This is a genomic window from Amycolatopsis sp. cmx-4-61 (assembly GCF_046548775.1).
Classification (GTDB): Bacteria; Actinomycetota; Actinomycetes; order Mycobacteriales; family Pseudonocardiaceae; genus Amycolatopsis.
Map to the genome: position 1 here is coordinate 56591 of NZ_JAEBEI010000013.1, position 56907 is coordinate 113497.

Consider the following 56907-nt stretch of genomic DNA (forward strand, 5'->3'; position numbering starts at 1 on the left):
GACGACGTCGACGTTCCGCCTGCGGGCGACCTCCGTGAGGGCTTCGACGAGCAGCGGACGGCCGGTTTGGTCCACCGCGAAGGCGGCTTCGGGCAGCACCACGACCCGGACGCCGTCCGGCAGCCGCCCGATCTGGTCCACATAGGACTTCAGGACGGCCTGGCCGTCCGGTGTGGTGACGTCGGGCGCCCAGTGGTTCCGGCCCGGTGCGACCAGCGCGAGCCGGGTCGACGGGCCGGTCGGCGGGGGCGTGGTCCACAGGAGGAGCCCGCCCACGGCGGCGGTGACGGTGACGGTGACGGTGACCAGCCCGGCCACCCGGGCTAGGCCGTGCACCCGCGGGGCGAGCGCGGCGGCGACGGCCGCCGGGACGAACAGCACGAGGTATTCGATCCCCCAGCCGCCGGTCACCGTGGCCAGGCGCAGCACGGACGGCCGGTCGGCCTGCGTCGTCATCAGGGTGTCCATCACGCCGGTCGGGTTGAGCAGCGAAACGCCGTAGAGGACCACAGTCCAAAACCCGGGTGCCGCGAGCGCGGCCAGCAGGCCGTGCCCGCGGCGGACCAGCGCCCGGAACAGCCCGGTGGCCACCGCGAACAACACTGCGCTGCCGCCGAGGATGGCGAGCGCGGCGGGCCGCGGGACCGACTGGGAGTGCCAGAAGTAGCTCCAGCTCCCGGAGCCGCCCGCGAGGTGGGCGAGGAACGCGCAGGCCATCGCCGCGGCCGCGGGAACGCGCGGCGCGAGCAGCAGGATCGGCAGGGGCGCCACCCAGGCGAGCTCGGGCACCGGATCCAGGCCGGTGCCGAAGAAGAACGTCACGGCCGACGCCGCGGTCGCGACGACCGCCCACCCCACCTTGCCCCTCATGCCCATCATGCCCCCTCGGCGCTCGGTCCCGAGGGTTCCAGGCGGCGCGGACGGGTGCACTGGGCTGAACCCCCGTGCCGGCGGTGGGGCGCACCCCACCCCGGTTCATGCAGAGTTCAGTAAGCCGTCACGCGACAGGCATCGGAGCCGTCCCCGTCGATCAGTAGCGTTGCTAACGAACAGCAACGAAAGTGGGCCGCCCATGGACTTCTCGCTGATCGTGCTGGTGGTGATCGTCGCCGCGCTGGCCTTCGACTTCACCAACGGCTTCCACGACACCGCCAACGCGATGGCCACCTCCATCGCCACCGGGGCGCTCAAACCGAAGGTCGCCGTCGCCGTTTCGGCCGTGCTGAACCTCGTCGGCGCCTTCCTCTCCGTCGAGGTCGCGAAGACGATCTCCGGCGGGATCGTCGACGACACGAAGGTGACGCCGGTGATCATCTTCGCCGGGCTCGTCGGTGCCATCGTCTGGAACCTGGTGACCTGGCTGATCGGGCTGCCGTCGAGTTCCTCGCACGCCCTCTTCGGCGGGCTGATCGGCGCGACCTGGATCGCCTCCGGCTCCGACGCCGTGCACTTCGGGAAGGTCGTCGAGAAGGTCCTGATCCCGGCACTCGCCTCGCCGATCGTCGCCGGGGTCGTCGCGACGCTGGGCACCTTCCTCGTCTACCGGATCACGGCCCGGGCGAAGCAGGACACCGTGGGCCGCACCTTCAAGGCCGGCCAGATCGCCTCCGCCTCGCTGGTGTCGCTCGCGCACGGCACGAACGACGCGCAGAAGACCATGGGTGTCATCACGCTGACGCTGATCGCCTCCGGCTCGCTCGCGCCGAACTCGGGACCGCCGATCTGGGTGATCCTGACCGCCGGCACCGCGATCGCGCTCGGCACCTACCTCGGTGGCTGGCGGATCATCCAGACGATGGGCAAGAAGCTCACCGAAATCCAGACGCCGCAGGGGTTCGCGGCCGAGACGAGCGCCGCGGCGGTCATCCTCACCTCGGCGCACCTCGGGTTCGCCCTGTCCACCACGCACGTCTGCTCGGGCGGCATCATCGGCTCCGGGCTCGGCCGCAAGCTCGCCGAAGTCCGCTGGGGTGTCGCCGGCCGGATGGTCCTCGCGTGGGCGCTGACGCTGCCCGCCGCGGCGATCGTCGGCGCCGTCGCCGCCGAGGTCTCGACGCTCGGGACCTGGGGCACCGTGCTGGTCGGCCTGGCCGGGGCCGTCGTCGCGCTGGGCATCTACCTCGCGTCGAAGCGGAACCCCGTCGGCGCCCACTCCGTCACCGAGTCCGAGCCGGCCGTCCAGCCGGCCAACGCCTGAGGAGCGCCGTGCACATCGATTGGGGTTCCCTCGGTCTCGTCTTCGTCGTCGCGCTGGCCGCGGTCGTGGTGCTGACCAGCCTCTTCTCGGTCGGGGTGGTCGGGCTTTCGCAGCGCGACTCGGCCCGTGAGGCGGGCGGTTCGGGCTCCGGCCCGCTGGCCGGCGCGGTCCTCTGCTTCGCGCTCTGCGCGGCGATCGTCGGCTACGGGATCTACTTGATCGTCGCCTGAACGCGGTCCCGGAAGCCGCCGGGCAGGCCGGCGAGCATCGGCTTCAGCGTGGCGCGCCGCGCTTCGCCCAGGTGGGTCAGCAGGTCGAGCGCCGGCGTCCAGAGGTCCTCGTCGGCGCTCGCCGCCGTGACCAGCCGGCCGAGCCGGTGCGCCGGGAGCAGGCCGACGACGTGGTCGATGCGGCGCTTGTCGTCGAGCACGAAGGCGATCCGCAGCAGCGACGGGTCGTCGATCTGCTCCAGGGCCCGCCGGACCGTCGGGTCGGGCAGGTGCCCGACGAACCGGCCGAGGGTGATCCAGTCCTCCTTGCGCGCCAGCTCGCGGGCGACGGCGAGGACGGTGTCCAGGGGAATCCGGCCGATGATCGCGCTCGCGCGCCGCGGATCGAGTTCCGCGGCCACCTCGGCGAGGAACCGGGGGCTGAGCCGCTTGGCGACGTCGACGCCGCGGGAGACGTCGACCAGCCCGGCGATCCGGGCGCACAGCAGCGGGCCGAACACCTTCTCGGCGATCTTGGCGAGCACCCCGACGGGCACGACCCGCGCGGCCAGGGCCATCCGCTGCAGCGCCGCGGCGTTGGCGTCGAACAGCGTGTCGGTGACCTGCTCGCGAAAGGCCCGCAGGTCGTCGGCGTCGACGCGGGCGAGGTACGCCAGCCGCGCGGGTTCGACGCCGAGGACGCGGGCCAGCTTGAGGATCTCGGCTTCGGCCGCGTAGTCCGTCACAGGCCGACCGCCTTCCGGACGGCGCCGCGCAGCAGCGCGGGAACGTACCGGAGGCCTTCTTCGCCTGCCTCGGCGAGCGCTCTCGCCTGCCGCCTGCGCGCGTCGCGCAGCGCGTCGGCGAGGTCCTGCCGCTCGTGCTCTTCGAGGGCCTCGATGCCTTCGGGGAGGTAGCCGCCCAACTGGTCGGCGAGTGTGCGCTCGGCCATGGTGGATCATCATGCAACACCGGGGACGCTGCCGCGAGCGGCGTTCACATTCGAGAGCGGTGCTCGCGCAGGTTTCCGGCGCGGCGCTCCGAAGCGAGAGCACTGCTCACTTGCCGCCGTGAGCGCTGGTCGGTTTCGAGAGCAGTGCTCACGGAAGCCGGGCGGCCGTGGCGGCGGCGAAGGGTTGACTTTCGGCAGTGGTCGCCCGCCGGCACGCCTTGTAGCTTCGGTTTCGTGCGGACGGCAACGAAACGCAGGTGGCAGGTGGTGCTCGACGTCGCCGTCGGGCTGTTCCTCGCGTTCACCGTCGTCGCGGGCATGCTGGGCACCCGGTCGTACGGGGAACTCGCCGGCGGTCTCGCGGTCGTGGCCGGCTCGGTCGCCACCGCCCGGCGGTACCCGGCCGTCTCGCTCGGCATCGCGCTGGCCGGGGCGCTGGCCGTGCCGTTCCCCTACCGCGATCGCGTGCCGGTGTGGGTCATCTTCGTCCTGGTCGCGATGAGCTACCAGGCCGGGCTGCGGATGCCGCGGGCCCGTCCCGGGATCCTGACCGGGACGGCCGTCGCGGTGCTCGGGCTGCCGGTCGCGCTCGTCTTCGGCCCGGACGGCCTCGGCGACTGGGCGGCGATGGTCGCGATCCTCGTCTTCGCCGTGGCTGCTCGGCCGGTACGTCCGGGTCCGCGGCGAACTCGCCCGCACCGGCTGGCGCCGGGCCGAGGAGATGGAGAGCAGGCAGCAGCTGGTCGCCGCGCAGGCGCGGCTGCGCGAGCGCGCGCGGATCGCCAGCGACATGCACGACTCGCTGGGGCACGAGCTGAGCCTGATCGCCGTCCGCGCCGCCGCGCTGGAGGTCGCGGGCGGTCTCGACGACGCCCAGCGCGACGCGGCCGCGCAGCTGCGGACCAGCGCCGCGACGGCGACCGAGCGGCTGCGCGAAATCATCGGCGTGCTGCGCGAGGACGCCGCGCCGGTCGAACCGGTGCAGGGCGACCTCGGCGAGCTGATCTCGCGGGCGCGGGCCTCCGGCCTGCAGATCAAGTCCACAGTGGACGCAGCGGAGGCGCCCCCGATGGTGGCCCGTGCCGCGTACCGCGTGGTGCAGGAAGCCCTGACGAACGTGGCGAAGCACGCGCCGGGCGCCGCCGTGACCGTCCGGGTGCGCAGCAGCGGCGCACGGACCGACGTCAGCGTGGTCAACGCGCCACCGCCCGCCGGGCCGCTGCCGGGCGCGGCGTCCGGGCACGTCGGGCTGATCGGCCTGCGCGAACGCGTCCGGCTCGTCGGCGGCACGCTGCGGGCCGGCCCCGACGCGGGCGGGTTCGCCGTCACCGCGACGCTGCCGCACGGCGCCGCGCCGTCCGCGCCGTTCACGCCGTCCGACGACGAGGCCGAGCCGTCGACGTCGTCGGCCCGGGCCCTGGAACTGGCCCGGCGCGACGTGCGGCGCAGCCTGGTCCAGGCCGTCGCCGTTCCGCTGGGTCTCTTCGCGGCGCTCCTCGGGATCGCCGGGATCGCGTTCCTCTACCAGTGGAACTCCTCCGAGCTGCCCGCCGACGGCTACGAACGGCTGCGGATCGGGCAGCCGCGCACCGAGGTGGCGCCGCAGCTGCCCGGGAACCAGCGCGCCGCCCGGCCGGTGCGGAACGAGCCGCCGCTGCCGCCGGTGCCCGGCGCGGTGTGCGAGTACTACGGCACCGGACGGTCGTGGCTGGACAACGACTACGCCGCCTACCGGCTGTGTTTCGCCGATGGGAAGCTGATCACCAAGGACCGGTTCACCGAGGGGGCACCGTGATCAGGGTCGTGCTGGCCGACGACGAGGCGATGATGCGGGCGGGGGTCGCCGCAATCCTCGCCGCTGACGCGGAGATCGAGGTCGTCGCCGAAGCCGCCGACGGCCGGGCGGCCGTCTCGCAGGTCCTCGCCACCCACCCCGACGTCGTGCTGCTGGACATCCGCATGCCCGCGCTGGACGGCCTCGGCGCGGCGGCGGAGATCCGGCGGCTGCGGCCCGCCACCGGCGTGATCATGCTGACGACGTTCGGCGAAGACGACTACATCGAGCGCGCACTGGGACTGGGCGCGGGCGGTTTCCTGCTGAAGTCGGGCGACCCGCGCGAGCTGCTGTCCGGGATCCACGCCGTCGCCGGCGGGGCCGCGTTCCTCTCGCCCAAGGTGGCCCAGCGGGTGATCGCCCGGCTGTCCGGCGGGCAGCTGACCCGCGCCGCCGCGGCCCGCGAGCGGATCGCCGCCCTGACCCCGCGAGAACGGGAAGTGCTGACCCTGGTGGGGTCCGGACTGTCCAATGCGGACATCGCGGCGAAGATGTTCGTCGTCGAGGGGACGGTGAAGGCGCACGTGAGCACGATCCTGACCCGGCTCGGGGCGAAGAACCGGGTGCAGGCGGCGATCACGGCGTACGAGGCCGGGCTGGTCGGGGGAGACGCGGCGGCACCCACCCCGTGATCCCCGCGCCCACGCGGGCGGTCGCCGTGGCCGGGAGGCACTTGAGCACGGCCGTGCGCAGTGCGGCCGCGACCGGGTTGGTCAGCTGCGGGCCGAGCCTGCCCATCCGGACCGACTCCCGGACGACCTTTTGGCTGCGGGGCCGCCGGATCCGGTCGTAGCTCGCCAGTGCGGCGTCGACTGTGTCCTGTGTGGACACCGCGTGGGCGAGCACGACGGCGTCTTCGAGCGCCTGGCAGCCGCCCTGCCCGAGGAACGGCGGCATGGCGTGGGCGGCGTCGCCGAGCAGCGCGATGCGGCCGCGGGTGTAGGTGGGGAGCGGGGTGCCGAGGTGGTGGAGGTCGTGGTGCAGGACGGCCTCCGGCGGGGTTGCGGCCAGGAGGGCCGGGATCGGGTCGTGCCAGCCGGCTGCTTCGGGTTTTTCCGCGCTCCGGCCGGGTTCGCCGACGGAACAGATCCACCAGTAGACGTCACCGCCGGTCAGCGGAAGGACGCCGACCTCGGTGCCGCGGTCGAAACTGGTGCTCAGCCGGGTGCCCGGGAGGTGCGCGACGCCGCGGAACGCCGTGCTGCCGGAGTACACCGGTTCCGGGTGGTGCGGGAACAGCGCGTGGCGGACCCGGCTGTCGATGCCGTCGGCCGCGACGACGAGGTCGGCGCGCAGTTCGGTGTGGCCGTGGCGGACCAGGCCGTCTTCGCGGACTTCGGTGACTTCGGTGCCGGTCTGCAGGCTTGCGGCCGGGACGGCGGCCCGGAGGGCGGCGATGAGGTCCCGCCGGTGGATCGCGCCCAGCGGCCGCCCGTGCCGGCGGCCGAACGCGGCGCCGTCGAAGCGGGTGATCCGGCGGCCGCGCCGGTCGCGGATGCCGCCGTCGTGCTGCGGGGCCAGGTGTTCGCCGAGGTCCACGCCGAGTTCGTCGAGGCACCGCTGGGCGTTCGGCCAGAGGGAGATGCCTGCGCCGACGTCGCCGAACTCGGGCGCTTTCTCGAGAACGGTGACCGTCCAGCCGACCCGGTGCAGCCCCGCGGCCGCCGCCAGTCCGCCGATGCCTCCGCCGACCACTATCGCGTGCACGTCGCCTCCTCTACAGGTGTAGAGGACTCTACACCTGTAGAGTCGTCGGTCGTGGAACGGATCGAAGTGATTGCCGACGCAGCGATCGAGGTGATCGCGGCGGAGGGCATGCGCGGCCTGACCCACCGGGCGGTGGACCGCGCGGCGGCCCTGCCGGTGGGCTCGACGTCGTACTACGCGCGCACGCGCGCGGCGCTGCTGGAGCTGACGATCGCCCGGATCGTGGCGCTGGACCAGCCTGCGCCCCGGCCGTCGGCGACGTTGGCGGAGTTCATCGCGGGGTACGCGTTCGAGGCGATCACCACCGGCCGGACGCGGATGCTGGCGCGCTACGAGTTCGCGTTGGAGGCAACCCGGCGCCCGGAGCTGCGCGCGGCGTACGACGAGGGCGGGTTGTCGATCCGCCACCAGGCGACGGCGGCGCTGGAGGCGGCCGGTTCGACGGACCCCGTGCGGCACGCTCGGATCGTGGTGGACTGGATGGAGGGGACGATCTTCGGTGCGCTGGCGGGGACGGGGTCACTGGCGCCGCCGGGGTTGGGGGAGCTGGTGGAGAGCGCCCGGGAAGTGTTGGCGGGTATGGGATTGGGGTGACGTCTGCCCGGTTGTCCACATCCTCGCCGTGATGTGGAGAACTAGGTTGGGGTGGGGGGATTTTTCCGGCTTTGTCGGGCCCTGCCGGTAGACTGGACTTGGGACGCCCCCCGGAGAGGGTGGGGGCCGTTTTGTGTGGGGTGTCCTGGGGCGCAACAACGCCGCGCCTGCCAGGGGACGCTGTCTTCGGCCCAGCCGTGGGCTGGAGTGGGGATCGGTTTTGGTGGGCGGTTGGGGCCTCAGTTCGTTTCCGGCGCCGGTGGCTGGCCGGGGGCCTGACTGGTTAACCGGCTCCGGTGGCTGGTGGCGCGCCTGGGTGGGTGCCCAACACTGGTGGCTGGTGGCGGCCCTGAATGGGCGCCCGGCCATGGTGGCTGGTGGCGGCCCTGAATGGGTGCCCGGCCATGGTGGCTGATCGCGGGAAGCGGTGGGTAGGGCTCCTGCGGGAGCGTCCTCCGTGCTGAGCGCAGCGGCGTCGCGGGCGGGGCGGGCTGGGGACTGCGCCGCGGCGTGGGTCGGCCCCGCCGTCCGAGGGCGGCAGGGCTGTCGTGCACCACTTTGCCCAGGCTCTTCCGGAGGAGAGCCCCCGCGTCAGGCGTCCCGGCGGCGCAACACCGCCGCGCCCACCAGCAGGGCCGCCGCCGTCCAAGCTGCGCAGATTGCCAGCCCCACCCACGGTGCATACGGGGCCGCCGTCATCGTGATCGGGTTCGGCCGGCCTGACTCCACCATCGCGTTCACCCCCGCCATGCCCGGGAAGTACGGCACCGCCTCCGGTACGCCCAGCGATGCCACGATCAGCGGCAACGGGACCAGCAGCACGATCACCGACACCAGCGTCCCCGCCGCGCTGCGCAGTGCCCAGGCCATTCCCGTGCACAGCAGCCCCAGCAGGGCGAAGTAGCCGCCCATGCCCGATGCCGTCGTGAAGCCCGCTTCGAACGATGTCTGCAGGCCGTGGCCGTTCATCACCGCGGTGGCCAGCGCCATGCCCGCGCACGACAGCAGCACTCCGTACGCGAACAGCACCGGCGCCAGCACCGCCGCCTTCGCCAGGACCACGCGGGCGCGGACCGGCGTCCACAGCAGGGTCGAGCGGATGCCGCCGCCGGCGTACTCGCTCGTCACGAACAGCGTTGCCAGTGCGATCACCGCGAACTGCGTCAAATAGAAACCGCCGCCCAGGGCGATCGTGTGGGCTGCCTGCGGCTGGTCACCGAGGCGCTGGGCGACCGCCGACAGCGTGCCGTAGGCCAGCATCAGCGCCGCGCCCGCCACCAGGCACCACCAGGTCGCGCGGACCGACCAGAACTTCGTCCACTCCGCGGCCACCGCGCCCGGGAGCCCGCCGCCGCGGACCTCGACCGGTGCCGTCATGCCGATACCCCGTACTCCACCGAAGACGCCGTCAATTCCATATACGCCTGCTCGAGCGAGGCCGTCCGCTCCGCCAGCCCGTGCACGCGGATCCCCAGCTCGTGCACGAGGTCGCCGACGCGGGTGACGTCGATGCCGTCCACCACCAGCTCGTCCGGCTCGCCCGGGTGCGTCGGCGCGCCCTCGGCGCGCAAGCGCGCGGCCAGTGCCGACCGGTCGCCATCGGCGGGGATGCGGACCGAGACCGTCGTGCGGGAATTGCCCGCGATGAACTCCGGCACCGGGGCGTCGGCCAGCAGCTTGCCGCGGCCGATCACCACCAGGTGGTCGGCGGTCAGCTGCATTTCGCTCATCAGGTGGCTCGAGACGAACACCGTCCGTCCTTCGGCCGCCAGTGAACGCATCAGCTGCCGGACCCAGCGGACGCCGTCCGGGTCGAGGCCGTTGACCGGCTCGTCGAACAACAGCACCCCCGGGTCGCCGAGCAGTGCGCCCGCGATGCCCAGCCGCTGCCCCATGCCGAGCGAGAACTGGCCCACCCGCTGGCCGGCGACGTCGGAAAGCCCGACGGTGGCCAGGACTTCCTCGACGCGGCTCGTCGCGATGCCGTTGCTGCGCGCCATGGCCAGCAGGTGCTTCCCCGCGCTGCGGCCCGGGTGCAGCGCCTTGGCGTCGAGCAGCGCGCCGACCTCGCGCAGCGGGTGCCGCAGGTCGCCGTAGCGCCGTCCGCCGACCAGGGCTTCGCCCGCCTGCGGGTGGTCGAGCCCGACGGTCATCCGCATGGTCGTCGACTTCCCGGCGCCGTTCGGGCCGAGGAACCCGGTCACCCGGCCCGGTGCGACATCGCACGTGAGCGCGTCGACGACGGTTTTCTCCCCGTAGCGCTTGGTGAGTCCTCTGAGGGTGATCATGCGCCGAAGTCTGCGGCCCGCGGGGGTGCGCGGGCATCGGACGACGGTCGCGGGCGGCCCCCGACTTTCGTCGGGTTCCGCTAGGCGCGGCGGCGGGTGTGCCGGGTCGGGACCGCGCCCGCCGGGTCCTCCGGCCAGGGGTGCTTCGGATAGCGGCCGCGCAGGTCGGCGCGCACGGCCGGGTAGCCGGACGTCCAGAAGGACGCGAGGTCGGCGGTGATCGCCGCGGGCCGGCCGGCGGGGGAGAGCAGGTGCAGCACCACCGGGACGCCGGCGAGCACCGGGGTTTCGGTCCAGCCGAAGGTTTCCTGGAGCTTGACGGCGAGGACCGGCTGGTCGCCGCGGTAGTCGACGCGGATGTGCGACCCCGACGGCACTTCGAGGCGGTCCGGGGCGAGGTCGTCGAGTTTCGCCGCTTCCGGCCAGGGGAGGAGGGCCCTCAGGGCGGTGCCCGCGTTGATGGCCGCCAAATCGGCCTTCCGGCGGGCGGTGCCGAGGTCCAGCCAGCTGTCCACATCGGACAGCAGGGCGGTGTCGCCGACCGGGGGCCACGGCGGGCCGAGGACGCGGTGCAGGAAGGCCATCCGTTCGCGCAGGCGGGTCGCGTCCTGGGTCCACTTGAGGAGGCCGAGTCCTTCGGCCTGCAGGCCGGCGACGAGGGCGTCGTGGACGTCGGCGTTCTTCAGGGGCTTTTCGGACAGGACGATGGCGCCGAGCTTGCGGACCCGCCGGGCGACGACGTCGCCGTCCCAGGTGACTTCGTCCACTTCGGACACCGGGCCGGTGCGGACGGCGAGGGTTTCGTCGGCGGCCGCGGCGAGGCGGATGGTGCCGTGGACGCGGCCGGGGTCGCGGGTGGCTTCGGCGATCGCCAGCCACTCGGCGTCGAGTCCGCTGCCGGGTGGCAGTTCGGCGGCGGTGCCGCCGGCCATGAGGTAGACGGGTGCGCCGCCGGGACGCCGCTTGGCGAGCCGCTCCGGGTGGGCGAGGGCCACGACCAGGGCCGGGTCGGCGCGGTGGGCGGCTGGGATGGGAGAACGATCGGTCGTTTCGCGCTGGGTTCGGCCCGGATGGGATGTGGGGGAGGGAGAACGATCGGTTGTTCGCCCTCCGGCAGGCGCGGAGCCGGTCGGCGGAGAGAAAGAACGATCGGTCCTTCCGCGGTCAAGTCCCTGCTTCGAAACCAGCCCCTCCAGCCGGTGGACCTCGCGCTTCCAGCGTCGTGACGTCTCGTCGCCTGCCGAGCGGAGGCGGCGTAGCTCGGCGGCCACGTCCGTCAGCGTCGCGCCCGCGTCCAGCAGCGCCACGACCTCCGCCGCGTTGCGGGGGCCCACCTCCGAAGCCCCGTCCAGCAGTGCGCGCGCCAGGCGCGGGTGCAGCCCCAGCTCGGCCATCCGCCGCCCGCGTGGGGTCACCGTTCCGTCCGGTGCCGTCGCGCCCAGCGTCACCAGCAGGGCCCGTCCCGCCGCCAGGGCACCCTCGCCCGGCGGGTCCCACCAGGCCAGCCCGCTGCCGTCCGGCGTCGACCAGCACGCCAGCTCCAACGCGAACCGGGCCAGTTCGGCGGTGCGGATCTCCGGCTCCGGATACGCCGGCAGCGTCGCCTGCTCGTGCTCCGCCCAGCAGCGGTACGCCCGGCCCGGCGCCTCACGGCCCGCGCGGCCGGATCGCTGCGCCGCCACCGCCGCCGAGACCCGGACCGTCGCCAGCCCCGGGAGGCCGCGCCGGTGGTCGACGCGCGGTACGCGCGCCAGGCCCGAGTCCACCACCGCTCGCACGCCCGGCACCGTCAAGCTCGACTCCGCCACCGCCGTCGCCAGCACCACCCGCCGCCGGTCGCGCGGCCGCAACGCCTCGTCCTGGTGCGCCGCCGACAGCCTGCCGTGCAGCGGGAGCACGTCCACAGTGTCCAATTCAGACAGACGCAACAGGGCCGCCGTGCGGGCGATCTCCCCGGCGCCCGGCAGGAAAGCCAGCACGTCGCCGTCGCCGTCGGCCAACGCCGTGCGCACCGCCCGCGCGACGCACGCCTCGACGCGCTCCCCGCGGGCCGGCGGGACGTACGAAAACTCGACGGGGTACGTGCGGGCCGTGGCCGTGACCACCGGGGCGTCGCCGAGCAGGGCGGCCAGCCGCCCCGAAGCCACCGTCGCCGACGTCGCCAGCAGCCGCAGGTCTTCGCGCAGCCCGGCGCGGACGTCCAGGAGCAGCGCCAGCAGCAGGTCCGCGTCCAGGTGCCGCTCGTGGCACTCGTCGAGCAGCACCGTCGAGACGCCGGGCAGCTCCGGGTCGCCCTGCACGCGCCGCACCAGCAGCCCCGACGTCACGACCTCGATCCGGGTCCGCGCGGACACCTTCCGGTCGCCGCGCACGGCGTAGCCGACGGTCTCGCCCACCGGTTCGCCCAGCAGCGCCGCCATCCGGGCCGCCGCGGCGCGGGCCGCCAGCCGCCGCGGCTCGGCGACCACGACGCGGCCTTCGCCCGCCGACGCCAGAGCAAGGGGTACCAGCGTCGTCTTGCCCGTGCCGGGCGGGGCGACGAGCACCGCGGCACCACGGTGCTCGAGGGCGGCGAGGACGTCGGGCAGCACGGACCGGACCGGCAGATCGGGGAACTTCACTTCGGCGTGACCTCGGGGGGCGGGGGCAGCGGGTAGCCGGACGGGCCGATGTTCGCGTTGAGCGAGCGCAGCCATTCGCCGGAGGAGATCATCTTCCGGATCGCGTCGTCGACCGCGGACACGCCCTGGGGGTCGCCCTTGCGCAGGCCGATGCCGTAGTTCTCCTTCGAGAACGGCTTCCCGACGATCTTCAGCAGTTCCGGGTCCCGCGCCACGTACCCGGCCAGGATCACCGCGTCCGTGGTGACGGCGTCGATCTGGCCGGCGAGCAGCGCGGTCACGCAGTCGGAGTACCGCGGGTACTCGACGAGCTGGACGGCCTGGGCGTACTTGTCCTTCACCTGCTGCGCGGGTGTCGACCCGGCGACCGAGCACAGCCGCCGCCCGTTGAGCGCCTCCGGCCCGGCGATGTCGGCCGAGGTCCGCCGCACCAGCAGGTCCTGCCCGGTGGTGAAGTACGGGCCGGCGAACGACACGAACTGCTTGCGCTTGTCGGTGATCGAGTAGCTCGCCACGACCAGGTCGACGGCGCCGGAAGTGAGGTCCGTCTCGCGCGTCGCCGACGTCGTCTCGCGCCAGGTGATGTCCTTCGCCGCAACACCCAGCTCCGCGGCGACGAAAGTCGCCACATCGACGTCGAACCCGACGAACCGGCCGTCGACGGTGTGCTCCGAAAGACCCGGCGCGTCGAACCGGATGCCGATCGTCAGGTGATCCGTCGCACTCGCCCGGGTGACGAGCGAGTCCGTGGGCGAAACCTGGGCCGGACCGCACGCCGAGACCGTGACCAGGAGCAACGCCGAGCCGAGGAGTGCGCGCCACCGCATTCCGCCGCTCCCTCCGCCTCACGTGGTTCTCAGGTCCCCCCGTTAGCCTAAGTGCGTGGTGCGACCGTCCCAACCCGTGCTGACCACCGTCGGCACGCTCGCCCGGCTCGGGCTGGCAGCCGTCTGGCTCGTTTCCGGTGCGCTCAAGCTGGCGGATCCCGGTCGGACGCTGATCGCCGTGCAGGCGTACCAGGTGCTGCCGGACGCACTCGCGAACGTGGTGGCCATCGCGCTGCCGCTCGTGGAACTCGTGCTCGGGCTGCTGCTGCTCACGGGCCTGGCGACCCGGTGGGCCGCCGCGGCCGCGCTGGCGCTGCTCGTCGTGCTCATCGCCGGGATCGCCCAGTCGTGGGCCCGCGGGCTGAGCATCGACTGCGGGTGCTTCGGCGGCGGCGGCCAGGTGGCGGCGGGGCAGACCGAGTACCCGCAGGAGATTCTCCGCGACACGGGGTTCGCGCTGCTCGCGGTCTGGCTGCTGGCGCGGCCGCGCACCTGGCTGTCACTCGACGGCTGGCTGGCGCGAGGTCGCGGGAACTTGGGCGAGCCCGGGCACGACTACTCGGGTGTCGCGGAAGGGAACTGATACACAGTGGGTGGAGTACACAGTGGGTGGAGCTGAGCGGACCGCTCGGAAGCGTCGTCAGGCGGCGCAGGCCGGTCCGAACGTGGTCGCGCAGGCCCGGGGGGCCTCCGGCGACCGGCGGAAGTGGATCATCGGGATCGCGGCGGTGGTCGTCGTGGCCGCGCTCGTGATCGGCGGGGTGATCTGGACGATCGCGGACCGGAACAAGACCGAGGGCCGGGTCATCGACCCCGGCGCGCCGACGAGCTCGCTGGCGGGCGACGTCACGCAGAAGCGCGACGGCGTGGTCGTCACCGTGGGCAAGACCGGCGCCAAGGCCTCGATCGACGTCTACGCCGACTTCCTCTGCCCGATCTGCGGCCAGTTCGAGAAGGAGTACAAGGGCCAGATCGAACAGGCCATCAACGACGGCAGGCTGCAGGTGCGCTACCACATGGTGCCGCTGCTCAACACGCGGTCCAGCCCGCCGGGCTACTCGCTCGACTCGGCGAACGCGGCGCTGGCCGCGGCCGACGCCGGCAAGTTCCTCCAGTTCCACGACGCGCTGTTCGCCAACCAGCCCGAAGAAGGCAAGCGCGGCTACGACAAGGCGCAGCTGATCGAGCTCGGCAAGAACGTCGGCATCACCGACCCGGCGTTCGCGCAGACCGTCAACGCCGGCACCTACGACCAGCAGCTGAACACGGCGTTCCAGCAGATCGAGAACGACCCGAAGCTGGCGCAGGACTTCGGCGGCGGGCAGAGCGGGTTCGGCACGCCGACGGTCACCGCCAACGGCTCGATCGTGTCCTGGCAGGACCCGGACTGGCTCAAGAAGGTCACCGGCTGACTCCGGGCAATTCGCCCACCCGGGGACGACTCGTGAACTAGGCTGGGGCCGGACCAGGGGAACCGGGGGTGCCGCGCGCGCGTCGCACCTGTCGGTGACAGGGAGGGCCAGTGGACGGTTCGGGGTTTCACGTCGATGACGGCGCGTACACGCGGTACGCGCGTGAAGTCGACCCGCTCGGGGACGACGTCAAGGGAGCCGCGGAGCGGCACGTCGGCCCGCACGTGACGCTGGCCGGCCACGGTTTCTCCGAGATGGGCGGCGAGTCCGGCTTCGCCGGCGCCTACAGCGGCCGGATGCGCGCGCTGCAGGAGAAGCTGCACCGCGTCGGCGGCGGCTGGCGGCAGGTCGGCGAGGCCGCCCGGCAGACCGATCGCAACTACACCGCGGTCGAGGGCGAACACGGCGACGTCATCCGGCGGCTCGGTGGCGACCGGTGACCGAGCACACCGACCAGCTCGTCCGGCACAGCCTGGACACGACGAACCGGTTCGCCCGGAAGCTGCGGCACGACCCGGCGGCCATCGGCGGCGCGCGTGACGCGCACGTCGCGCTGCAGACTTCGGTGGGCCGGACTCGCGACGTCGCGTCGGAGCAACGCGTCAACCTGGCGTCCGCCAGTTCCGGCGCGACGACCGACCGCGCCACGGCCACGTCGCAGAGCCTGGAGAAGGAGGTCCAGGACCTCCTCGACGAGAGCGCCGAAATCGAGAAGGCGGTCGCGGAGGCCGCCGAGACGCTGCACGTCGGCGAGATCAAGAACGACCAGGTCCGCGACCAGATCATCAAAGAGATCTCGGCGTCGATGAAGGCGCTCGAAGCGGTGAAGACCATCCAGCCGCCGGAAAGCCGCGGCGCCGCTTCGCGCGACATCCTGATGAAGCTGCAGACGAAGATCAGCCGGCTCACCGGCCAGGCCGCGACGTTCAGCGAGCAGACGATCGACGACCTGACCGCGATCGGCACCCGGCTCGGCGGCGAAGAGCAGTCGACGTCGGCTTCTTCGGCGTCCTCGACGAAGGTCGGGTCGTCGTTCAACAGCAACAGCGGGTATTCCGGTGGTTCGGACGGCGGTGGCGGTGGTGGCGGCGGCGGTGGTGGCGGAGGCGCCGCCCACAAGCCGCGGCTGCCGGTCGCGATCCCGCCGCAGCCCGGCACCGGCGTCGCGATCAACCTGCCCGGCGGCAAGCAGGTCATGGCGCCCAACGAAACCGCGGCCAAGGCCGTGCGCGCGGCGCTTTCGCAGCTCGGCGTGCCGTACGTCTGGGGCGGCACCGCGCGGGGTGTCGGCCTGGACTGCAGCGGGCTGACCATGACGTCCTACCAGGACGCGGGCCTGCAGCTGCCGCGGACGGCGGCGCAGCAGACGGTCGGGGCCGAAGTGCCCTCGATCGACCAGTTGCTGCCCGGCGACCTCGTCGTCTGGTCGGGGCACGTGGCGATGGTGATCGGCGACGGCCAGATGATCGAGGCGGGCGATCCGGTGCACATCAGCAACATCCGCACCACGAACGCCGGGCAGTCGTTCATCGGCTTCTACCGGCCCACGGGGTGAGCTGTGGCTGAACTCGACATCGACCTGGCGTCCGCGCGGATCGCCGAGCAGGCCGCGCAGGCGGGCGCGGAGGTTTCCGCGCGCCTGGCCCGCTCGGGTCCGGTGGTGGGCAAGGCTGCCGCCGACGGGATCGACGTCCAGGTGGCGCCCGGCGGGCTGCTGACCGGGCTGACGATCCACCGCTCGGCGCTGCGGCAGGGATCCGCGGTGCTCGCCGACCGGATCTTCGAGCTCGCCCAGCGCGCGACCCGGCGGGCGGGCGACCGGATGTACCACGCACTCGCTCCGGTGGTGGACGCGGCGCAGCTGGAAACCCTGGGCTACGAACCGATCCCGGACGACGACCCGGACGCCGAGACCTACGCGTACGAAGAGGGACCGCGGTGATCACCACTCGTCAGCTGATCGCCGAGGCCCGGGCCCGCGAAGAGGCGATGGCCCGGGTGGAGGACCTGCTCGCCTCGGCATCCGGGACGGCGCACGACGTCGACGGCCAGGTCGAGGTGACGGTCGACGCGCGGGGGAAGCTGCTGCGGCTGTGGCTGGCGCCGACAGCGGTGGAACTCGGCGAGCGGCTGGGGCCGTTGGTGGTGGAGATCGCGCGGGCGGCCATGCGCGAGGCGACGCAGGACGGCTACAACAAGGTCGCGCTGCTGCTGGGCGAGGACCTGACGTACCTGGTCGAGCAGATGACCGGGGTCCCGGCGCCGGCCCGCGCGGAGGACGACGACCCGGGGATGACGGTCGAGGAATTCCAGCGGCTGCGGGCCGAGCGGATGGGAGCGACGCCGGCCGCTCCTGCGTCGAGTACTCCTGCGTCGAGCGCTCCGGCGTCGGGTGTCGAGGACGAGGACGCGTACTGGGAGTCGTTCGACCCGGCGTCGCTGCGCTCGGATCGCTGACCAGCCCCCGTTTCCACGCTACCCGGAGGGACCGACAAACCGTGGGTGCGCGCAGAGTGGTCACCTGGCCCGGTTTCTTCAACACCCGCGATCTCGGCGGGCTGCCGACGAAGTCCGGGGCGCCGACCCGGTTCGGTGCCTTCTTCCGGGCGGCGGACCTGCGGTTCGTCACCGAAGCCGGGTGGGCCCGGGCGCGCGAGGCGGGAGTGCGCACCGTCGTCGACCTCCGCAACGCCGACGAGATCCGGCCCGCGGCGCAACCCCGGACCGTGCTGGCGGGTTCGGCGCAGTTCGCCGCGGACGCCGCGGGGCCGGTCACCCCGGCCGGCATCGACCGGCTCGAAGTCCCGCTCGACGACATCGGCGACGTGGACTTCTGGCGGCACGTCAACGGGGCGGGGCTCAACGGCACCCCGCTCTACTACCCCGGCTTCCTCCGGGAGAAGGCCGGCCGCTGCGCCGCGGTCCTCAAGGCGATCGCCCACGCCGGTTCCGGTGGTGTCCTGTTCCACTGCGGCGGGGGCCGGGACCGGACCGGCCTGATCGCGCTCCTGCTGCTCGCGCTGGCCGGAGTCGAACCCCGCGCGATCGCCGCGGACTACGCCATGTCGGCCGATGCGCTCGGGGCGCTGTACGCCGCGATGGGCGCCGACGACCAGCGGCCGATCATCCGGGCCGCCCTCGCGAAGCACGGCACCACGGCCGAAGGTGCCGTACTGGCCACCCTCGACGGGTTCGACGTCGAGCAGTACCTGCGCGACGCCGGTGTCACCGGCGGTGAACTCCGCGCCCTGCGCGGCCGGTTGGTGGAGCCGCCCGCGCAGTCCCGCTGAGCGGAAACCGAGTTCGGGCAGAGGTCTGGACCAGCTGCCTCCCGCTGTGTCTTAATCCAAGGCGTGAATTTTGGTCTCTCGACGAGGAGGACCCGCATGCGCCTCGGACGCAGGCTGGGCATCGGCGCGCTGGCCGTCGGGTTGCTGCTCGGCCCGGAAACGCCCGCACTGGCCGGAACCGGCCCCGCCTACAAGGACTCCTGGCGGCCCGTCAAGGTGCGGGTCGCCGATCTGCTCTCGCGGATGACCCTCGACGACAAGCTCGGCCAGATGATGCAGGCCGAACGGCTCGGGGTGAAGAGCCCGGCCGACGTCACCACCGGGCGGCTCGGGTCGCTGCTCTCCGGCGGCAGCTCGCAGCCCACCCCGAACATGCCCGTCACCTGGGCCGACATGTACGACGGCTTCCAGAAGGCCGCGCTCGCCACGCCGCTGGGCATTCCGCTCATCTACGGCGTCGACGCCGTGCACGGCCACAACGGCCTCTACGGCGCCACCGTCTTCCCGCACAACATCGGCCTCGGCGCGACGCGCGACCCGCGGCTCGTCGAGAAGATCGGCCGCGCCACCGCCGAAGAGGTTTCCGGCACCGGCATCGACTGGGACTTCGCGCCCTGCCTGTGCGTCGCCCGCAACGACCGCTGGGGCCGCACCTACGAGTCCTTCGGCGAGGTCCCGCAGCTGGCCACGCAGATGACGTCGATCATCACCGGCCTGCAGGGGCGCCGGCTCGGCCAGCCGGGCTCGGTCATGGCCACCGCCAAGCACTACGTCGGCGACGGCGGCACCACCGGCGGGGTCAACGAAGGCAACACCGAGATCAGCGAGCAGGAGCTGCGCGCGATCCACCTGCCGCCGTTCAAGGCCGCCGTGCAGCGCGGCGTCGGCTCGGTGATGATCTCCTACAGCAGCTGGAACGGCGTCAAGATGCACGCCGGCTCCTACCTGATCAACGACGTCCTCAAGAAGGAACTCGGCTTCACCGGGATCGTCGTCTCCGACTACAACGGCGTCGACAAGATCGACGGCAAGAGCGGGTTCACCCCCGAAGAGGTCGAGGCCGCCATCAACGCCGGCATCGACATGGTGATGGTGCCCTACGAGTGGCAGAAGTTCATCGACACGCTGCGCACCCTCGTCCAGGACGGCCGCGTGCCGCTGGCCCGGATCGACGACGCCAACCGCCGCATCCTGACCAAGAAGTTCGAGCTCGGCCTGTTCGAACACCCGCTGACCGACCGGCGGTTCCTGAACACGATCGGCAGCAAGCCGCACCGCGACCTCGCGCGCCAGGCCGTGCGGGAATCCCAGGTGCTGCTGAAGAACGACCACCATGTCCTGCCGCTTTCCCGGCGCAGCAAGGTCTTCGTGGCCGGCAAGAACGCCGACGACCTCGGCAACCAGTCCGGCGGCTGGACGGTCGGCTGGCAGGGCACCAGCGGCCCGGTCATCCCGGGCACGACCATCCTGCAGGGCCTGCAGCAGAAGTCGGCGAAGGTGACCTACGCCAAGGACGGCACCGGGATCGACTCGAGCTACGACGTCGCCGTCGCGGTCGTGGGCGAGACGCCGTACGCCGAAGGCAAGGGCGACCGGCCGCAGGGGATGGGGCTGGACGCCACCGACCTCGCCACGCTGCAGAAGCTGAAGGACTCCGGCGTGCCCACGGTGGTCGTGCTCGTGTCCGGGCGGCCGCTCGACATCGCCGCGCAGCTGCCGGACTGGGCCGGGCTCGTCGAGTCGTGGCTGCCGGGCAGCGAAGGCCAAGGCGTGGCCGACGTCCTCTTCGGCGACTACAACCCGACCGGCAAGCTGCCGGTCACCTGGATGCGCAGCGCCGACCAGCAGCCGATCAACGCCGGCGACGGCAAGCCCGCGCTGTTCCCGTTCGGCTTCGGCCTGCGCTACCCGCGTCACTGGTGACCCCCGTCCCCCACCGGAAAGGCTCACGCATGCCACGCCGTCCCCTCCTCAGAATCCTGGCCTTCTTCGCCGCCTGCTTGGGGCTTTCCCTGGGAGCCCGGCCGTGCAGGCCGCCACGCCGTTCAAGGTCCTGGCCTTCTACAGCGGCACCTACGACGCCGCGCACATCAGCTTCGAGAAAGAGGCCAACGTCTGGTTCCCGCAGCAGGCGGCGGCCAACGGCTTCACCTACACCGCGACGACCGACTGGAACCGGCTCACGAGCCTCACCAAGGCCACCGCGGACGTCGTCCTGTTCCTCGACGACCAGCCGCAGTCGGCCGCGCAGTTCCAGGGCTTCCAGACCTACATGCAGAACGGCGGCGGGTTCTTCGGCTTCCACGTCACCGCCTACAACGACAGCTCGACACCGTCGTACGCCAATTGGTTCCACAACGACTTCCTCGGCACCGGCCGGTTCACCTCCAACACGTGGGGCCCGACGCCGGAGACGCTGAAGATCGAGAACCGCACCCACCCGTCGACGGTGAACCTGCCGGCGACGATCCGGTCCTCGACTTCGGAGTGGTACGCCTGGCAGAACGACCTGCGCCAGAACAGCAACATCACCATCCTGGCCTCGATGGACCAGTCCACCTTCCCGATCGGCACCGACCCGAACCAGACCTGGTACAGCGGCTACTACCCGATCGCGTGGACGAACAAGAACTACAAGATGCTCTACGCGAACTTCGGCCACAACGCGATGAACTACGACACGAACACCGCGCTGTCGTCGACGTTCGAGAGCGCCGACCAGAACCGGTTCGTGCTCGACGGCCTCAAGTGGCTCGGCGGCGGTTCGACGACCCCGACCGACCCGGGCACGATCGACCCGGCGGCCTGGTACGCGGTGACGAACAAGGCGTCCGGCAAGTGCGTCGACGCCCGCGCGGCCGGCAGCGCGAACGGCACGGTGATCCAGCAGTACACCTGCAACGGCACCACGGCCCAGCAGTACCAGTTCGCCCCGACGAGCGGCGGCTACGACCGGATCAACAACCGGACGAACGCCGCCGAGGTCATCGACGTCACCGACGTCTCGACGGCGGACAACGCGGGGCTGCAGCTGTGGTCCTACAGCGGCGGCGGCAACCAGCAGTGGCAGCCGGTGTCCGAGGGCGGCGGGTACTACCACTTCGTCGCCCGCCACAGCGGCAAGTGCCTGACCGTGCCGGGGTCGTCGACGGCGGACAGCGTCCAGCTGGTCCAGGCGACCTGCAACGGCAGCGCCGCTCAGTCGTTCAAGGTCGCCTAGCGGTGGCCGCGGGCGCCCGGGGGAGCGGCTGTCCCGGGCGCCCTGCGTCTCCCGGCTCGGCGGGCGATGATGGGGGCATGGGGACACGAGGGGAACCGGCCCGGGTGGCCGGCATGCGGATCGACGTCGAAAAGATCAAGCGGCGCGGTTACGGGCGCACGCTGCTGTGGTGGCCGTTCCTCCTGCTGGCGGTCGTCGCGTTCGGCGTCGACCTGCTCACCAAGGCCGGTCTGCACCGGTGGGACTTCTCCACGGAGTACCTGATCGGCGCGGCGATCCGGGCGGCGGTGACCTGGCTGTTCTGCGCGGGCCTCTGGCGTTACCTGATCCGGCGGGAGCAGAAGCGTCAGTGACGCTGCTGCTCCCGACCGGCGGTCAGTCGCGCTCGATGAGGTGGCCCACCACGTCCGGGCCCGGGTGCGCGTGCCCCGAACCGTCGCGGCGGACGTCGATCTCCGGCAGCTCCACCGGGTCGCCGTTGCGGGCCGACCCCGCCGGACGCGGGCCGATCCACGCCACCCGCAGCGCCGTTTCGCCCTTGAGGAACCGCTGGGCCCGGACCCCGCCCGTCGCGCGGCCCTTCGCCGGGTACTCGCTGAACGGTGTCACCTTGACGCTCTGGCCGGTCGAGGTGATCACCATCGGCTCGCCGTGCTCGTCGTCGTCCGTGCGGACCGCGCCGAAGAACACCACCGACCCCGCACCCACGTTCATGCCCGCCATGCCGCCGCCCTTGAGACCCTGTGGGCGGACGACGGAGGCCGCGTACTTCAGCAGCGACGCCTCCGACGACACGAACGCCAGCGTCTCCGAACCGTCCGTCAGCCAGGTCGCGCCGACGACTTCGTCGCCGTCCTTCAGCGAGATCACTTCGAACTCGTCCGAGCGGACCGGCCACTCCGGCGAACAGATCTTCACGACACCGCCGCGGGTGCCGAGCGCTAGGCCCGGAGAGCCCGCCGCCTGCTCGCCCAGGGGGGCGATGCCGACGACCGTCTCGCCCTTCTCCAGCGGGACCAGCTCGCGAGCCGCCATGCCGCCGCGCAGCGACACCGTGCCGGCCTGCTCGGGCAGCACCGGCAGCGGCAGCACGTCGGTTTTGAACGCCCGGCCGCGGCTGGTCACCAGCAGCACCTGCCCGCGGGCGGTCGTGTGGACCACGGCCGCGACGGCGTCGTGCTTCACGCGGCCGTTGCGGCGGCGTGTCTCCGTCGCTTCTTCGGACTCCGCGGCCGTGCGCGCCACCAGGCCGGTCGCCGACAGGATCACCTGGCACGGGTCGTCCGCCACCTCGAGCGGCCCGGAGGGCTTCGACGCGGCCAGGACCTCCTTCAGGTCGCCGTCGATCAGCGCGGTGCGGCGCTCGGTCGTGAAGTCCTTCGCGATCTTCGCCAGCTCCGCCGAGACGAGCTTCTTCAGCACCGACTCGTCGTCGAGGATCTTCGTCAGCTCCGCGATCTCCTCGCGCAGCCGCTCCTGCTCCGCCTCCAGTTCGAGCCGGTCGTACTTGGTGAGCCGGCGCAGCGGGGTGTCGAGGATGTACGTCGCCTGGATCTCCGACAGCTTGAAGCGCGTCATCAGGCCGTCCTTCGCGGCCTGCGCGTTCTCGCTTTCCCGGATCAGCTTGATCACCTTGTCGATGTTCAACAGCGCGATCAGCAGGCCGTCGACCAGGTGCAGGCGCTCTTCGCGCTTGCGCCGCCGGTACCTGGTGCGCCGCGTGACGACGTCGTAGCGGTGGCGGAGGAAGACCTCCAGCAGTTCCTTCAGGCCCAGGGTCTGCGGCTGGCCGTCGACGAGGACGAGGTTGTTGATGCCGAACGACTGCTCCAGCGGCGTGAGCCGGTAGAGGTCCGCGAGCAGCGCCTGCGGGTTGACACCCACCTTGCACTCGATGACCAGCCGCGTGCCGTTCTCGCGGTCGGTGAGGTCCTTGACGTCGGCGATGCCGGTGAGCCGCTTGGACTTGTTGACCTCGTCGGTGATCTTCTCGATCACCTTCTCCGGGCCCACGCCGTACGGCAGCTCGGTGACGGTGATCGCCTGCCGCCCGCGGCTGCCTTCCAGCGGGCCCGTTTCGACGCTCGCCCGCATCCGGACCACGCCGCGGCCGGTCTCGTAGGCGCGGCGGACCTCGTCGAGGCCCAGCAGCTTGCCGCCGGTCGGCAGGTCGGGGCCGGGCACGAACTCCATCAGCTTGTCCAGCGTGGCGGACGGGTGGGTGATCAGCCACCGCGCCGCGGCGATGACCTCGCCGAGGTTGTGCGGGATCATGTTGGTCGCCATCCCGACCGCGATCCCGGAGGTGCCGTTGACCAGCAGGTTCGGGAACGCGGCGGGGAGCACGGAGGGTTCTTCGAGCGAGCCGTCGTAGTTGGGGCGGAAGTCGACGGTGTCCTCGCCGAGCTCGCCGACCAGCTGCATCGCTTCGGGCGACATGCGGGCTTCGGTGTTGTGGTTGACGAAACCGCCGGCCAGGAACGAGTGGTCATCCGTCGTGACGCGGACGGAGTAGACCTCCGCCGGGGCGGCGGTCACCGCCTCGGTGACCTCTTCGAACCGGTAACCGGAATCCATGATCGGCAGGATCGTGGCCAGTACCTCGGTGTCCTTGATCCGGTCGATGATCCGCAGCCGCTCGGTCTCCCAGCGCTCGATGCGGTCGAAGTTGTGCTGGGTGAGCCACTTGCGCCCGCTGCCCCGGCGGTCGAAGTCGAGGGCTCCGCGGACGTAGTCGGCCACGAACGGGACGTGATCCGAGCTGAGCCGGTGGGGGCGGAGGACCGACCGCTGGACGAGCTCCTGCAGCCTCGCCTGCTTGGTCTTCAGGAACCCGACCCGCTCGGCGAACGCACGCACGTTGCGCAGGCCGGAGACGACCAGCCGGTGTTCCACGGAGCCACTCGCCCGCGTGTAGCGCCGGTGAACGGCGATGACGCCGAACTCGGAGAGCAGTTCCTGCAGCTCCGCGGCCAGCCGCTCGCTGTAGGTGGTGTACTGGATCGTGAAGCCGTCCTTGGCCGTCCGGCAGCCGCCGTCGCCCTCGAAGGCAGCCATCAGGAAGGCCCGTTTGGTGCCCTCACCGCCGCTCCAGACGAAGTCCGGGACGACTTTGTCGGCCGCCCGGTGGCCGATGAACTCACCGAGCGGGCTCGCCCGGAAGGCATCCATGCCGCCGGCGTACTCCTGGACATCGAGTTCCCGGATGAGCTTGCGGTCCTGGCGTGTGCGGCGCTCGGAGACGTACCTCTTGCCGCCGACGACCTGGTCGTACGCGTGGAGAACTTCGTCGAAGAAGTGCTCGTCGGTGTTGTTGAAGCCTGCCCTTGTCTCACTGGCGAAACCTTCGGACACCCAGGCGCCGGCCAGCACGCCCAACATGTACTCGCGGGCCGTCGGGACGACGTTCTTCCACGCGTTGCGGGCGAGGCACACGATCGTGCCCGGCTTCACCTCGTCCAGCTGCTTCCACTGGAACATCGGTACGCCCATCGGTGCCTCGAGGCACAAGACAGGGTGGTTCTCGCTGCCCCGGAGGGAGAAGCCCGACTTCGTCGTGATCCGGATCGTAGGGTGCACGCCGGAGTTGAAGACCTTGTCGACCTGGACGGCCTTGCCGTCCTTGTCGAGGACCTCGAAGTCGGCGTCGGCCTCCGAGTCGGCGGGCAGGTTCACCACGTCGGCGATCCGTGGACTGGACCCGTCGGCCAGCCGGATCCGGGTGTCGCCCACCAGGCAGTAACGCGAAGCAGCCGGGCCATCGTCCGGGCTGCCGAAGTTGCCGTGCCCGTCGATGAGCGGGACGTTCAGCGAGAAGTCCTGCGCCAGCCGGACCATCGCGTCGTAGATCGCGACGTCGCCGTGCGGGTGGTACTTGCCCATCACGTCGCCGACCACGCGGGACGACTTCACGTACGCGTGCGTCGGGCGGTAGCCGTTCTCGTTCATCGAGTACAGGATGCGGCGGTGGACCGGCTTCAGGCCGTCCCGCGCGTCCGGGAGGGCGCGCGAGTGGATGACCGAGTACGCGTACTCCAGGTAGGAGTCTTCGATCTCGGTCTTCAGCGAGTTGTCGAAGACGTGCGCACCGGGGGAGTCGAACGCGGTGGGATCGACCTTGGTGGTGGTGCCCTTGCGGCGTGCCACGGCAGAACTCCTTGGTAGCTACGAAAAATCAGGCGTCGATGGCTTCGCGGTCGACCCGGTCGGAAGAGGCGACCAGCCAGTTCCGCCGGGGCTCGACCTTCTCGCCCATCAGCAGTTCCAGCGCCGCCTCGGCGGCCTCGGCGTCGTCCATCGTGATGCGGCGCACCGAACGGGTCGCCGGGTTCATCGTGGTCTCCCACAGCTCGTCGGCGTCCATCTCGCCGAGACCCTTGAACCGCGGCACCGGCGTGACGATGCTCTTGCCCGCCCGCTCCAGCTCGGCGAACTTCTGCTCCATCTCGCGCTGGGTGAAGGTGAAGTGCGTCTCCGGGTTGCGGCCCTTCGTGACGAGCTTGTGCAGCGGCGGCATCGCCGCGTACAGCCGGCCGTCCTCGATCACCGGGCGCATGTACTTCGCGAACAGCGTGATCAGCAGCGTGCGGATGTGCGAGCCGTCGACGTCGGCGTCGGCCATCAGGATCACCCGGCCGTAGCGCATGGTCGACAGGTCGAACGTGCGCCCGGTGCCCGCGCCCAGGACCTGCACGATCGACGCGATCTCGGCGTTCTTCAGCGTGTCGCCCAGTGACGCCTTCTGCACGTTCAGGATCTTGCCGCGCAGCGGCAGCAGCGCCTGGTACTCCGACACGCGCGCCATCCGCGCCGACCCGAGCGCGCTGTCGCCCTCGACCAGGAACAGCTCGCTGCGGGAGACGCCGGTGGTGCGGCAGTCGACCAGCTTCGGCGGCATCGCCGCGCCTTCGAGCGCGGTCTTGCGCCGGGCGGCGTCCTTCTGCTGCTTCTGGGTGAGCCGGACGCGGGAGGCGTCGACCACCTTCTGCAGCACGACCTTGGCCTCGGACTTCGTCTTGCGGTCCTCGGTCCACGCCTTGACGTGCTTGTCGACGATGCCCTGGATGACCCGGGTGATCCCGGCGGTGGACAGCTCGTCCTTGGTCTGCGAGGTGAACTGCGGTTCCGGCAGCCGGACGTGGATCACGGCGGTCATGCCCTCGAGGACGTCCTCGATCGTCGGCATGTCCTCCTTCGGCTTGAGCAGGCCGCGGGTCTTGGAGATGGCGTCCTGCAACGCCTTGGCCATCGCCCGGTCGAAGCCGCGGCGGTGCGTGCCGCCGTGGACGTTGCGGATCGTGTTGGTGAAGCACTCGACCGTGCGCTCGTAGCCGGTGCCCCAGCGCAGCGCCACCTCGACCTCGGCGTGACGCTCCACATTGGACTGCATGACGCCGGCGGCGTCGGCCGCGTTCTCCTTGTACGTGCCTTCGCCGGTGATCAGCAGCGTGCCGCAGACCGGCTTCTCGCCCGACGGCGTGAGGAAGTCGACCATGTCGACCAGGCCGTTCGGGAAGTGGAAGGTCTCTTCGTTGATCGTGTCTTCGATCGCGGTGCGCAGCACGTAGGTGACGCCCGGGACGAGGAACGCGGTGTTGCGCAGCTTCGTGCGCACCCCGTCGACGTCGAGCGCCGCGCCGGACTCGAAGTAGCGCGCGTCGTACCAGTAGCGGATCGAGGTGCCGCTGCGCTCGCCGCGCTTCATCTTGCCGACGAGGTTCAGCCCGGAGCGGTGGGTGAACTTCGCCTTCGGGCCCGGCCCGTCGAACGTGCCCGGGATGCCGTGCTTGAACGACATCTGGTGGACCTTGCCGTCCTGCTTCACGGTGACGTCGAAGCGGTGCGACAGCGCGTTGACCGCCGAAGCGCCGACGCCGTGCAGGCCGCCCGAGGTCTTGTAGCCGGAGCCGCCGAACTTGCCGCCGGCGTGCAGCCGCGTCAGCACCAGCTCCACGCCGGACAAACCGGACTTGGCGTGGGTGCCGGTCGGGATGCCGCGGCCGTCGTCGTCCACCTGGACGCTGCCGTCGGCGTGCAGGGTGACGACGATCTTCGTCGCGTGGCCCGCGACACCCTCGTCCGTGGAGTTGTCCACCACCTCCGAGAAGAGGTGGTTGATGCCCCGGCTGTCGGTGGAGCCGATGTACATCCCGGGGCGTTTGCGGACGGCTTCGAGACCCTCGAGATGCGTCAGGTCGTCGGCCCCGTACAAGGTCTCGGCAGTCACAGGGTCGTTCTCCCGGATCGTGGCTCGCGAAAGTGCTGGTGGTGGTGCGGACTCGCCTGCACCGTAGTGCAGGATATCCGCCGACCCCGACAACTTTCGCGCGCTGTCCTCCCCGGAGTGGCGTGCGCCGTGCGCTAGCGGGGGTCGTAGGCCAGGTCGGGCCACAGGCCCAGCAGGGCTTCGATCTTCCGCGGGACCTGGAAGCTGTTCCGGAAGTTCGGCTTTTCGCCGATCGCGGCGAGGGCCTTGCGGAGGTCGCCGAAGGCCGGTTTCGCGGCCGACTGCCGGGTCAGGACGTAGCAGTACGTCCGGCGGGGGTAGGCGAATTCGTCGATGTAGGCCTGGAGGACGAGACCGGGGGCCTCGATCCGCGACCCGACGAGGGGCCGGCCCTGCTTCTGGCTGTAAACGGGGATCACGTGCACGCCCGCGCGGAGCGTGCGCGGCGGGTCCTGGCCCTGGCCGTCGTCGGCCCAGAGCAGTTCGACCCGGAACGGCGATTCGCCGTCCTCGCCGGGGTGGGTGTATTCGCGCTGCAGCTCCTCGAGCCGGTACGCGGCCTCGGCGTTCGGTTCGCCGCCTTCGACGAGGCTGACCAGGTACAGCTCGGCCGGGCGCGGCCAGGCCGGGCGGGGCACGTCGGTGGCTTCCGGCTCGGTCGCCACCGGTTCCGTGGTGCCGGTGGTCTCCGTGGGGGCCGTGGCCTCCGGGGCCTCCGTGGGGGTCGTGGTGGCCGGGTCCGGGGTCCCGGGCTGCTCCGGGGCGGCGGGCTGCGCCGCGGCTTCCGCCGGAACTTCCGCGGCGACGGCCGGGCGGACCGGCGACGGCGTGGGTGCAGGTGGGGGTGTGGGCGCCGGGCGGACCGGCGACGGCGCGGGGGCGGCGGGGCGCACGGGCGACGGCGGCGGCGTCGCGGCCGCGGGCCGGACCGGCGTCGCCGGACGGCTGGTCACCACCGGCCGGGCGGGTGCCGCGGCGGTCCGGGCCGGTGCGGGCCGGGCCGTGACCAGTTTGCCGGCGCCGTACTGCTCCAGCAGCGGCTCCAGGTCGCCGGCGGTCAGCGAGGGACCCGCCAGGTCGCACCACTCGAGCCAGGCCTCCTGGGCCTCCTCGACGGTGTGCCGCTCGTGCGAGACGGTGACCGCCTCGAACAGCTGCCGCGGGCCGGCGGCGGTGACGTCGGCCGAGCCGACCACGACGAACGAGGGGTCGTCCTCGGCGATCACCAGCTTCGCGTTCAGCCCCCGCAGCGAGTGCACGAGCACGCCCGCCTTGACCCAGTGCAGCAGCGCGTGCGGGCTCGTCGCCCCGGACAGCACCGTGTCCAGGCTCGCGTCCGTGATCAGCGTGTCGCCGGGTTGCAGGGGCAGCAGGGCCGCCGCGCCGGGCCCGACGTGGCCGAAGGCGGCCACCAGGTTCCGGCGCGGGGCGAGCAGGGGGGTGATCGAGGCCCAGATGTCGCGACCGGCGAGCAGTCGTACCGAACGTTCGGCCAAACCCAGCCGAGCGAGCTCCGCGTCCATGCCCCCGACCTTAGCCGGTGCCCCTCGAAGCCCTGACGGCCGGAATATCTCTTGCTTGGAAGTAGTTGAACGCGCATGTAAGATGGTGCTCGCGAAGGGAGCAGGTCATGCAGTTCGGAATCTTCACGGTGGGCGACGTCACGACCGATCCCACGAACGGAACCACGCCGACGGAACACGAGCGCATCAAGGCGATGGTCCGCATCGCGCTCAAGGCCGAAGAGGTCGGCCTCGACGTCTTCGCGACCGGCGAGCACCACAACCCGCCGTTCGTCCCGTCGTCGCCCACGACGATGCTGGGCCACATCGCGGCGCAGACGTCCAAGCTGGTCCTGTCGACGTCGACGACCCTGATCACCACGAACGACCCGGTGAAGATCGCCGAGGACTTCGCGATGCTGCAGCACCTCGCCGACGGCCGCGTCGACCTCATGATGGGTCGCGGCAACACCGGCCCGGTCTACCCGTGGTTCGGCCAGGACATCCGCCAGGGCATCCCGCTGGCCATCGAGAACTACGCGCTGCTGCGCCGGTTGTGGCGCGAGGACGTCGTGGACTGGGAAGGCAAGTTCCGCACCCCGCTCCAGGGCTTCACGTCGACCCCGCGGCCGCTGGACGGCGTCCCGCCGTTCGTCTGGCACGGTTCGATCCGCAGCCCGGAGATCGCCGAGCAGGCCGCGTACTACGGTGACGGCTTCTTCGCCAACCACATCTTCTGGCCGACCTCGCACTTCCAGCAGCTGATTTCGTTCTACCGCCAGCGCTTCGAGCACTACGGCCACGGCTCGGCCGACCAGGCGATCGTCGGCCTCGGCGGGCAGGCGTTCATCCGGCCGAAGTCCCAGGACGCCTGGAACGAGTTCCGGCCGTACTTCGACAACGCGCCGGTGTACGGGCACGGCCCGTCCCTGGAGGAGTTCACCGACCAGACGCCGCTGACCGTCGGCAGCCCGCAGGAAGTGATCGACAAGACGCTGACCTTCCGCGAGCACTTCGGCGACTACCAGCGCCAGCTGTTCCTGATGGACCACGCCGGCCTGCCGCTGAAGACGGTGCTGGAGCAGCTCGACCTGCTCGGCGAACAGGTCGTTCCGGTGCTGCGCAAGGAACTGGACGCGCTGCGGCCCGCGCACGTCCCGGACGCGCCGACCCACGAGTCCCTGAAGGCCGCGGCGCAGGTGGAGGCGACCGTATGAAACTCGCAGTGGTGACCGCGGGGCTGTCGGTGCCGTCCTCGACGCGGTTGCTGGCCGACCGCCTGGCCGCGGCGACGGTCGCCGCGGCCGGGTCCCCGGTCGAGGTGTCCGTGGTGGAACTGCGCGACATCGCCTTGGACGTCACGAAGAACCTGCTGACCGGCTTCCCGAGCCCCGCGCTGCGCACGGCCGTCGAAACGGTGACCGGCGCGGACGCGGTGATCGCGGTCACCCCGGTGTTCACGGCCGGCTACAGCGGGCTGTTCAAGTCGTTCTTCGACGTGCTGGACACGGATTCGCTGGTGGGCAAGCCGGTCGCGCTCGCGGCCACCGGCGGGACGGAACGGCATTCGCTGGTGGTCGACTACCAGCTGCGGCCGCTGTTCGGGTACCTGAAGGCGGATCCGGTCGCGACGGGCGTGTTCGCGGCTTCGTCGGACTGGGGCAGTGGCGAGGCGTCGGGGGCGTTGCAGCGGCGGATCGAGAAGGCCGGTGCGGAGCTCGCTTCGGCGGCCGAGGGACGGGTTGCGGTGGCGAAGGAGCCGGATTTCGTCCCGTTCGAACAGCTCTTGGCGCAGTAGCCGTTCGTGCCGGGCGGGCGCCCCGCGGAAAGCCTGTCGAAAGTAGGGGGTGGTGCCCGCCCTCCGGCAGCAGCCGCCGGGGGTGCCCGCCGCCTACTTTCCCGGCATGACCAGGCTTATCCTCGTGCTCGCGGCCCTGCTGCTCGCCACCGCCACCCCGGCGCACGCGGCGCCGCCGCGGGACATCGACGGTTACGTCCGCGCCTACCTCGACCACACCGGCCTGCCCGGCGCCGCCGTCGCCGTCACCCACGGCCCGGACGTCGTGCGCGTCGCCGGGTACGGCCACGACGCCGCAGGCGGGCCGATGACCGCGTCGACCCGCCTCCCGATCGCGTCGCTGAGCAAGTCCATGACCGCCTTCGCCGCGTTGCAACTGGCCGAAGCCGGACGCCTGAACCTCGACGAGCCGGTGACGCGCTACCTCCCGGACTATCAGCTCGCCGATCCCCGCGGGGGAAAGATCACCGTCCGGATGCTGCTGGACCAGACGTCCGGGATGGCCGACTCCGCCTTCCCCGACCTGAAACTGTCGCAGCCGCACACCCTTGCCGAGGCCGTCACCCGGCTGCGGGACGCGCCGCTGGCGAGCGAGCCCGGCGCGGAGTTCCACTACCACAACCCGAACTACGAAGTGGCCGCCCGGATCGTCGAGGTCGTGGCCGGGCAGCCCTTCGCCGGGTACCTGACGACGAGGCTGTTCGCCCCGCTCGGGATGACGGCGAGCACCACCGTCGACATGCCGCCGCCGGGGACCGACGGGTACGTCCGGGCTTTCGGCATCGCGGTCGGGGTGTCCGAACCGGACTGGTTCACCGGCGGCAGCCACGGCGTGCTCAGCACCGCGGAGGACCTGGCCAAGTGGCTGCGCGCACAGCAGGACGGCGGTGGCGTGCTGTCCCCGGCGTCGGTCCGGCTGGCGCACACGCCCGCACCCGGACGCGACTACGCGCTCGGCTGGACCGTCCGGGACGGCCGGGTGTCGCACACCGGCGACTGGTTCTCCCACACCGCGGCCCAGGTGCTGCTGCCCGGCGGGTACGGCGTCGCCGTGGTCGCGAACACCGGGATGGCGCTGGACAACGAGGCCGAGCTGCTGGCCAGGGACCTCGCGAACCTGCTCGAGGGCGGGGCGCCGGAGCCCGGCCTGCCCGCCGGGGTGGTCGCCGACCGGGTGCTGGGCGCAGTGGCCCTGGTCGCGGCCGGTCTCGCGGTGCTCGGCGTGCGCCGGGCCCGGCGGAACCCGCGGTGGTGGCGGCTCGTGCCGCCGCTGCTGCCGCTCGTCCCGCTGGTGTTCCTGCCGCAGCTGCTCGGATGGGTATTCGCGGGGCGGCGGGGTACCTACGTCCAGGTGCTCCACGTCTGGCCGGGGCTCGTGGCCTCGCTCGGCGTGGTCGCGCTCGCCGGCCTGGTCGTGGCCACGGCCAGGGCGCGGGCCCTCGCGAGTGGCACGCGGCGCCGCGACCCGGAAGAATCGGACACGACGAGGGGAGACGCCCGGTGGGCATCGGCAAACAGGCGAAGCGGATCCTGATCACGGTGGCGGGGGCCGTCCTGCTGCTGGTCGGGGTGCTGCTGCTGGTCCTGCCCGGCCCCGGGCTGCTGCTCGTGCTCGCCGGGCTGCTGGTCCTGGCCTCGGAGTTCCCCGCGCTCGAGAAGTACGTCGACCCGGTGCGCGACCGCGCGATGAAGGCGGCGGAGGAGAGCGTGTCCTCGCCGCTGCGGATCGCCGGCTCGGTGCTGGCCGGGCTGGCGCTGCTGGCGGCGGGCATCGTCTGGGGCACGGTGAAGTCGCTGCCGTTCAGCGGCTGGAGCACCGGGTCGAGCCTGATCCTGTCGTCGGTCATCCTGTTCGCGCTGCTGGGCTGGAGTTACCAGCGGGTCAAGTCGCGCCGCGAGACCGGCGCGAAGGCGTCGACCGACCGGTAGCCTCGGCGCCATGAGCGCCGGATTCCAGCGCGCCCGCCGCCCCGAGCAGGTCGAGGCGCGGCGCCGGGCCATCCTCGCCGTCGCGGGGGAGCTGCTCGCCGAGCGCCCGGTCGCCGAAATCAGCCTGCGGGAGCTCAGCTGCCGGGTCGGGCTGGCGAAGTCCAACGTGCTCCGGTACTTCGACAGCCGCGAGGCGGTCTTCCTGGAGGTCCTCGACGGGCTGTGGACGGCGTGGCTCGACGAACTGGCGGAGGCACTGGGCGAACCGGGCCCGGCGGAGCCCGGCTTCGCGCGCGAGGCGCGGATCGCCGGGACGATCGCGGCGACCCTCACCGGGCGCCGGGTGCTGTGCGAGCTGCTGAGCGCGATGGCGCCGGTGCTGGAGCGCAACATCCCGGTGGACTACGCCCGCAGCTTCAAACGCCGGGCCGCCGCGAACACCGGGCGGCTGGGCGAGCTGGTCCGGGCCCGGGTGCCGGAGCTGCCGCCCGGCGCGGCCCGCCACTTCGCCCACGCAGTGGTGGTGGTGCTGTCGGGCTCGTGGCCGGCCGCCCACCCGACGGCGGCCGTGGCGGCCGTCGAGCAGGGCGACCCGCCGGCGTTCGAGCTGGCGGAGGGGCTGACGAACCTCCTCGCCGGGCTGGTCGCCCGGCAGCGGTGAAGCCGTGACGGCCACCCACCGCGGGTGGCCGTCACGCGCGCTCAGACCGCGCGGACCGCCTGCTTCGCCGGGCCCGCGCTCGCGGCCGGGTCGACGTAGCAGCTGGTGTACGAAGTGTCCGTGCGCTGCCCGGCCGCGTTGGCGCTCCAGGCCGTCACGTTCAGCCAGATCTTCGTGCCGGTCGCCGGTGCGGTGAACTCGAACGCTCCCGTGCCGTCCGCGCCCGGCCGGACCGCCACCTCCGGTCCGGTGACGCCGTCCGCGGTGATCACGTAGCCGTACGAGGCCAGGCCCGGCTGGACCGGCTTCAGCGTGCAGTGCACCACCTGGCCGGGCCGGGCGTTGCCGGTCAGGTCGCAGGTGAGCGGCGGGGCAGCCGACTTCGGGTAGAAGGAGTAGTACCCCGCCTGGGACACCGAACCGTCGGCGAACGTGCTCGTCACGGTCAGGTACTGCGTGTCGGTGGTGAGCGGCGTCAGGGAGACGCTCGCCGTGCCGTCCGGGCCGGCGGGCACCGTGCCCGACGCGCCCCGGTACAGCGAGTACGTGTAGCTCACGACGCCCGGGACGGGGGACGAGAACGTGAACGTCCCCGGCGTGGTGACGTAGGCGCCTTCGCAGCACTCGGGGAAGTCGGTGCTCGTCACCACCGGGCCGTTCGTGGCCACCGAAACGTATTGCTGCTTCGTCGCCGACACCAGTCCGCCCGCGGTCGTCGTGAACGCGTCGAGGTAGTGGCTGTACGGCGTTTCCGGCACGATGCTGACCTGCGCCGTGCCGTCCGGTCCCACCGGGACCGACACCGGTTCGCCGTCGTCCCAGACGTAGGTGAACGACGTCGAGCCCGGCAGCGTGGCGTGCAGCGTGAAGACGACGGGCTTGCCGACCATGGCGTCGGCGGGCACGTCGATCACCGGCAGCCCCCGGTCGATGTCGAGCCGGCCACCTCCGGGGCCGGACAGGTTCCCGTTGGTCATCCGCGCCCGCACGGTGACGTCGTACTGCTTCCTGACGTCGGTGGGCGTGACGGTGATCGTGGCGGTGCCGTCCGCGCCCGGGGTCAGCGTCGTCTCGGGCCCGTTGTCGATCTTGTAGACGTACGCGGTGGCGCCGTCGGTGCCGTGCGGGCCGAACGTGCACTGCCGGGTCTCGCCGAGGAAGGCCCGCGCCGGCGTGCAGGTCATCGAGGGACCGTTGCGCGCCACGAAGAACCGGTAGTCGCCGGACGGCCCGGTGTTCCCGGCGGCGTCCACGCCGGACGCGGACATGCTCATCGGCCCGTCGCTGCCCGGGGTGTACCGGACCGTGGCCGTGCCGCCGGGCCGGTCGGCCGCGACGTAGCCGCCGCTCCCCTCGTACCCGGCCTGCCACCGGAAGCCGACGACCGCGGTGTCCCCGCCGGCGTCGAGGGTGAAGTCGCCGGGGATGCCGATGCCGCCCTTGCCGGGCACCTCGTACACGTAGTCGGCCGAGGTGATCGCCGGTGCGGTGGCCGGCGGGGTGAAGTCCGTGGTGAACCGGCAGATCGCGCTCCACGCGCTGGTGGCGAGCGAGTCCTTCCCGCGGACCTGCCAGGCGTAGGTGACGCCGTCGGCGAGCTGCGCGTCCGGGTCGAAGTACGCTTCCGTGCCGTTGACGTAGGAATCGATGCCGGTCACGCGCTGGTCCGGGTGGTCGACCGGCCACCAGGCGAACTCGGCGGAGAAGCTGTAGTCGTCCGGGTCGCTGACGGTCGCCGACATCGCGGCGCCCCCGCGCCGGACCAGCGGGGTTTCCGCGCAGGCGTGCTGACCGGTCTTCAGGTTCACCGGCGTCGTCGGCGGCTGGTTCTTCTGCAGGCTGACGTACAGCATCGGCCGGTAGGTCCGGCCGAAGCGCGGGTCGTGCTGCTGGTCGTCCGGCAGGCGCAGCACGAGCGTCAGCGACGTCCGGCCGGCGTCGATCGCCTGCTGCAGCGGCGGTCCGGCGTCCCAGTCGAGGTAGTCCGAGGGGCAGACGTCGAGGCTGCCGGGGCCGGCCAGCTTGGTCAGCTCGCGCGGCTGGTCGTCCCAGGTCGGGGCCTTCCGCGCCGGGGCCGTGACCCACAGCTCGGTCCCGCGCGGTGCCGAGCAGTCGGCGACCGCGGTCTCCCGGCCGGACAGCTCGGCGGAAAGCACCTTCGCGCCACGCAGCCCGGAGAGGTCGAACGTGAAGTACGACTTGGACACGTGCTTCTTGTGGTCGGCCGTGACCTTCGCGCCGATCGGCGCGTCCCCGGCCGGGTTGACGAAACTCTGCTTCGGCTGCGCCGAATCGGTGTACGACCACGACGTCGACTGGATCGACGTGTACTGCGTGGCCGAGGCCGGAACGGCCGTGCCGGCCACGAGCAACGCCGCGGTGACGGCGGTGGTGGCCGCTTTCGCTCTTCCGGAGCCCAAAAGGCTCACCCCCTGAAACTGCGAGACCCGGGGGACCGCGAGCGCGGTCCCCCGGGCCGAACACGCACCGAGGGTGGTTCCGGTTGCCTACTTCCCGCTGGAATACAGCGCGCTCACGTCCGCGTCGGACAGCGCCCGGTCGTAGACGTGCACCTGGTCGACCGCGCCGTTGAGGTAGTCGACCGGGCCGCCGCCGTACTTGCCGCGGCCGATCACCGTGTGGCCGGTCGACGCTTCGCCGAGGCAGACGCTCTTCGTCGCCGCCAGCTGGCCGTCGACGTACAGCTTGAGCGTGCCCGCCGCCGCATCGCGGACGCCGACCACGTGGTACCAGTGGTTCACTTCCGGAGCCGTGGGCGCCAGCGCCCGCGTGCCCACGAAGCTCATCGCCAGCCGGTGGTCCGCGCCCGAGTACTGCAGGAAGAAGGCGCTGTGGTCGTCGCCGTCCTGGCTCACCACGGTCTGGAAGCCGTCACCCACCGCGTTGAACTTCACCCACGCGGCCGCGCTGTAGCTGCCTTCGGTGTTCACCAGTGCGGCACCGGTGTCGGCGAACTGGCCGGAACCGTTGGTGGCCAACGCCGATCCGCTCTTGCCCGCGGTCCAGGACGCGCCGCCGACGAGCGTGGCGTCGTGGCTGCCGGCGACGTCCTTCGCCACCGTGCCCGCGTTCTCGTCGAACGGGTACGCGGCGATCCCGTCGATCCCGGGCGTCCCGGCGGGCACCGACGGCCCGGACACCGGGGCGCCGGTGGCGCCCTTGATCACCGCGAGGTTCGCCGCGCGGACCGCCGCGAAGTCCATCTTCTTCACCTGCCGGTCGTAGGTGAAGAAGCCGTTGACCTCCTTCTCGACGTCGGTGGTCTGCGTGTAGACCCCCGCGGACACCCCGCACCGCTGGGCGACCAGCAGCAGGCGCTGCTGGAGTTCGCCGTAGCGCCGCGTCAGGGTGGCGCTGTCGGGCTCCATCTCGTAGGCGAAGCTGCCCGACGCGTCGAACTCGTGCCCGGCGACCTTGAGGCCGAGGCCGCCGTACTCGCCGTCGACCGCCGCGCGCGTCCCGGTCTGCGCGGGCGTCCCGGGACCGGTGTAGGTGTGGTCGTCGTAGATGTCACCCTTGCCGCTGTCCGGTTCGGACCGGCAGCAGTTGACGCCGGATTCGGCGTTGACCAGGCGCGATGGATCCCACGCCTTGACCTCGTCGGCGATGCGGCCGACTTCGTAGTCGCCCCAGCCTTCGTTGAACGGCACCCACGTGACGATCGACGGGAAGCTGCGGTGCTGGTCGATCATCCGCTTCATCTCGGACTCGTAGTTGACGCGCGCGGCCGCGGACGGCTCGACGTCGTCCTTCATCGCCGGCATGTCCTGCCAGACCAGCAGGCCGAGCTTGTCGGCGTAGTAGTACCAGCGGTCCGGCTCGACCTTGATGTGCTTGCGCACCATGTTGAAGCCGAGGGCCTTCTCCTGCTCCAGGTCGAACTTCAGCGCCGTGTCGGTCGGTGCCGTGTAGATCCCGTCCGGCCAGAAGCCCTGGTCCAGCGGGCCGACCTGCATGACGAACTTGCCGTTGAGCAGCATCCGCTGCTTGCCGTCGGCGGTCTTGCCGAGCCCGATCGTGCGCAGCCCGAAGTACGAGCCGACTTCGTCGCCACCCGAGAGCTTCACGCGCAGCTCGTAGAGGAACGGGTCGTCCGGCGACCACAGGTGCGGCCGGTCCACCTTCAGCTTCAGCGGCTGGTTCGCGTCACCGCTCACCCGCCCGACCGGGCGGCCGTGGTCGTAGGCGACGGCTTCGACCCGCTGCTTCACCGGCCCGCCGACGACCGCCTTCACCGTCACCGAACCGAGGTCCGGCGTGACATCGAGGCGGTCGATGCGTGCGGACGCCACCGGCTCCAGCCAGACGGTCTGCCAGATGCCCGACGACGGCGTGTAGAAGATGCCGTCACCGGGCGAGCGCTGCTTGCCGAGCGGCTGCCCGCCCTGGTCGTTCGGGTCCGCGACGCCGACGACGACCTCCTGGGTGGCCTTCGTGGTCAGCGCGTCGGTGACGTCGACGGACCAGGCGTCGTAGCCGCCGGTGTGGCGGCCGACGGTCTTGCCGTTGACGATCACCGTCGTGTCGTAGTCGACGGCCTGGAAGTGCAGCAGGAGCCGCTGCCCGTTCTTACCGACCTGCCAGTTCTTCGGGACCTCGAACGTGCGGCGGTACCACATGTTCGTTTCGTGGCGCATGATCCCGGACAGCGCGGACTCCACCGGGTAGGGCACGAGGATGCGCTCTCCCAGCGTCTTGCCGACCGGGGCGGCCTCGCCCGGGGTCGCCTTGGCGAATTCCCAGACGCCGTTGAGGTTCTGCCACCTGTCGCGGGTCAGCTGGGGGCGGGGGTAGTCGGGGAGGGCGTTCGTCGGGGAGACGTCCTTGGTCCACGGCGTGGACAGCGGCGGGGTGAGCCGCTGCCACTGTGGTGTCTGCGGGGTGTCGGCCGCGCTCGCGGCGGGCGCGGTGCCGAGGCCGGCCACCGCGACCGCGAACGCGGCGGCCGCGGTGAGCCATCTCCGGGATTTTCGGGCAGGGTGAAGCATCGTTGAACCTCCTGGTAGGGGATGCGGGTTCAGCGGGTCCGGGAGCGCGCGAGCAGGCGCTGGATGACCACGACGACGAGCAGGAAGGCCCCGCTCACGACGGTCTGGTAGTTGGAGTCGAGGGTGCCGATCTGGTTGATGACGTTCTGGATCAGCGTGCGCAGCAGCACGCCGACGAGCGTGCCGATGATCGTGCCGGCGCCGCCGGTGAGCAGCGTGCCGCCGATGACGACGACGGAGATCGCGTCGAGCTCGGTGCCGACGCCGATCACCGTGACGCCGGACTGCAGGTACGCGGCGGTGAGGATGCCCGCGAACCCGGCGAGCGCGCCGCTGAGCGTGTAGAGGCTGATCTTGGTGCGGGCCACCGGCAGTCCCATCAGCAACGCCGACTGCTCGGCGCCGCCGATGGCGAACACGGACTGGCCGAACCGCGTGCGGCGCAGCAGCAACCCGCCGAGCGCGAAGAGCACGAGCGTCAGGTAGACCGGGACGCCGATGCCGAAGATCGTGCCCTGGCCCAGCCAGAGGAACGCCGAGCCGGCGTCCACCTTGTACGTCGTCGCGCCTTCGGACGTCAGGGCCAGCAGGAGTCCGCGGGCGAACAGCAGCGACGCCAGCGTCACGATGAACGGCGCCATCCCGGTGCGGGCGATGAGCAGGCCGTTGACGAACCCGATCAGGGAACACACGGCCAGCGGCAACAGGATCGCGACGACCAGGCCGTACTGCGCGCCGTACGCGGCGAGGACGCCGCCGAGCGCGTAGTTCGAGCCGACCGACAGGTCGATGCCGCCGGAGATGATCACGAACGTCATGCCGAGCGCGATCACCGCGAGGAACGAGCCCTGCAGCACGAGGCTGCGCAGGTTGTCCGCGGTGCCGAAGTGCGGGAACGCGAACCACGACGCGGCGAGGCCGAGCACGAGCACGACGGCCGCGCCCTGCCGCTGCAGGACACCGGCGAGCGCGGCGTTGCGCGCCGTGATGGGAGTGGCGGACTGGGTTGTCACCGGCTGCTCCGCTCGCGCGCGACGTAGACCGCGACGACGATGATGGCCGCCTGGACCATCTGCGCGGTCGAGTCCGGCAGGTTGTGCTTGATCAGGGTCGCCTGGACGAGCTGCATGAGCAGGGCGCCGAACACGGTGCCGAGCACGCGGACCCGGCCACCGGTCAGCGGCGTGCCGCCGACGACGACCGCGGTGATCGCGGACAGCTCCATGAGCAGGCCGACGTCGCTCGGGTCGCTGGCGGCCAGTCGCGAAGTCGCCAGCACACCGGCGATCGCGGCCAGCGCCCCGGAGATGACGTAGACGCTGATGAGCACGCGTTTCACCGGCAGGCCGGCCAGGGTGCTCGCGGCGCGGTTGCCGCCGACCGCCACCAGGTGCCGCCCGAACGTCGTGCGCTGGACGACCAGCCCGGTCAGCACCGCCAGCACGCCCGCGACGATCACCATGATCGGGACGCCGAGCAGGTCCCCGGTGCCCAGCGCCAGGAAGTCCTGGTTGCGCAGCTGGACGAGCTGGCCGTGGGCGATGACCAACGCGAGCCCGCGGCCACCGACGAGCAGCGCCAGGGTCGCGATGATCGGCTGGATCCCCAGGTACGCCACCAGGTAGCCGCTGAACAAGCCGGAGACCACGCCCGCGATGACGGCGACGATGATCGCCGTCAGCGGGCCGGCGCCGAGGTAGAGCGGGATGAGCGCCGCGGCGATCGACATCACCGAGCCGACCGACAGGTCGATGCCCTCGGTGCCGATCACCAGCGCCATGCCGAGCGCGACGATGCAGACCGGCGCCGCCTGCACCAGCTGGGTGCGGAAGTTGGCCGCGGACAGGAAGTTCTCGGTGAACAGGACGTTGAACAGCAGCAGCACGACGACGGCCAGGTAGACGCCGTAGTTCTGCAGCCACGCCGTGACCTTCGCGCGGTCCGGCGTTCTCGTCAGGGTGGCGCTAGACATCGTTGTCACCCTCGGTGGTCTCGGCGGCGATGGCCGTCAGCACGTTCTCCTCGGTGATGCGGTCGCCGGTCAGCTCTCCGGCGACCGAGCCGTCGCGCAGGACGACCACGCGGTCGGAGCCGTCGATCAGTTCCTCCAGTTCGGACGAGATGAGCAGCACGCCGAGCCCTTCCTGCGCGAGTTCGTCGATCAGCGCCTGGACCTCGGCCTTGGCGCCGACGTCGATGCCGCGGGTGGGCTCGTCGAGCAGCAGGATCTTCGGGCCGGTGGCGAGCCAGCGGGCGAGCAGCACCTTCTGCTGGTTGCCGCCCGAGAGCTCGGACACCTTCTGCTCGGGACTGGCCGCCTTGATCCGCAGGCGCTCCATGAAGATCTTGACGATCCGGTCCTGCCTGGCCCGGCTGACCAGGCCGAACGGCGACAGCGTCGGCAGCGCGGCCAGCACGATGTTCTCGCGGACCGACAGGTTCGGGATGATCCCGTCGGTCTTGCGGTCCTCGGCCAGCAGCGCGATCCCGGCCCGCATGGCCGCCTTGATCCGGCCCCGCTTCAGGGGTTTCCCGGCCAGCAGCACGCTGCCGCCGTCCAGGGGGAACGCGCCGACGATGGCCCGCGCGGTCTCGCTGCGGCCCGAGCCGAGCAGCCCGGCCAGGCCGACGACCTCGCCGGGCCGGATGCTCACCGAGACGTCGTGCAGCTTCCGCATGCCGGACAGGCCTTCGGCCTTGAGCAGCGGTTCCCGCTCGACCTCGTGCTCCTCGCCGAACGCCGTGACGCCTTCTTCGCGGATCTGCCTGATCTCCCGGCCGAGCATCTTCGACACGAGCTCGATGCGCGGCAGCGGCTTCAGCGGTCCGCTGTGGACGACCCGGCCGTCGCGCAGGACGGTGACGCTGTCACACACCCGGTACAGCTCGTCCATCCGGTGGCTGACGTAGACGATCGCGATGCCCGCGGCGTGCAGCCGGTTCAGCACCTCGAACAGCGTCTCGACCTCGCGCGGCTCGAGCGACGACGTCGGTTCGTCCATGATGACGACCTTGGCGTCGGTCGACACCGCGCGGGCGAGGGCGACCATCTGCTGCGCGCCGACGCCGAGGGTGTGCAGCGGGCGCTTGACGTCGTCGTCGATGCCGTAGCCCTTGAGCAGCTCACGGGCGTCGGCGTACATCTTCGGCCAGTCGACGAGCCCGGCCTTGGTGCGCGGCTCGCGGCCGAGGAAGACGTTGCCGGCGATGCTCATCAGCGGGACGAGGTTGACCTCCTGGTAGATGGTGGAGATCCCGGCGCGCTGCGCGTCGATCGGCCGCTTGAACGTCACCGGCTCGCCGGACTGGCGCACCTCGCCCTCGTCGGGCTGGTAGACGCCGGTGAGCACCTTGATCAGCGTGGACTTGCCGGCGCCGTTCTCGCCGACCAGGGCGTGCACCTCGCCCGGGGCCAGTGCGAAGCTGACGTCGTCGAGCGCGAGGGTGCCGGGGAACCGCTTGGTCACCCCGGTCACCTCGAGCACCGGTGCGGTCGTCATGGCGACGTCCTCTTCGGTCGCTGCCGTCATCAGTACGCGTTCCCGACCTTCTGGGCCGCGTTGGTCTCGTCGTACTGGTCGTCGGTGATCACGATGCTCGCCGGGATCGGCTCGCCGTTCTCGAACTTCTGCAGCGTCTGGAAGGCCAGCGGGCCGAAGCGCGGGTTCGACTCGATCACGGCGTTGTAGCTGCCGTCGGCGATGAGCTGCACGGCGTTGCGGGTGCCGTCGATGGACACGACCTTGACGTCCTTGCCCGGCGTCTTGCCCGCCGTCTTCAGCGCGTTGACCGCGCCGACGCCCATTTCGTCGTTCTCGGCGTAGACGGCGGTGATGTCCGGGTGGCTCTGGATGAGCTGTTCCATCACGGCCTGGCCCTTGGACCGGTCGAACTCGCCGGTCTGCTCGGCGACCACGGACAGGCCGGGGGTCTTCGCGAGCTCGTCCTTGAAGCCCTTGGTGCGGTCGGTGGTGACGTTGTTGCCCGACGAGCCGAGCAGGATCGCCACCTTGCCGGTGCCGCCGGTGACCCGGGCGGTCTCCTGCGCGGCGCGCTTGCCCTGCTCGACGAAGTTCGAGCCGATGAAGGTCAGGTAGTCGGTGCACGGCTGCGACGTCACCTTGCGGTCGATGGTGACGACCGGGACCTTCTTGGCCTTCGCCGCGTCGAGGGCGGGCTGCAGGCCGTCGGAGTTGAGCGGCGCGACGACGAGCAGCTGGGCGCCGCGGTCGAGCATCGACTTGATGTCGCTGATCTGTCGGTTCAGGTCGCTCTGGGCGTTGGTCACGAGCAGCTTGTCGCTCGCGATGCCGAGCTTGGCGGCTTCGTCGCGAATGGACTGCGTCTCGGCGATCCGGAAGGGGTTGGCCTCCTTTTCGGACTGGGAGAAACCCACCACCGCGGTCTTCAGGTCGACCTTGGGGTAACCGGTCTTGCCGAGCGTGCAGCCGTCGGCGGACGGCGCGGCGGACTGGGCGCTGGCGGCCGGCCCGCCGCCGCTCGACGGGGCCGCGGGGGATTCTTCCCTGCTGGTGCAGGCGGTGAGGGTCAGCGCGGCAGCGGCCGCGGTGACCAGGACCAGTCGGGGGCGGGAGGACAAGAGCACGGTGACTCCTCGGGCAGCGTCGTCGGTGACCCGCTCGCCGGGGTGATCGGGGTCACCACGGGAGCCTTGGGGTACTTTTTACATCGTTGGAACAACGTTGTAAACCGGCCGCGGCTCGCTACACTTCGTGCTCACTCTCTGAAGGGACCGCCCGTGACCGTGACGCTCAAGGACGTCGCCACGCTCGCCGGAGTGTCGGTGAAGACGGTGTCGAACGTCGTGAACGGCTACGCCTTCGTCAAGCCGGAGAACCGCCGGCGCGTCGAGGAAGCCCTCGCGGCGACCGGCTACCGGCCGAACGTCGGGGCCCGCAACCTCCGCCGCGGCCGCACCGGGTTCCTGGCGCTGATGGTGCCGGAGCTGTCCATCCCGTACTTCGGCGAGCTGGCCGGCCTGGTGATCACGGCGGCGCAGCAGCGCGGCTGGAGCGTCCTGATCGAACAGACGCAGGGCACGCGGTCCCGGGAGCGGGACACGCTTTCGTCGCTCGGGCCGCACCTGGTCGACGGGGCCCTGGTGCACCCGGAAGCCCTGGAGGCGGCGGACTTCCCGGCCGACCCGGGCGGGATCCCGCTGGTCATGCTGGGCGAGCACGCGGTGGACGTGCCGATCGACCACGTGGCGATCGACAACGTCCTGGCGGCGCGCACGGCGGTGGCGCACCTGGCTTCGCTGGGGCGGAAGCGGATCGCGGCGATCGGGCGCAACCCGGCGCGCGGGACGTCGTCGCAGCGGCTCGCGGGCTACCGGTCGGCGCTGGCCGAGGCCGGTTTGTCCTATTCGGACGCTTTGGTGGCCCCGGCGGAGAAGTGGCACCGCTCGGTGGGCGCGGCGGCGATGAAGGCGTTGCTGGCGCTGCCTTCCCCGCCGGACGCGGTCTTCTGCTTCAACGACCTGCTGGCCATCGGCGCGCTGCGCGCGGTGGCCGAGCTGGGCCTGCGGGTGCCGGAGGACGTGGCGATCGTCGGGTTCGACAACAACGAAGAGAGCGCATTCTCGCTGCCCTCCCTGACCACGATCGCGCCGGACAAAACGGCGTTGGCCGAGGCGGCGGTCGACCTCGTGCACCGGCGGATCACCGGGGACACGACGGCACCGCCGCAGGACATCCAGACCCCGTTCGCACTGGAAGTCCGCGAAAGCACCTGCGGCCGCTGACCCTGGGGTCAGCGGCCGGGCCAGTGCCAGGACGGGCGGTCCAACAGGCCCTGGCCGGCGACCTTCGTCTCGCCGTACTCCTTCGCCAGCTCCACCGTGCGCACGTCGGCCACCTCCTCGAGCGCGCGGATCAGCGGGCGGGCGTGGGAGACCACCACCAGCTGGGTGTCCTCCGCGGCCGTCGCGATCAGCGTGGCCAGGGCCGGCAGGAGGTCCGGGTGGAGGCTCGTCTCCGGCTCGTTCAGCACCAGCAGTTCCGGCGGGCGCGGGGTCAGCAGGGCCGCCACCCACAGCAGGAAGCGCAGGGTGCCGTCCGAGAGCTCCGCCGCCGACAACGGGCGCAGCAAGCCGTGCTGGTGGAACGAAACCGAGAGCACGCCGTCCTGCGAAGTCGCTTCCACGGTCGAACCCGGGAAGGCCGCGTCGACCACCTCGGCGAGGTCCGCCGCGCGGCCGATCTCGATGATCGTCTGCAGGGCCGCCGCCAGGTCGGCGCCGTCGTGGGACAGCACGGGCGTGCGGGTGCCGATGCGGGCCTGTCGGGCCGGGGCGTCGGCGTCCGTGCGGAACTGGTCGTAGAACCGCCACGACCGGATGCGCTCGCGCAGCACCACCAGCTCCGGGCACGCGCGTGGGTCCGAGAACTCGCTCAGCATGCTGTCCGTCAGCCGGATCTTGAACCGCTCGTCACCCCAGGCGCCCGAGGCGACGCGCGTGCGGACCGACGGGCCGGCGCGGTCCGCCAGCAGGGTCGACGGCCGCAGGGCCGGCCCCGACCACACCGCTTCCCGCTTGAACTCCGGGTCGAGGTTGAACGCCGTCCGCTTGCCCGGCACCGGCAGTCCGAGGTCGAGCGCGTAGCCGAACTCGTCGCCCGCGAAGCCGAGCCGCAGCCCGACGGCCTTCGTGTGGACCTTGCCCTCGACCCGGGTGGTGCCCCGCCGCACGCCGTTCTCCGGGCCGGCCCACAGCGTCGACGGCAGCCCGCCCTCCCGCGCCAGCGCCGCCACGGCGCCGTTGCGGGACGCGTCCGCCAGCAGCCGCAGGGCCCGGTAGAGGCTCGACTTGCCGCTGCCGTTGGGCCCGGTGACGACGGTCAGGCCGGCCAGCGGCAGCACCAGGTCGCGCAGCGAGCGGTAGTTCGCGACGGCCAGCGTGGTGAGCATCCCCAGAACTTAACCGCGGCCGGGGCATCACCCGTGCCGGGGAGGGCATCACCCGTGATCCGCAAGGCATCACGCGTGATGACCCTCCAATCACGGGTGATGACCCTCCAATCACGGGTGATGACCCTCCGATCACGGGTCATGCCCGGCCTTGCTTGTCCGGCATCGTGGCTTCGTAGCCGTGGGTCGCTCAGCCGACCGGCTCGGCCAGCGGGATCTCCCCCTCGTCGAGCCACGAACCGCGCCACGCGAGATCGCTTCTGACCAGTGGTTTCCCGCAGGCGTCGCACTTCGCGTCCGGCCGGGTGACCTGCCCGCAGCGGGTGTGGACCAGCGTCGTCGGGCTCGGGGCGGCTTCCGACGCAGTGTGGCTGTGCCCCCACGTGCCGAGGGCGTGCAGCACCGGCAACGCGTCCGAGCCGGCCTGCGTCAGGCGGTACTCGTGGCGGGTCCGGCCGCCGTCACGGTAGGGGAGCTTGGTCAGCAGCCCGCGGTCGACGAGCTTGGCCAGCCGGGTCGTCAGCACGTTGTCGGCGATGCCGAGCTGGGCGCGGAAGTCCTCGAACCGGGTGGTGCCCGCGGTGGCGTTGCGCAGGATCAGCAACGTCCACGGCTCGCCGAGGACGTCGGCGGCGCGGGCGATCGGGCAGGCGGCGTCCGCCCACGTGATGCGTCGGCTCATCTGTGATCCCTTCCACCTGGCTTGCTCGAAGCAAGTTTACGCCGTACCGTCGTCGGCAGCTAGCTTGCAAAATGCAAGCCAGGTGCGAGAGGAGATTCGTCATGGACATCACGGGTGCGGTGGCGCTGGTCACCGGAGCGAACCGGGGCCTCGGGCGGCGCTTCGCCGCGGAGTTGCTGGAGCGGGGGGCGGCGAAGGTCTACGCGGCCGCGCGGAACCCGGAGTCGATCGACCTGCCGGGAGTCGTCCCGTTGCGGCTCGACGTGACCGATCCGGAGTCGATCCGGGCAGCCGCCCGGGTCGCCGGCGACGTCACGCTGCTGGTGAACAACGCCGGTTCGTCCACCGGCGCGTCCCTGCTCGGCGGGTCCGTCGAGGACATCCGCCTGGAAATGGACACGCACTACTTCGGCACGCTGGCCGTCACACGCGAGTTCGCGCCGGTCCTCGCGCGCAACGGCGGCGGCGCGGTGCTCAACGTGCTGTCGGTGCTTTCCTGGTTCACCGCCCCGAGGGTCGCGGCGTACTCCGCGGCGAAGGCGGCGGCCTGGTCGCTGACCAACGCGCTGCGCCTGGAACTGGCGTCGCAGAAGACGCAGGTGACGGCGCTGCACGTCGGGTACATGGACACCGACATGGCCAAGGACGTGGACGGCCCGAAGATCGACCCGGCGGTCGTCGCGCGGCTGGCTCTGGACGGTGTCGAGGAAGGACGGTTCGAGGTGCTCGCCGACGACGTCAGCCGGAACGTGCGGGCCGGGCTCTCCGGCGACGTGACCGCGTTGTACCCGGCGCTGGTTTCCTGAAGGCGTTTTCTCGACCCCGGAATACCGGGGGCGCACCCGCGGGCGTATGAATGGACGGGTGGCGGAACGCGTAAAAGCGGGAATGGGCCGAACGAGGAACCGCTGGGGTGAAGGCGAACGGTTGCGCGGTGAGATCCTGGCCGCGGCCGGCCGGTTGCTCGCCGAGCTCGGCGGCGAGGACGGCCTGACGATCCGCGGCGTCGCCCGCGCCGTCGGCATCGCCCCGGCGAGCATCTACCAGCATTTCTCCGACCGTGCGGAATTGGTCCGCGGTTTGCTCGACCACGAATACGCCCGGCTGGCCGATTCGATGCGCGCGGCGGAGGAGGCAATCGGGGAAACCGACCCCGTCGGCCGGGTACGGGCGCAGATTCACGCGTACTGCGCGTTCGCGATGCGGAATCCGGGGCATTACCGGCTGATGCTCGCGAACGGCGCGTCCGAACTGGAGCCCGGCAGCCGCCCGGAAGGCCCGCTCCTGGACGTCATCGACCGGCTGACGGCGGGGTTCGAGCGCTGTGTCGAGGCGGGTCACCGGCTGCGCGTGACGCCGGGCCGCGCGGCGGCGGTCGTGTTCGTCGGCGCGCACGGGCGGGTCGCGCTGTTCCACAGCGCGCTGAACCGGACCGGGGCCGAGCTGGTGGCGCCGTTCGTCGACGAGCTCGTGTCACTCGTGTTCGCCTGATCGGCCCTGTGGCGTGGTCGCCGGAATGCTTAGCATTGCTACGTAAATTCCGGCGACTCCGGGAGGTGTCCGGTGGACGGCGTGCCCGCGTTTCCGATGACCCGGCGGTGTCCCTTCGACCCGCCCGCCGAACTGCGCGAGCTGCCCCGGGTGTCCCGGGTGCGCCTGTGGAACGACAGCACGCCGTGGCTGGTGACCCGGTACGCCGACGTCCGCGCGCTGCTGCGGGATCCGCGCGTCAGCGCCGACTCCGACCACCCGGGCTACCCGCACCAGAGCGCGGCTTCGGCGGCCCGCCGGCACCGCGCGAAGTCGTTCATCACGATGGACGGCGCCGAGCACGCCGGCCGGCGCAAGCTGCTGACCGGCGACTTCCTGGTGAAGAAGATGGAGGCGCTGCGCCCGGCGATCCAGCGGATCGTCGACGACCTGGTCGACGGCCTGCTGGCCGGCCCCAAGCCGGTCGACCTGGTGCCGGCGTTCGCCTTGCCGGTGCCGTCGCTGGTGATCTGCGAACTGCTGGGCGTGCCGTACGAAGACCGCGACCTGTTCCAGGACATCACGAAGGTGATGGTGTCCCGGACCGCGACGCCGGAGGAGGCGGTGCGGGCCACCGAAGACCTGCTGGCGTACCTCGGCGGCCTGGTCGAGCGCAAGGTGTCCGCTCCGGGTGACGACGTGCTGAGCAAGCTGGCGCGCACGCAGTACGCCACCGGGAAGATGACCGCCGAAGAGGTGGCGTCGACCGGCCAGCTGCTCCTGGTGGCCGGCCACGAGACGACGGCGAACATGATCGCCCTCGGCACGGTGGCCCTGCTGGCGCACCCGGACCAGCTGGAGCTGGTGCGCTCGGGTGACGCGGACCTGCTGCGCCGCGCGGTCGAAGAGCTGTTGCGCTACCTCAACATCACGCACACGGGCCGCCGTCGCGTGGCGACCGCGGACATCGAGCTGGGCGGCGAGACCATCCGCGCGGGCGAAGGCATCATCGCGGCCGGCGACGCGGCCAACCGCGACGAGACGGTGTTCGAGGACCCGGACCGCCTCGACGTGACGCGCGAGGCCCGCCACCACGTGGCCTTCGGGTACGGCGTGCACCAGTGCCTCGGCCAGACGCTGGCGCGGGTCGAGCTCCAGGTGGTGTACGGAACGCTGTACCGCCGGATTCCGGGACTGCGGCTCGCGGTGCCGATGGCGGAGCTGGCGTTCAAGGACGACATGCTGGTGTACGGCGTGCACAGCCTGCCCGTCACCTGGTGATCACCCCGCCTGCCGGGCCGCGTCCAGGTGCTCCGCCAGCCACCCCGAGACGCGACGGGCCCGCTCCGCGTCCGTGTCCTGCCGCGGCACCATCTCCACCAGCATGATCAAGCCCAGGTACACCCGGTACAACGTGAGCCGGCGGCGGGCGGGGGCGTCGAAGCGGGCTCGCCCGTACCCCGCGAGCAGGGGCTCGTCCAAGTCGCGGAACAGCGTCAGCGAAACGAACTCCGCCACCGGGTCGCCCCAGAACGCCCGCTCGGCGTCGACGATGCCCGAGATGCGGTCGCCGTCCACCAGGATGTTGCCCCGCCACAGGTCGAAGTGGACCAGGACCGGCGTGGTGACCGGCTCCAGCAGCGGCTCGTGGCGACGCACGAGGTGCGCGATCTCCGCCGCCGGGCGCGGCAGGCGCACTCCGTACCGGACGGCGTCGGCCAGGATCGCGTCCACCATCGCCGTGAACGCGGAAAACCACGTCGGGTGCAGCGGGTCCTGGAGGTAGCCGAACCCGTCGCCGGTCGTCTCGTGCAGGGCCGCCACGATCCGGCCCAGCTCCGTGCGCAGGTGCGGGCCGGTGCCGGGCACCTCGGACCACGGCCTCCCCGGCACCTCCGTCATCAGCAGGAACCCCGGTCCCGTGCCCACCACCGACGGCAGCGGCCCGGACGCCAGGCGGTAGTACTCCGCCTCCGTCGCCAGCAGGTCGTGCTCGTACGTCAGGCCGGGCGCGGACGGCGCGATCTTGAGCACCAGCCGCCGTCCGTCCGCCAGGCGCAGCCGGATCGCCCGGTTGTACGTTCCGCCGCCCAGGTCCTCGGCCGCCACCACCGAAGCCGGGTCGATGCCCGATGCCCTCAGTTGCCCCTCCACCCGGCCGAGTCTCCCAGCTTTTCCGCCGCGTCGGCCAGGTCTTCCGGCGTCGGGGCGTCGTCCTGGGTCAGCCTGCGCCGCCAGTAACCGGTGAACTCGATGTCGCTCTTGGCCAGGCCGCGTTCCAGGAGGTGGCGGCGCACCGCGCGGACCGTCGACGCCTCCCCGGCCAGCCACGCCGCCGACCCCGCCGGCAGCGGTACCTCGCGCACCGCCGCCAGCAGCCGGGTGCCGTGCTCGGCGCCGTCCCGGTGCACCCACCGCACCCCCGGCAGCGGTTGTTCCTCGGCCGCGTCCGCGACCTCGACGAAGACCACGGCATTGTCCACTTCGGACAGTAGAGAGGCGATCGCGGGGATGGCCGTCTCGTCGCCCGCGCACAGCAGCGTGTCTGCTGTGGACAGTGGACGGCGGTAGGCCGGGTCCGGCCCGTACCGGCCGAGGACGTCCCCCGGGGCAGCCTGGAACGCCCACGCCGTGGCCGGTCCCGCCGGCCCCGGGTGCAGCACGAAGTCGACGTCGATGGTCTCCCGCGTCCGGCCGCGCACGGTGTAGCTGCGCATGACCGGGCGTTCCTCGGCCGGGATCGCCAGGTACGCCTGGTACCAGCGCATGACGTCGTCCTCGGGCGACGGCAGCCGGACCGGGTGGCCCGGTGGCGGGAACAGGAGCTTGAGCTGCTGGTCCGGCCACGGCGCCAGCTCCGCCAGCCCGTCGCCGGTGAAGGTCACGCGCACCACGCGCGGCGTCACCCGGCGGACCGCCGTCACTTCGAGCAGACCGGTCGGGTTCACGGCTTCCCCAGGTATTCGCGCAGGTGGCGGGCGGTGAGCGTGGTCGCGTCGGCCACCAGCGCCGCCGGCGTGCCTTCGAAGACGACCCGGCCGCCGTCGTGGCCGGCGCCGGGCCCGAGGTCGATCAGCCAGTCGGCGTGCGCCATCACGGCCTGGTGGTGCTCGATCACGACCACCGTGTTGCCCGCGTCGACGATCCGGTCGAGCAACGCCAGCAGCTGGTCAACGTCGGCGAGGTGCAGGCCGGTCGTCGGCTCGTCGAGGATGTAGGTCGAGCCCCGCTCGGCCATCCGGATCGCCAGCTTGAGCCGCTGCCGCTCGCCGCCGGACAGCGTCGTCAGCGGCTGCCCGAGCGTCAGGTAGCCCAGGCCTACGTCGGCGAGCCGGTCGAGGACCGTCCGCGCGTTGCCGCCGGCGAAGAACTCGCGTGCCTCGGCGACGGACATCGCCAGGACTTCGCTGATGTTCTTGCCGCGCAGCTCGTAGGTCAGCACCTTCGGCGTGAACCGCCGGCCCTCGCACTCCTCGCACACGGACGCGACCCCGGCCATCATCGCCAGGTCGGTGTAGATCACGCCGAGGCCCTTGCACTTCGGGCAGGCGCCTTCGGAGTTGGCGCTGAACAGGCTCGCCTTGACCCCGTTGGCCTTGGCGAACGCCGTGCGGATCGGATCGAGCAGGCCGGTGTAGGTCGCCGGGTTGGACCGGCGGGACCCGCGGATCGCCGACTGGTCGACCACGACGACGTCGTCGCGGTGGGCCAGGGAGCCGTGGATCAGCGACGACTTCCCGGACCCGGCGACGCCGGTGACGACGGTCAGGACACCGAGCGGGACGTCGACGCTGACGTCCCGCAGGTTGTGCAGTTTCGCGCCGGTGATGGAAACGTGCCCGGTCGGCGTGCGCACCTCGTCCCGCAGCGTGACCCGGTGGTCGAGGTGGCGCCCGGTGAGCGTGCCGGACGCGCGCAGGCCGTCGACGTCGCCGGTGTAGCAGAGCCGCCCGCCGTCGGTACCCGCTCCCGGACCGAGGTCGACGACGTGGTCGGCGATCCGGATCGTCTCCGGCTTGTGCTCGACGACCAGGATCGTGTTCCCCTTGTCCCGCAGGCACAACAGGAGGTTGTTCATCCGCTCGATGTCGTGCGGGTGCAGCCCGACGGTCGGCTCGTCGAAGACGTAGGTGACGTCGGTGAGGCTGGAGCCCAGGTGCCGCACCATCTTCACGCGCTGGGCCTCGCCGCCCGAGAGCGTCGCGGATTCGCGGTCGAGCGAGAGGTAGCCGAGGCCGATCTCGACGAGCGAGTCGAGCGTGTCGCGCAGGTTGCCCAGCAGCGGCCGGATCGACGGCGCGTCGAGGTTCCGCACGAACTCGGCGAGGTCGCTGATCTGCATGGCGGCGCAGTCGGCGATGTTGCGGCCGTCGATCTTCGCCGACAGCGCGGCCTGGTTCAGCCGCGCGCCACCGCACTCGCCGCAGGTGGCGAAGGTGGCGGCCTTCTCGACGAACGCGCGCAGGTGCGACTGCAGCGAATCGGTGTCCTTCTGCAGGTAGAGCCGCTTGACCTTCACGGCCAGGCCCTCGTAGGTGAGGTTCTGCTTGCCGACCTTCACCTTGCACGGGCCCTTGTGCAGCAGGTCGTCGAGCTGCTCGGGGGTGTAGTCGCGGATCTTCGCGTCCGGGTCGAAGAAGCCGGAGGACGCGTAGATCTGCACGTACCAGTTGTCCGGCGCCCAGCCGGGGACCAGAACGGCGCCTTCGTTCAGTGAGCGGTCGAAGTCGAGCAGGGCGCGGACGTCGAGGTCGGACACCCGGCCCAGGCCTTCGCAGGCCGGGCACATGCCTTCGGGCAGGTTGAAGCTGAACGCCCCGGACGTGCCGACGTACGGCTCGCCGAGCCGCGAAAAGGCGATCCGCAGCATCGCGTAGGCGTCGGTCGCGGTGCCGACCGTGGAACGCGAGTTGGCGCCCATCCGCTCCTGGTCGACGACGATGGCGGCGCTCAGGTTCTCCAGCAGGTCGACGTCCGGGCGCGAGAGGCTCGGCATGAACGACTGGAGGAAGGCGCTGTAGGTCTCGTTGATCAGCCGCTGCGACTCGGCCGCGATGGTGCCGAAGACCAGCGACGACTTGCCGGAGCCGGAGACGCCCGTGAACACCGTCAGCCGTCGCTTCGGGATGTCCAGGTCGACGCCGGTCAGGTTGTTCTCCCGGGCGCCCCGGACCTGGATCACGTCGTGGGTGTCGGCGGCCCGCCTGGGTGAGGTCATACCGTCCTTCTCGATACTTTAGGCTGTAAAGTGATGGTTCGGGTCACATTACTTTAGGGTGTAAGGAGTCGGCAAGGTGGTCGTCTTCGCGGGTCAGGGCGACGCCCGGCGGTCCATGGAGCTGCTGTGGGGGCCGCGCGTGGTGGCCCCGCGCACGGGCCCCGGGCCCAAACCGGGGCTGTCCGTCGAGGCGATCGTGGCGGCGGCGATCGACATCGCGGACGCCGAGGGCATGGTGGCGCTGTCCATGCGCGCGGTGGGGGAACGCCTCGGCCGCACCGCGATGGCGCTGTACACGTACGTGCCGGGCAAGACCGAGCTCGTCGACCTCATGTACGACCGGACGCTGGGCGAGCTGCCTTCGTCGTACCCGGACGCCGCGGGCTGGCGCTCGGCGGCGCTGTCGCTGGCCGAAGCGTTGTGGGACCTGCACCTGCGGCACCCGTGGCTGCTGCAGGTCTCGCCGGCGCGCCCGGTGCTCGGGCCGGGGGAGTTCCACGTCCAGGAGACGCTGCTGGCGGTCCTGGCGCCGACCGGGCTGCCGTTGCCGCGGGTGCGGTGGGTGGTGGCGGCGCTGTTCAACGTCGTCCGCGGCTCGGTTCAGGCGGCGGCGGAGTCCCGCCAGGCGGCGCGCGAGACGGGACTGTCCGAAGAGGACTGGTGGTACGCGCGCTCGGCCCTGCTGGAGGAACTGGTCCCGGACCTCGCGGCGCGGTTCCCGACGGTGGCCCGGCTGGGGGCCGAAGGCGCCTACGAACCGTCCGAGGAGCCCTACTTGGAGCGCGAAGCGCGGCTGTCGTTCGAGGCCGGCCTGGAGCTGCTGCTGGACGGCGTCGAAGCGGCGATCGTCAAGGCTTCCGAGCCTCGATGAGGAACCTCGCCGCGTGGGCGACGAAGGGGCCGTCGCGCTCGATCAGCTCGTGCAGCTCCCGCAGCTTGCCGTGGTACTGCTCGACGGTGAAGCCCGGGACCAGCCAGATCACCTTGCGCAGGAAGTAGACCACCGCGCCGACGTCGAAGAACTCGGTGCGCAGCACCTCCGAGCGCAGGTCGACGACCGCCAGGCCCGCGCGGGTCGCCGCGGCCACGGCGTGGTCCGGGTGGCGGCTGTTGCGGCCCTCTTCGGGTTGTGGGCCGAGGAAGAACTCGACCAGCTCGAACACGCTCGCCGGGCCGACCTGCTGGGAGAAGTAGCTCCCGCCCGGGCGCAGGACGCGGGCGATCTCAGGCCAGTCGGTCGTCACCGGGTGACGGCTGCTGACGAGGTCGAACCCGTTGTCCGCGAAGGGAAAGCCCGTGGTCGCCACGACGGTGACCCCGCGCGGCTGCAGCCGGGCCGCCGCGCGCGCGGTGTTCGGCGGCCAGGACTCGGTCGCCACCGTCAGCGGCGGCAGGGACGGGCAGCCGTCGAGGACCTCGCCGCCGCCGGTCTCGAGGTCGAGTGCCGCCCGCGCGGCGCGCAGGCGTTCGCCCAGCAGCCGCTGGTAGCCCCACGACGGGCGGGCTTCGGTGGCCCGGCCGTCGAGCCAGGAGAAGTCCCAGCCGTCGACGGACACCGCGTCGGCCTCGGCCACCAGCTCGTCGAACATGCCCCGATGGTCACAAAGCCGGCGGTGGGCCGCCACCGGATTTCCGCGCCGGCGGCGGCGGGACGGGCTTGGCGAGGGCCACGGCCGCGAACGCCACCACGACCGGGCCACGCCTCGTGTCCACCGTGCACGTCGTTTCGTCGCGGGCGACGAGATCGCCGAGCGCGTCGGTGAAGCCGCCCTCGATGCGGTAGCGCACCACGACTCGCGTGCCCAGTGGCAGTTCCCGCAGCAGCCTCACGAAACCACCTCCGAAACCGGGGCGCCGGCACTCGCCGGCGCGGGGTGGCCCCACATGACCCGGCCGCCGAGTTCCAGGCGGACGGTCGCGTGGCCGAGGAACCGAAGACTGAAGCCACGCACGCCCCGAGTATCACATCCGCGGGCCCCGAACGCCCGGCGGAGTGGCCAGGGCAACGCCGCCGTGTGACCGAAGGGTCGACTCACGTGATCAGAAGGTCGACACGTGTGATCAGAGGGTCGACACGTGTGATCAGAGGGTCGACACGCGTGATCAGAGGGTCGACACGGCGAGGGGCTGGGTCGGCCGGCGTGTCGACTCCGGGATCACGCGTGTTGACTCGGGAATCACGTGTGTCGACCGCTCGCGCACGGGATCGGTCAGTGGCCGGCGGGGAGCAGGGCCGAGATGCGGAGCGAGGACGTGCCGATGCCGGTCGGGCCGCCGAACACCGGTGCGGGCGTCGAGGTCGCCATCGGGTGGTAGCCCAGCTCCGGTTCGGTGTAGCGGCCCACGTTCTCGTGCCAGTGCAGGATGCCGGCCAGCCAGTCGCGGAACTCCTCGACGTACCCGAGCAGCGCCTGCTGCACGTCCGGCTCGACGGCGTGGTCGCGGAACAGGGCGGGCAGCTCGATCGCCGCCGCGTGCTCGAACTCCGCCAGGCGGGCGTGCACCAGGTCGGTGACCACCTCGAACGCGCGGCCTTCGGGGCAGTCGAGGAAGTTCTGCACCACCAGCACCGCGTTGTGCAGCTCGCCTTCGTACTGGATCTCCTTGCGGTAGGAGTACAGGTCGTTGATCAGGCAGGCGACGTCCGTCGCCGAGTGCTCGATCGTCTGCACCGGCCGCGTGCGGTACAGCTCGGGCGGCACCGAGGGCCCGTGCGACAACCGCGAGAGGCTCATCGTCAGGTCCGAGCCGAAGGTCCGGCGCCGCATCTCGACGTAGTCGATCGGGTCCGGGATGCGGTTCTGCGCCTGGTTCGCCAGCTCCCAGAGCCAGCTCGACGTCATCGTCTCGACCGCCTGACGCACCGACTGCCGGTTCTCCGGGCTCATGTCCGCCGTGGTCCGCGGCCAGAGGTCGGCCAGCCCCGCCTCCAGGGGGTTCGCCGGCGTGGGCGTCGGCAGGCCGTGGACCGGCATGAACGCCGACAGCCGCGCATTGGCCGCCTTCGCCGCGGTGAGGTCGCGGGTCGGGCCGAACACCGCCGGGTAGTAGTCGTCGGCGTAGGTGCCCCAGGTCAGCCAGTCGCTGGTGACGTCGAGCTCGTCGGCGGTGGCGTCCGGGTGGATGCCCGCCGCGCACAGCGGCAGGTCGGCGGCCCGCAGCTTCCGCTCGTCCCACACCACGCCGTCGAGGAAGCCCCGCTGCCGCGCCCAGTCGACGTTGCGCACCCGGCACGCGTCCAGGTGCGGGCTGAGCCGCAGGGCGAACGGCAGGTCCACCGACGGCCGGGGCACGTCCACCGGGCGGAACGGCGTCGAGCTGTGGGCCCGCAGCCGTTGCGGTGCGGTGGCGAGCACCGACGCGAAGATCCGGGCCGCGGAGGTGCCCAAGCCCCCAGCGCCCCCGAGATCCGGGCCGCCGCGGCCGGCCAGGGCGCCTTCGTTCATGTACCGGCTGGACCGCAGGTGCCATTCGTGCCCGCCGGACTGCCAGTCCTGCAGGCCCTTGACGTAGGCGAAGGTCGCCGCGCGCGCGGCCGGGTCGACGCAGTGGTCGTCCAGCAGCGCGGGCACTTCGGTGAGCGCCGTGTGCTCGAACTGGTGCAGCCGCGAGGTGATCAGGTCGTTGACCGCGTCGGCCGCCTGCTGGGTGCTCAGCCCGAGGAACTTCTCGAACACCAGCACGCCGTTGGACAGCTCGCCTTCGTCCTGGACTTCCCGCTGGTAGGAGAACAGGTCGTTGCGCAGGTGGACGCTGTCGGCGAAGCAGTCGCGCAGGACCTCCATCGGCCGGGACGCGGCGATCCCGGCCGGGACCTCGGCGTGCACCGAGTGCTCGACGAGGTTCGCCGACCACGGCGCGCCGCCGACCTTCCGCCGCATCTCGACGTACTCGATCGGGTTCGCCAGGCGGCCTTCGTTGATGTTGGCCAGCTCCCACAGCGACTCGTCGAGCAGCGCCTTCGTGCTGTCGGCGAACCGGCGCCGCCAGCCCGCCGACCGGTGCGGGACCGTCCGGTTCCACAGGTCGGCGAGCCCGCGCTCGACCGGGTTCTCCGGCGTCGCGGTGATCTCGCCTTCGGTCGGCATGAACAGTTCGAGCCGGTCGAGGTAGCCGCGCGCGCTGTCGATGTCGCCGGTGCGCTTGTACAGCTCGAGGAAGTGGTCGTCGAAGTAGAAGACCCAGACGTACCAGTCGGTGATCAGGTCCAGCTCTTCGGCGCCGGCGTCGGGGTGGGTGTACGCGCAGAGCAGCGCGTAGTCGTGGGAGTCGAGGTCCTGCTCGGTCCAGATCACCGTGCCGTGCTGCGGCACGTCGATCATGTCGAGCTC

51 protein-coding genes (2 of these 51 only partly in view) are annotated in these 56907 nt (G+C 71.6%); 25 read left to right on the top strand and 26 right to left on the bottom strand.

The window, feature by feature from the left end:
- On the bottom strand, positions 1–870 hold the 5' portion of the coding sequence (locus tag ACLJOU_RS30540) for an acyltransferase (RefSeq protein ID WP_410572123.1). The gene continues 579 nt to the left of window position 1, outside the view; only the first 870 of its 1449 coding nucleotides appear in the window; it begins with the start codon at positions 868–870; its stop codon lies beyond the left edge, outside the window.
- A 202-nt stretch (positions 871–1072) separates the two neighbouring features.
- Here ACLJOU_RS30540 and ACLJOU_RS30545 point away from each other — a divergent pair, with 202 nt between their 5' ends.
- Entirely contained in the window at positions 1073–2197 is a 1125-nt protein-coding gene (locus ACLJOU_RS30545) for an anion permease (RefSeq protein WP_410572124.1), read from the top strand.
- 8 nt (positions 2198–2205) lie between these two features.
- A complete protein-coding gene (locus tag ACLJOU_RS30550; protein ID WP_410572126.1) occupies positions 2206–2427 on the top strand; it encodes a hypothetical protein in 222 nt (73 codons plus the stop codon).
- On the opposite strand, the gene ACLJOU_RS30555 is transcribed toward ACLJOU_RS30550, so the two are convergent.
- A complete protein-coding gene (locus tag ACLJOU_RS30555) occupies positions 2409–3152 on the bottom strand; it encodes a hypothetical protein (protein ID WP_410572127.1) in 744 nt (247 codons plus the stop codon). The genes ACLJOU_RS30550 and ACLJOU_RS30555 overlap by 19 nt on opposite strands.
- Positions 3149–3358 carry a hypothetical protein gene (locus ACLJOU_RS30560; RefSeq protein ID WP_410572129.1) on the bottom strand — a complete coding sequence of 70 codons (210 nt, stop codon included), beginning with the start codon at positions 3356–3358 and terminating at the stop codon, positions 3149–3151. Before ACLJOU_RS30560 ends, ACLJOU_RS30555 begins: the two co-directional genes overlap by 4 nt.
- Before the next feature lie 721 nt (positions 3359–4079).
- Between ACLJOU_RS30560 and ACLJOU_RS30565 the strand changes: the two genes are divergently transcribed.
- Positions 4080–5153, top strand: a complete 1074-nt coding sequence (locus ACLJOU_RS30565; RefSeq protein WP_410572130.1) for a sensor histidine kinase — start codon at positions 4080–4082, stop codon at positions 5151–5153.
- Positions 5150–5824, top strand: coding sequence for a response regulator (locus tag ACLJOU_RS30570; RefSeq protein ID WP_410572132.1), 675 nt, complete (start codon positions 5150–5152; stop codon positions 5822–5824). The genes ACLJOU_RS30565 and ACLJOU_RS30570 overlap by 4 nt, the downstream gene beginning before the upstream one ends.
- On the opposite strand, the gene ACLJOU_RS30575 is transcribed toward ACLJOU_RS30570, so the two are convergent.
- The gene (locus ACLJOU_RS30575; protein ID WP_410572490.1) at positions 5769–6887 is read right to left on the bottom strand and encodes an FAD-dependent monooxygenase; all 1119 of its coding nucleotides are present in this window, start codon (positions 6885–6887) and stop codon (positions 5769–5771) included. The genes ACLJOU_RS30570 and ACLJOU_RS30575 overlap by 56 nt on opposite strands.
- Here ACLJOU_RS30575 and ACLJOU_RS30580 point away from each other — a divergent pair.
- Positions 6840–7493 (top strand): TetR/AcrR family transcriptional regulator, encoded by a 654-nt coding sequence (locus tag ACLJOU_RS30580; RefSeq protein ID WP_410572134.1) that lies wholly within the window; start codon positions 6840–6842, stop codon positions 7491–7493. The two genes, ACLJOU_RS30575 and ACLJOU_RS30580, sit on opposite strands and share 48 nt — an antisense overlap.
- 591 nt (positions 7494–8084) lie before the next feature.
- Here the strand turns inward: ACLJOU_RS30580 and ACLJOU_RS30585 are convergent.
- From ACLJOU_RS30585 to ACLJOU_RS30600, 4 genes are all read right to left on the bottom strand, one after another.
- Positions 8085–8870 (bottom strand): ABC transporter permease, encoded by a 786-nt coding sequence (locus ACLJOU_RS30585; protein WP_410572136.1) that lies wholly within the window; start codon positions 8868–8870, stop codon positions 8085–8087.
- Positions 8867–9781, bottom strand: a complete 915-nt coding sequence (locus ACLJOU_RS30590; RefSeq protein WP_410572137.1) for an ATP-binding cassette domain-containing protein — start codon at positions 9779–9781, stop codon at positions 8867–8869. The genes ACLJOU_RS30585 and ACLJOU_RS30590 overlap by 4 nt, the downstream gene beginning before the upstream one ends.
- A gap of 80 nt (positions 9782–9861) precedes the next feature.
- Positions 9862–12402, bottom strand: coding sequence for an ATP-dependent RNA helicase (locus ACLJOU_RS30595; RefSeq protein WP_410572139.1), 2541 nt, complete (start codon positions 12400–12402; stop codon positions 9862–9864).
- Positions 12399–13229: a glutamate ABC transporter substrate-binding protein gene (locus ACLJOU_RS30600; RefSeq protein ID WP_410572141.1), complete on the bottom strand. Its 831-nt coding sequence runs from the start codon at positions 13227–13229 to the stop codon at positions 12399–12401. Before ACLJOU_RS30600 ends, ACLJOU_RS30595 begins: the two co-directional genes overlap by 4 nt.
- Positions 13230–13305: 76 nt before the next feature.
- On the opposite strand from ACLJOU_RS30600, the gene ACLJOU_RS30605 reads away from it, so the two are divergent.
- The 10 genes from ACLJOU_RS30605 (at position 13306) to ACLJOU_RS30650 (ending at position 21504) form a co-directional block, all read left to right on the top strand.
- The gene (locus tag ACLJOU_RS30605) at positions 13306–13812 is read left to right on the top strand and encodes a MauE/DoxX family redox-associated membrane protein (RefSeq protein WP_410572492.1); all 507 of its coding nucleotides are present in this window, start codon (positions 13306–13308) and stop codon (positions 13810–13812) included.
- 82 nt (positions 13813–13894) lie between these two features.
- Positions 13895–14641: a DsbA family protein gene (locus ACLJOU_RS30610; protein WP_410572143.1), complete on the top strand. Its 747-nt coding sequence runs from the start codon at positions 13895–13897 to the stop codon at positions 14639–14641.
- Between the two features lie 110 nt (positions 14642–14751).
- Positions 14752–15081, top strand: a complete 330-nt coding sequence (locus tag ACLJOU_RS30615) for a hypothetical protein (RefSeq protein ID WP_410572145.1) — start codon at positions 14752–14754, stop codon at positions 15079–15081.
- Positions 15078–16196 carry an NlpC/P60 family protein gene (locus ACLJOU_RS30620; protein ID WP_410572147.1) on the top strand — a complete coding sequence of 373 codons (1119 nt, stop codon included), beginning with the start codon at positions 15078–15080 and terminating at the stop codon, positions 16194–16196. Before ACLJOU_RS30615 ends, ACLJOU_RS30620 begins: the two co-directional genes overlap by 4 nt.
- A gap of 3 nt (positions 16197–16199) precedes the next feature.
- Positions 16200–16583: a YbaB/EbfC family DNA-binding protein gene (locus ACLJOU_RS30625; RefSeq protein ID WP_410572148.1), complete on the top strand. Its 384-nt coding sequence runs from the start codon at positions 16200–16202 to the stop codon at positions 16581–16583.
- Positions 16580–17098, top strand: coding sequence for a YbaB/EbfC family nucleoid-associated protein (locus ACLJOU_RS30630; RefSeq protein WP_410572150.1), 519 nt, complete (start codon positions 16580–16582; stop codon positions 17096–17098). The genes ACLJOU_RS30625 and ACLJOU_RS30630 overlap by 4 nt, the downstream gene beginning before the upstream one ends.
- Before the next feature lie 41 nt (positions 17099–17139).
- Positions 17140–17931: a tyrosine-protein phosphatase gene (locus ACLJOU_RS30635; protein WP_410572152.1), complete on the top strand. Its 792-nt coding sequence runs from the start codon at positions 17140–17142 to the stop codon at positions 17929–17931.
- 96 nt (positions 17932–18027) lie between these two features.
- Positions 18028–19854 carry a glycoside hydrolase family 3 protein gene (locus ACLJOU_RS30640; RefSeq protein ID WP_410572154.1) on the top strand — a complete coding sequence of 609 codons (1827 nt, stop codon included), beginning with the start codon at positions 18028–18030 and terminating at the stop codon, positions 19852–19854.
- A gap of 103 nt (positions 19855–19957) precedes the next feature.
- Positions 19958–21151: an RICIN domain-containing protein gene (locus ACLJOU_RS30645; RefSeq protein ID WP_410572155.1), complete on the top strand. Its 1194-nt coding sequence runs from the start codon at positions 19958–19960 to the stop codon at positions 21149–21151.
- 77 nt (positions 21152–21228) lie between these two features.
- Positions 21229–21504, top strand: coding sequence for a hypothetical protein (locus tag ACLJOU_RS30650; protein ID WP_410572156.1), 276 nt, complete (start codon positions 21229–21231; stop codon positions 21502–21504).
- Between the two features lie 22 nt (positions 21505–21526).
- Here ACLJOU_RS30650 and ACLJOU_RS30655 read toward each other — a convergent pair whose 3' ends face one another.
- The 3 genes from ACLJOU_RS30655 to ACLJOU_RS30665 all read right to left on the bottom strand — a co-directional run bounded on the left by ACLJOU_RS30655 (position 21527) and on the right by ACLJOU_RS30665 (position 28900).
- Entirely contained in the window at positions 21527–25297 is a 3771-nt protein-coding gene (locus ACLJOU_RS30655; protein WP_410572158.1) for a DNA gyrase subunit A, read from the bottom strand.
- A 28-nt stretch (positions 25298–25325) separates the two neighbouring features.
- Positions 25326–27377 (bottom strand): type IIA DNA topoisomerase subunit B, encoded by a 2052-nt coding sequence (locus ACLJOU_RS30660; RefSeq protein ID WP_410572159.1) that lies wholly within the window; start codon positions 27375–27377, stop codon positions 25326–25328.
- 134 nt (positions 27378–27511) lie between these two features.
- Positions 27512–28900, bottom strand: coding sequence for a hypothetical protein (locus ACLJOU_RS30665; RefSeq protein WP_410572161.1), 1389 nt, complete (start codon positions 28898–28900; stop codon positions 27512–27514).
- 107 nt (positions 28901–29007) lie between these two features.
- On the opposite strand from ACLJOU_RS30665, the gene ACLJOU_RS30670 reads away from it, so the two are divergent.
- From ACLJOU_RS30670 to ACLJOU_RS30690, 5 genes are all read left to right on the top strand, one after another.
- Positions 29008–30096, top strand: a complete 1089-nt coding sequence (locus ACLJOU_RS30670; RefSeq protein ID WP_410572162.1) for an LLM class flavin-dependent oxidoreductase — start codon at positions 29008–29010, stop codon at positions 30094–30096.
- Positions 30093–30677, top strand: a complete 585-nt coding sequence (locus ACLJOU_RS30675) for a CE1759 family FMN reductase (protein ID WP_410572163.1) — start codon at positions 30093–30095, stop codon at positions 30675–30677. Before ACLJOU_RS30670 ends, ACLJOU_RS30675 begins: the two co-directional genes overlap by 4 nt.
- 106 nt (positions 30678–30783) lie before the next feature.
- Entirely contained in the window at positions 30784–32211 is a 1428-nt protein-coding gene (locus ACLJOU_RS30680) for a serine hydrolase domain-containing protein (protein WP_410572165.1), read from the top strand.
- On the top strand, positions 32178–32606 hold the full coding sequence (locus tag ACLJOU_RS30685) for a PGPGW domain-containing protein (RefSeq protein WP_410572167.1): 429 nt from the start codon (positions 32178–32180) through the stop codon (positions 32604–32606). The genes ACLJOU_RS30680 and ACLJOU_RS30685 overlap by 34 nt, the downstream gene beginning before the upstream one ends.
- 10 nt (positions 32607–32616) lie before the next feature.
- Positions 32617–33267 carry a TetR family transcriptional regulator gene (locus ACLJOU_RS30690; RefSeq protein WP_410572168.1) on the top strand — a complete coding sequence of 217 codons (651 nt, stop codon included), beginning with the start codon at positions 32617–32619 and terminating at the stop codon, positions 33265–33267.
- A 41-nt stretch (positions 33268–33308) separates the two neighbouring features.
- Here the strand turns inward: ACLJOU_RS30690 and ACLJOU_RS30695 are convergent, their stop codons facing one another.
- From ACLJOU_RS30695 to ACLJOU_RS30720, 6 genes are all read right to left on the bottom strand, one after another.
- The gene (locus tag ACLJOU_RS30695; RefSeq protein WP_410572170.1) at positions 33309–35696 is read right to left on the bottom strand and encodes a hypothetical protein; all 2388 of its coding nucleotides are present in this window, start codon (positions 35694–35696) and stop codon (positions 33309–33311) included.
- A gap of 78 nt (positions 35697–35774) precedes the next feature.
- Positions 35775–38276 carry a LamG-like jellyroll fold domain-containing protein gene (locus ACLJOU_RS30700; protein ID WP_410572172.1) on the bottom strand — a complete coding sequence of 834 codons (2502 nt, stop codon included), beginning with the start codon at positions 38274–38276 and terminating at the stop codon, positions 35775–35777.
- Positions 38277–38305: 29 nt separating this feature from the next.
- Entirely contained in the window at positions 38306–39289 is a 984-nt protein-coding gene (locus tag ACLJOU_RS30705) for an ABC transporter permease (RefSeq protein WP_410572173.1), read from the bottom strand.
- The gene (locus ACLJOU_RS30710) at positions 39286–40248 is read right to left on the bottom strand and encodes an ABC transporter permease (protein ID WP_410572175.1); all 963 of its coding nucleotides are present in this window, start codon (positions 40246–40248) and stop codon (positions 39286–39288) included. Before ACLJOU_RS30710 ends, ACLJOU_RS30705 begins: the two co-directional genes overlap by 4 nt.
- Positions 40241–41806: a sugar ABC transporter ATP-binding protein gene (locus ACLJOU_RS30715; RefSeq protein WP_410572177.1), complete on the bottom strand. Its 1566-nt coding sequence runs from the start codon at positions 41804–41806 to the stop codon at positions 40241–40243. Before ACLJOU_RS30715 ends, ACLJOU_RS30710 begins: the two co-directional genes overlap by 8 nt.
- Positions 41806–42882, bottom strand: coding sequence for an ABC transporter substrate-binding protein (locus ACLJOU_RS30720; protein ID WP_410572179.1), 1077 nt, complete (start codon positions 42880–42882; stop codon positions 41806–41808). The genes ACLJOU_RS30715 and ACLJOU_RS30720 overlap by 1 nt, the downstream gene beginning before the upstream one ends.
- A gap of 153 nt (positions 42883–43035) precedes the next feature.
- Here ACLJOU_RS30720 and ACLJOU_RS30725 point away from each other — a divergent pair, with 153 nt between their 5' ends.
- Positions 43036–44040 carry a LacI family DNA-binding transcriptional regulator gene (locus tag ACLJOU_RS30725; RefSeq protein WP_410572181.1) on the top strand — a complete coding sequence of 335 codons (1005 nt, stop codon included), beginning with the start codon at positions 43036–43038 and terminating at the stop codon, positions 44038–44040.
- 8 nt (positions 44041–44048) lie between these two features.
- On the opposite strand, the gene ACLJOU_RS30730 is transcribed toward ACLJOU_RS30725, so the two are convergent.
- Together ACLJOU_RS30730 and ACLJOU_RS30735 are read right to left on the bottom strand one after the other, a co-directional pair.
- Entirely contained in the window at positions 44049–45206 is a 1158-nt protein-coding gene (locus ACLJOU_RS30730; RefSeq protein WP_410572183.1) for an AAA family ATPase, read from the bottom strand.
- 190 nt (positions 45207–45396) lie between these two features.
- Complete coding sequence (locus tag ACLJOU_RS30735; protein WP_410572185.1) at positions 45397–45888, bottom strand: winged helix-turn-helix transcriptional regulator; 492 nt, start codon at positions 45886–45888, stop codon at positions 45397–45399.
- 101 nt (positions 45889–45989) lie between these two features.
- On the opposite strand from ACLJOU_RS30735, the gene ACLJOU_RS30740 reads away from it, so the two are divergent.
- The 3 genes from ACLJOU_RS30740 (at position 45990) to ACLJOU_RS30750 (ending at position 48639) form a co-directional block, all read left to right on the top strand.
- On the top strand, positions 45990–46694 hold the full coding sequence (locus ACLJOU_RS30740) for an SDR family oxidoreductase (protein WP_410572186.1): 705 nt from the start codon (positions 45990–45992) through the stop codon (positions 46692–46694).
- 121 nt (positions 46695–46815) lie between these two features.
- Positions 46816–47379: a TetR/AcrR family transcriptional regulator gene (locus ACLJOU_RS30745; RefSeq protein ID WP_410572188.1), complete on the top strand. Its 564-nt coding sequence runs from the start codon at positions 46816–46818 to the stop codon at positions 47377–47379.
- Positions 47380–47475: 96 nt separating this feature from the next.
- Entirely contained in the window at positions 47476–48639 is a 1164-nt protein-coding gene (locus ACLJOU_RS30750) for a cytochrome P450 (protein WP_410572494.1), read from the top strand.
- Here ACLJOU_RS30750 and ACLJOU_RS30755 read toward each other — a convergent pair whose 3' ends face one another.
- The 3 genes from ACLJOU_RS30755 to ACLJOU_RS30765 are packed head-to-tail and all read right to left on the bottom strand — an operon-like array spanning position 48640 to position 52576.
- Positions 48640–49512 carry a phosphotransferase gene (locus ACLJOU_RS30755; RefSeq protein ID WP_410572190.1) on the bottom strand — a complete coding sequence of 291 codons (873 nt, stop codon included), beginning with the start codon at positions 49510–49512 and terminating at the stop codon, positions 48640–48642. It abuts the gene before it with no gap.
- Positions 49497–50306 (bottom strand): siderophore-interacting protein, encoded by an 810-nt coding sequence (locus ACLJOU_RS30760; RefSeq protein ID WP_410572191.1) that lies wholly within the window; start codon positions 50304–50306, stop codon positions 49497–49499. The genes ACLJOU_RS30755 and ACLJOU_RS30760 overlap by 16 nt, the downstream gene beginning before the upstream one ends.
- Positions 50303–52576 carry an ATP-binding cassette domain-containing protein gene (locus ACLJOU_RS30765; RefSeq protein WP_410572192.1) on the bottom strand — a complete coding sequence of 758 codons (2274 nt, stop codon included), beginning with the start codon at positions 52574–52576 and terminating at the stop codon, positions 50303–50305. Before ACLJOU_RS30765 ends, ACLJOU_RS30760 begins: the two co-directional genes overlap by 4 nt.
- Before the next feature lie 76 nt (positions 52577–52652).
- Here ACLJOU_RS30765 and ACLJOU_RS30770 point away from each other — a divergent pair, with 76 nt between their 5' ends.
- Positions 52653–53447 (top strand): TetR/AcrR family transcriptional regulator, encoded by a 795-nt coding sequence (locus ACLJOU_RS30770; RefSeq protein WP_410572194.1) that lies wholly within the window; start codon positions 52653–52655, stop codon positions 53445–53447.
- Here ACLJOU_RS30770 and ACLJOU_RS30775 read toward each other — a convergent pair.
- The 4 genes from ACLJOU_RS30775 to ACLJOU_RS30790 all read right to left on the bottom strand — a co-directional run.
- Positions 53425–54165 (bottom strand): methyltransferase domain-containing protein, encoded by a 741-nt coding sequence (locus tag ACLJOU_RS30775; protein WP_410572196.1) that lies wholly within the window; start codon positions 54163–54165, stop codon positions 53425–53427. The two genes, ACLJOU_RS30770 and ACLJOU_RS30775, sit on opposite strands and share 23 nt — an antisense overlap.
- A 10-nt stretch (positions 54166–54175) precedes the next feature.
- Complete coding sequence (locus tag ACLJOU_RS30780) at positions 54176–54406, bottom strand: ferrous iron transport protein A (protein ID WP_410572198.1); 231 nt, start codon at positions 54404–54406, stop codon at positions 54176–54178.
- Positions 54403–54528 (bottom strand): hypothetical protein, encoded by a 126-nt coding sequence (locus ACLJOU_RS30785; protein WP_410572200.1) that lies wholly within the window; start codon positions 54526–54528, stop codon positions 54403–54405. Before ACLJOU_RS30785 ends, ACLJOU_RS30780 begins: the two co-directional genes overlap by 4 nt.
- A gap of 258 nt (positions 54529–54786) precedes the next feature.
- Positions 54787–56907, bottom strand: partial view of a terpene synthase family protein gene (locus tag ACLJOU_RS30790; protein WP_410572496.1) — the 3' portion only. Its footprint extends 69 nt past the window's final position; only the last 2121 of its 2190 coding nucleotides appear in the window; its start codon lies off the right edge, out of view; the stop codon is at positions 54787–54789.

What these genes read in the sequence shown, in the direction of transcription:
- ACLJOU_RS30545 (WP_410572124.1), top strand. Translation starts at nt 1,073, where the DNA reads ATGGACTTCTCGCTGATCGTGCTGGTGGTGATCGTCGCCGCGCTGGCC.
- ACLJOU_RS30560 (WP_410572129.1), bottom strand. Translation starts at nt 3,358, where the DNA reads ATGGCCGAGCGCACACTCGCCGACCAGTTGGGCGGCTACCTCCCCGAA.
- ACLJOU_RS30565 (WP_410572130.1), top strand. Translation starts at nt 4,080, where the DNA reads ATGGAGAGCAGGCAGCAGCTGGTCGCCGCGCAGGCGCGGCTGCGCGAG.
- ACLJOU_RS30585 (WP_410572136.1), bottom strand. Translation starts at nt 8,870, where the DNA reads ATGACGGCACCGGTCGAGGTCCGCGGCGGCGGGCTCCCGGGCGCGGTG.
- ACLJOU_RS30590 (WP_410572137.1), bottom strand. Translation starts at nt 9,781, where the DNA reads ATGATCACCCTCAGAGGACTCACCAAGCGCTACGGGGAGAAAACCGTC.
- ACLJOU_RS30600 (WP_410572141.1), bottom strand. Translation starts at nt 13,229, where the DNA reads ATGCGGTGGCGCGCACTCCTCGGCTCGGCGTTGCTCCTGGTCACGGTC.
- ACLJOU_RS30640 (WP_410572154.1), top strand. Translation starts at nt 18,028, where the DNA reads ATGCGCCTCGGACGCAGGCTGGGCATCGGCGCGCTGGCCGTCGGGTTG.
- ACLJOU_RS30650 (WP_410572156.1), top strand. Translation starts at nt 21,229, where the DNA reads ATGGGGACACGAGGGGAACCGGCCCGGGTGGCCGGCATGCGGATCGAC.
- ACLJOU_RS30665 (WP_410572161.1), bottom strand. Translation starts at nt 28,900, where the DNA reads ATGGACGCGGAGCTCGCTCGGCTGGGTTTGGCCGAACGTTCGGTACGA.
- ACLJOU_RS30670 (WP_410572162.1), top strand. Translation starts at nt 29,008, where the DNA reads ATGCAGTTCGGAATCTTCACGGTGGGCGACGTCACGACCGATCCCACG.
- ACLJOU_RS30675 (WP_410572163.1), top strand. Translation starts at nt 30,093, where the DNA reads ATGAAACTCGCAGTGGTGACCGCGGGGCTGTCGGTGCCGTCCTCGACG.
- ACLJOU_RS30680 (WP_410572165.1), top strand. Translation starts at nt 30,784, where the DNA reads ATGACCAGGCTTATCCTCGTGCTCGCGGCCCTGCTGCTCGCCACCGCC.
- ACLJOU_RS30690 (WP_410572168.1), top strand. Translation starts at nt 32,617, where the DNA reads ATGAGCGCCGGATTCCAGCGCGCCCGCCGCCCCGAGCAGGTCGAGGCG.
- ACLJOU_RS30700 (WP_410572172.1), bottom strand. Translation starts at nt 38,276, where the DNA reads ATGCTTCACCCTGCCCGAAAATCCCGGAGATGGCTCACCGCGGCCGCC.
- ACLJOU_RS30710 (WP_410572175.1), bottom strand. Translation starts at nt 40,248, where the DNA reads ATGTCTAGCGCCACCCTGACGAGAACGCCGGACCGCGCGAAGGTCACG.
- ACLJOU_RS30715 (WP_410572177.1), bottom strand. Translation starts at nt 41,806, where the DNA reads ATGACGGCAGCGACCGAAGAGGACGTCGCCATGACGACCGCACCGGTG.
- ACLJOU_RS30730 (WP_410572183.1), bottom strand. Translation starts at nt 45,206, where the DNA reads ATGCTCACCACGCTGGCCGTCGCGAACTACCGCTCGCTGCGCGACCTG.
- ACLJOU_RS30735 (WP_410572185.1), bottom strand. Translation starts at nt 45,888, where the DNA reads ATGAGCCGACGCATCACGTGGGCGGACGCCGCCTGCCCGATCGCCCGC.
- ACLJOU_RS30740 (WP_410572186.1), top strand. Translation starts at nt 45,990, where the DNA reads ATGGACATCACGGGTGCGGTGGCGCTGGTCACCGGAGCGAACCGGGGC.
- ACLJOU_RS30750 (WP_410572494.1), top strand. Translation starts at nt 47,476, where the DNA reads ATGACCCGGCGGTGTCCCTTCGACCCGCCCGCCGAACTGCGCGAGCTG.
- ACLJOU_RS30765 (WP_410572192.1), bottom strand. Translation starts at nt 52,576, where the DNA reads ATGACCTCACCCAGGCGGGCCGCCGACACCCACGACGTGATCCAGGTC.
- ACLJOU_RS30775 (WP_410572196.1), bottom strand. Translation starts at nt 54,165, where the DNA reads ATGTTCGACGAGCTGGTGGCCGAGGCCGACGCGGTGTCCGTCGACGGC.